The sequence below is a fragment of the Bacillus sp. TH17 genome, assembly GCF_016651125.1.
Taxonomy (GTDB): domain Bacteria; phylum Bacillota; class Bacilli; order Bacillales; family Bacillaceae_G; genus Bacillus_A; species Bacillus_A mycoides.
Genome location: NZ_JAEKEN010000003.1, coordinates 403,701 through 461,371 on the forward strand (window position 1 = coordinate 403,701; position 57,671 = coordinate 461,371).

At 32.4% G+C, this 57,671-nt stretch carries 54 protein-coding genes and 13 pseudogenes (1 of these 67 only partly in view); 44 read left to right on the top strand and 23 right to left on the bottom strand.

Annotation, left to right across the window (positions count from 1 at the left end):
- Positions 1 to 42: pseudogene (locus tag JFT95_RS28430) on the top strand (hypothetical protein) (it extends 238 nt beyond the left edge of the window).
- 540 nt (positions 43 to 582) lie between these two features.
- The gene (locus JFT95_RS28435) at positions 583 to 1,008 is read left to right on the top strand and encodes a DUF4879 domain-containing protein (protein ID WP_002017095.1); all 426 of its coding nucleotides are present in this window, start codon (positions 583 to 585) and stop codon (positions 1,006 to 1,008) included.
- A 100-nt stretch (positions 1,009 to 1,108) separates the two neighbouring features.
- Here JFT95_RS28435 and JFT95_RS28440 read toward each other — a convergent pair whose 3' ends face one another.
- Complete coding sequence (locus JFT95_RS28440; protein WP_113937363.1) at positions 1,109 to 1,222, bottom strand: YjcZ family sporulation protein; 114 nt, start codon at positions 1,220 to 1,222, stop codon at positions 1,109 to 1,111.
- Between the two features lie 549 nt (positions 1,223 to 1,771).
- Positions 1,772 to 1,885 carry a YjcZ family sporulation protein gene (locus JFT95_RS28445; protein ID WP_078205657.1) on the bottom strand — a complete coding sequence of 38 codons (114 nt, stop codon included), beginning with the start codon at positions 1,883 to 1,885 and terminating at the stop codon, positions 1,772 to 1,774.
- Positions 1,886 to 2,106: 221 nt separating this feature from the next.
- On the opposite strand from JFT95_RS28445, the gene JFT95_RS29940 reads away from it, so the two are divergent.
- A complete protein-coding gene (locus JFT95_RS29940; RefSeq protein WP_002016520.1) occupies positions 2,107 to 2,241 on the top strand; it encodes a hypothetical protein in 135 nt (44 codons plus the stop codon).
- A 217-nt stretch (positions 2,242 to 2,458) separates the two neighbouring features.
- Here JFT95_RS29940 and JFT95_RS28450 read toward each other — a convergent pair whose 3' ends face one another.
- Together JFT95_RS28450 and JFT95_RS28455 are read right to left on the bottom strand one after the other, a co-directional pair.
- A complete protein-coding gene (locus JFT95_RS28450; protein WP_201053959.1) occupies positions 2,459 to 2,923 on the bottom strand; it encodes a stress protein in 465 nt (154 codons plus the stop codon).
- A 143-nt stretch (positions 2,924 to 3,066) separates the two neighbouring features.
- Entirely contained in the window at positions 3,067 to 3,630 is a 564-nt protein-coding gene (locus JFT95_RS28455) for an excalibur calcium-binding domain-containing protein (protein ID WP_078205658.1), read from the bottom strand.
- A gap of 276 nt (positions 3,631 to 3,906) precedes the next feature.
- Between JFT95_RS28455 and JFT95_RS29945 the strand changes: the two genes are divergently transcribed.
- The 5 genes and pseudogenes from JFT95_RS29945 (at position 3,907) to JFT95_RS28475 (ending at position 5,628) form a co-directional block, all read left to right on the top strand.
- Entirely contained in the window at positions 3,907 to 4,041 is a 135-nt protein-coding gene (locus JFT95_RS29945; RefSeq protein WP_274606799.1) for a hypothetical protein, read from the top strand.
- A 389-nt stretch (positions 4,042 to 4,430) separates the two neighbouring features.
- Complete coding sequence (locus JFT95_RS28460; protein WP_002069381.1) at positions 4,431 to 4,589, top strand: hypothetical protein; 159 nt, start codon at positions 4,431 to 4,433, stop codon at positions 4,587 to 4,589.
- Complete coding sequence (locus JFT95_RS28465) at positions 4,580 to 4,774, top strand: hypothetical protein (RefSeq protein WP_113937361.1); 195 nt, start codon at positions 4,580 to 4,582, stop codon at positions 4,772 to 4,774. The genes JFT95_RS28460 and JFT95_RS28465 overlap by 10 nt, the downstream gene beginning before the upstream one ends.
- Positions 4,771 to 4,984: pseudogene (locus JFT95_RS28470) on the top strand (hypothetical protein). Before JFT95_RS28465 ends, JFT95_RS28470 begins: the two are co-directional and overlap by 4 nt.
- 308 nt (positions 4,985 to 5,292) lie before the next feature.
- A complete protein-coding gene (locus JFT95_RS28475; protein ID WP_242487651.1) occupies positions 5,293 to 5,628 on the top strand; it encodes a CopG family transcriptional regulator in 336 nt (111 codons plus the stop codon).
- A 146-nt stretch (positions 5,629 to 5,774) separates the two neighbouring features.
- Here JFT95_RS28475 and JFT95_RS28480 read toward each other — a convergent pair whose 3' ends face one another.
- Complete coding sequence (locus JFT95_RS28480; protein ID WP_078205660.1) at positions 5,775 to 5,990, bottom strand: spore germination protein; 216 nt, start codon at positions 5,988 to 5,990, stop codon at positions 5,775 to 5,777.
- Between the two features lie 85 nt (positions 5,991 to 6,075).
- On the opposite strand from JFT95_RS28480, the gene JFT95_RS28485 reads away from it, so the two are divergent.
- Entirely contained in the window at positions 6,076 to 6,483 is a 408-nt protein-coding gene (locus JFT95_RS28485; protein ID WP_242487652.1) for a hypothetical protein, read from the top strand.
- Positions 6,484 to 6,683: 200 nt separating this feature from the next.
- A complete protein-coding gene (locus JFT95_RS29950; RefSeq protein ID WP_201053965.1) occupies positions 6,684 to 7,541 on the top strand; it encodes a DUF4183 domain-containing protein in 858 nt (285 codons plus the stop codon).
- 54 nt (positions 7,542 to 7,595) lie between these two features.
- Here JFT95_RS29950 and JFT95_RS28495 read toward each other — a convergent pair whose 3' ends face one another.
- Positions 7,596 to 7,886, bottom strand: coding sequence for a DUF4183 domain-containing protein (locus JFT95_RS28495; RefSeq protein WP_201053967.1), 291 nt, complete (start codon positions 7,884 to 7,886; stop codon positions 7,596 to 7,598).
- Positions 7,887 to 8,237: 351 nt separating this feature from the next.
- Positions 8,238 to 8,450 carry a hypothetical protein gene (locus tag JFT95_RS28500; RefSeq protein ID WP_201053968.1) on the bottom strand — a complete coding sequence of 71 codons (213 nt, stop codon included), beginning with the start codon at positions 8,448 to 8,450 and terminating at the stop codon, positions 8,238 to 8,240.
- 24 nt (positions 8,451 to 8,474) lie between these two features.
- Here JFT95_RS28500 and tnpA (JFT95_RS28505) point away from each other — a divergent pair, with 24 nt between their 5' ends.
- The 5 genes and pseudogenes from tnpA (JFT95_RS28505) to JFT95_RS30070 form a co-directional block, all read left to right on the top strand.
- Complete coding sequence (gene tnpA, locus JFT95_RS28505; protein WP_307838421.1) at positions 8,475 to 8,900, top strand: IS200/IS605 family transposase; 426 nt, start codon at positions 8,475 to 8,477, stop codon at positions 8,898 to 8,900.
- A 301-nt stretch (positions 8,901 to 9,201) separates the two neighbouring features.
- The gene (locus JFT95_RS28510; RefSeq protein ID WP_201053969.1) at positions 9,202 to 10,572 is read left to right on the top strand and encodes a lytic polysaccharide monooxygenase; all 1,371 of its coding nucleotides are present in this window, start codon (positions 9,202 to 9,204) and stop codon (positions 10,570 to 10,572) included.
- A gap of 996 nt (positions 10,573 to 11,568) precedes the next feature.
- The gene (locus JFT95_RS28515) at positions 11,569 to 12,315 is read left to right on the top strand and encodes a zeta toxin family protein (protein ID WP_151304186.1); all 747 of its coding nucleotides are present in this window, start codon (positions 11,569 to 11,571) and stop codon (positions 12,313 to 12,315) included.
- 107 nt (positions 12,316 to 12,422) lie between these two features.
- Positions 12,423 to 12,563 carry a hypothetical protein gene (locus tag JFT95_RS28520; RefSeq protein ID WP_201053970.1) on the top strand — a complete coding sequence of 47 codons (141 nt, stop codon included), beginning with the start codon at positions 12,423 to 12,425 and terminating at the stop codon, positions 12,561 to 12,563.
- 317 nt (positions 12,564 to 12,880) lie between these two features.
- Positions 12,881 to 13,170, top strand: a pseudogene (locus JFT95_RS30070) (HNH endonuclease); the annotation flags it as partial.
- A 341-nt stretch (positions 13,171 to 13,511) separates the two neighbouring features.
- Here JFT95_RS30070 and JFT95_RS28530 read toward each other — a convergent pair.
- Positions 13,512 to 13,739 (bottom strand): annotated as a pseudogene (locus tag JFT95_RS28530) (IS4 family transposase); the annotation flags it as partial.
- Positions 13,740 to 13,795: 56 nt separating this feature from the next.
- On the bottom strand, positions 13,796 to 14,365 hold the full coding sequence (locus JFT95_RS28535) for a TetR/AcrR family transcriptional regulator (RefSeq protein ID WP_002016934.1): 570 nt from the start codon (positions 14,363 to 14,365) through the stop codon (positions 13,796 to 13,798).
- A 401-nt stretch (positions 14,366 to 14,766) separates the two neighbouring features.
- Between JFT95_RS28535 and asnB the strand changes: the two genes are divergently transcribed.
- A complete protein-coding gene (gene asnB / locus JFT95_RS28540; RefSeq protein WP_201053971.1) occupies positions 14,767 to 16,590 on the top strand; it encodes an asparagine synthase (glutamine-hydrolyzing) in 1,824 nt (607 codons plus the stop codon).
- Positions 16,591 to 16,948: 358 nt separating this feature from the next.
- On the opposite strand, the gene JFT95_RS28545 is transcribed toward asnB, so the two are convergent.
- A complete protein-coding gene (locus tag JFT95_RS28545; protein WP_201053972.1) occupies positions 16,949 to 17,656 on the bottom strand; it encodes an IS6 family transposase in 708 nt (235 codons plus the stop codon).
- Between the two features lie 347 nt (positions 17,657 to 18,003).
- On the opposite strand from JFT95_RS28545, the gene JFT95_RS28550 reads away from it, so the two are divergent.
- The 3 genes and pseudogenes from JFT95_RS28550 to JFT95_RS28560 form a co-directional block, all read left to right on the top strand.
- Positions 18,004 to 18,276 carry a hypothetical protein gene (locus tag JFT95_RS28550; RefSeq protein WP_000850455.1) on the top strand — a complete coding sequence of 91 codons (273 nt, stop codon included), beginning with the start codon at positions 18,004 to 18,006 and terminating at the stop codon, positions 18,274 to 18,276.
- Positions 18,277 to 18,784: 508 nt separating this feature from the next.
- On the top strand, positions 18,785 to 19,939 hold the full coding sequence (locus JFT95_RS28555; RefSeq protein ID WP_201053973.1) for an HNH endonuclease: 1,155 nt from the start codon (positions 18,785 to 18,787) through the stop codon (positions 19,937 to 19,939).
- Positions 19,940 to 20,402: 463 nt separating this feature from the next.
- A pseudogene (locus JFT95_RS28560) lies at positions 20,403 to 20,594 on the top strand (tyrosine-type recombinase/integrase); the annotation flags it as partial.
- A gap of 103 nt (positions 20,595 to 20,697) precedes the next feature.
- On the opposite strand, the gene JFT95_RS28565 reads toward JFT95_RS28560, so the two are convergent.
- Positions 20,698 to 21,057 (bottom strand): helix-turn-helix domain-containing protein, encoded by a 360-nt coding sequence (locus tag JFT95_RS28565; RefSeq protein ID WP_201053975.1) that lies wholly within the window; start codon positions 21,055 to 21,057, stop codon positions 20,698 to 20,700.
- A 164-nt stretch (positions 21,058 to 21,221) separates the two neighbouring features.
- On the opposite strand from JFT95_RS28565, the gene JFT95_RS28570 reads away from it, so the two are divergent.
- Positions 21,222 to 21,419: a helix-turn-helix transcriptional regulator gene (locus JFT95_RS28570; RefSeq protein ID WP_201053977.1), complete on the top strand. Its 198-nt coding sequence runs from the start codon at positions 21,222 to 21,224 to the stop codon at positions 21,417 to 21,419.
- A gap of 97 nt (positions 21,420 to 21,516) precedes the next feature.
- Positions 21,517 to 21,927: a hypothetical protein gene (locus tag JFT95_RS28575; RefSeq protein ID WP_201053978.1), complete on the top strand. Its 411-nt coding sequence runs from the start codon at positions 21,517 to 21,519 to the stop codon at positions 21,925 to 21,927.
- 309 nt (positions 21,928 to 22,236) lie between these two features.
- On the opposite strand, the gene JFT95_RS28580 is transcribed toward JFT95_RS28575, so the two are convergent.
- The 3 genes and pseudogenes from JFT95_RS28580 to JFT95_RS28590 all read right to left on the bottom strand — a co-directional run.
- Positions 22,237 to 22,881: a GNAT family N-acetyltransferase gene (locus JFT95_RS28580; protein ID WP_201053979.1), complete on the bottom strand. Its 645-nt coding sequence runs from the start codon at positions 22,879 to 22,881 to the stop codon at positions 22,237 to 22,239.
- Positions 22,882 to 22,984: 103 nt separating this feature from the next.
- Positions 22,985 to 24,636: pseudogene (locus JFT95_RS28585) on the bottom strand (pyridoxal phosphate-dependent decarboxylase family protein).
- 291 nt (positions 24,637 to 24,927) lie between these two features.
- Positions 24,928 to 25,275, bottom strand: a pseudogene (locus tag JFT95_RS28590) (aldo/keto reductase); the annotation flags it as partial.
- A 366-nt stretch (positions 25,276 to 25,641) separates the two neighbouring features.
- Between JFT95_RS28590 and JFT95_RS28595 the strand changes: the two are divergent.
- From JFT95_RS28595 to JFT95_RS28610, 4 genes and pseudogenes are all read left to right on the top strand, one after another.
- Positions 25,642 to 33,239 (top strand): annotated as a pseudogene (locus tag JFT95_RS28595) (non-ribosomal peptide synthetase).
- Between the two features lie 554 nt (positions 33,240 to 33,793).
- Positions 33,794 to 34,699: an ABC transporter ATP-binding protein gene (locus tag JFT95_RS28600; RefSeq protein ID WP_002204111.1), complete on the top strand. Its 906-nt coding sequence runs from the start codon at positions 33,794 to 33,796 to the stop codon at positions 34,697 to 34,699.
- Between the two features lie 2 nt (positions 34,700 to 34,701).
- A complete protein-coding gene (locus tag JFT95_RS28605; RefSeq protein WP_201053980.1) occupies positions 34,702 to 35,427 on the top strand; it encodes an ABC transporter permease in 726 nt (241 codons plus the stop codon).
- 15 nt (positions 35,428 to 35,442) lie between these two features.
- Entirely contained in the window at positions 35,443 to 36,156 is a 714-nt protein-coding gene (locus JFT95_RS28610) for an ABC-2 family transporter permease (protein ID WP_201053981.1), read from the top strand.
- Positions 36,157 to 36,408: 252 nt separating this feature from the next.
- Here JFT95_RS28610 and JFT95_RS28615 read toward each other — a convergent pair whose 3' ends face one another.
- Positions 36,409 to 37,083: a hypothetical protein gene (locus JFT95_RS28615; RefSeq protein WP_078205485.1), complete on the bottom strand. Its 675-nt coding sequence runs from the start codon at positions 37,081 to 37,083 to the stop codon at positions 36,409 to 36,411.
- A 517-nt stretch (positions 37,084 to 37,600) separates the two neighbouring features.
- Between JFT95_RS28615 and JFT95_RS29955 the strand changes: the two genes are divergently transcribed.
- Positions 37,601 to 37,723: a hypothetical protein gene (locus tag JFT95_RS29955; protein WP_256508295.1), complete on the top strand. Its 123-nt coding sequence runs from the start codon at positions 37,601 to 37,603 to the stop codon at positions 37,721 to 37,723.
- Positions 37,724 to 37,784: 61 nt separating this feature from the next.
- On the opposite strand, the gene JFT95_RS28620 is transcribed toward JFT95_RS29955, so the two are convergent.
- The gene (locus JFT95_RS28620) at positions 37,785 to 37,943 is read right to left on the bottom strand and encodes a Phr family secreted Rap phosphatase inhibitor (RefSeq protein WP_002144187.1); all 159 of its coding nucleotides are present in this window, start codon (positions 37,941 to 37,943) and stop codon (positions 37,785 to 37,787) included.
- Entirely contained in the window at positions 37,943 to 39,043 is a 1,101-nt protein-coding gene (locus JFT95_RS28625; protein ID WP_201053983.1) for a response regulator aspartate phosphatase, read from the bottom strand. The genes JFT95_RS28620 and JFT95_RS28625 overlap by 1 nt, the downstream gene beginning before the upstream one ends.
- A 364-nt stretch (positions 39,044 to 39,407) precedes the next feature.
- Between JFT95_RS28625 and JFT95_RS28630 the strand changes: the two genes are divergently transcribed.
- The 14 genes and pseudogenes from JFT95_RS28630 to JFT95_RS28690 all read left to right on the top strand — a co-directional run bounded on the left by JFT95_RS28630 (position 39,408) and on the right by JFT95_RS28690 (position 49,515).
- Positions 39,408 to 39,626, top strand: a complete 219-nt coding sequence (locus tag JFT95_RS28630; protein WP_002144183.1) for a hypothetical protein — start codon at positions 39,408 to 39,410, stop codon at positions 39,624 to 39,626.
- Positions 39,627 to 39,672: 46 nt separating this feature from the next.
- Positions 39,673 to 39,798 (top strand): hypothetical protein, encoded by a 126-nt coding sequence (locus JFT95_RS29960; protein WP_256508296.1) that lies wholly within the window; start codon positions 39,673 to 39,675, stop codon positions 39,796 to 39,798.
- A 533-nt stretch (positions 39,799 to 40,331) separates the two neighbouring features.
- Complete coding sequence (locus JFT95_RS28635; RefSeq protein ID WP_201053985.1) at positions 40,332 to 40,724, top strand: collagen-like protein; 393 nt, start codon at positions 40,332 to 40,334, stop codon at positions 40,722 to 40,724.
- A gap of 53 nt (positions 40,725 to 40,777) precedes the next feature.
- Positions 40,778 to 41,272: a hypothetical protein gene (locus tag JFT95_RS28640; RefSeq protein WP_201053987.1), complete on the top strand. Its 495-nt coding sequence runs from the start codon at positions 40,778 to 40,780 to the stop codon at positions 41,270 to 41,272.
- A 23-nt stretch (positions 41,273 to 41,295) separates the two neighbouring features.
- Positions 41,296 to 41,520, top strand: a pseudogene (locus JFT95_RS28645) (DDE-type integrase/transposase/recombinase); the annotation flags it as partial.
- Between the two features lie 654 nt (positions 41,521 to 42,174).
- Positions 42,175 to 42,609, top strand: a complete 435-nt coding sequence (locus tag JFT95_RS28650) for a hypothetical protein (protein ID WP_002013690.1) — start codon at positions 42,175 to 42,177, stop codon at positions 42,607 to 42,609.
- 238 nt (positions 42,610 to 42,847) lie between these two features.
- Positions 42,848 to 43,549, top strand: a complete 702-nt coding sequence (locus JFT95_RS28655) for a YrrS family protein (protein WP_201053989.1) — start codon at positions 42,848 to 42,850, stop codon at positions 43,547 to 43,549.
- A gap of 43 nt (positions 43,550 to 43,592) precedes the next feature.
- Positions 43,593 to 44,048 (top strand): annotated as a pseudogene (locus JFT95_RS28660) (Rpn family recombination-promoting nuclease/putative transposase); the annotation flags it as partial.
- Between the two features lie 313 nt (positions 44,049 to 44,361).
- A pseudogene (locus JFT95_RS28665) lies at positions 44,362 to 44,457 on the top strand (helix-turn-helix domain-containing protein); the annotation flags it as partial.
- Positions 44,458 to 44,672: 215 nt separating this feature from the next.
- The gene (gene tnpA / locus JFT95_RS28670) at positions 44,673 to 45,071 is read left to right on the top strand and encodes an IS200/IS605 family transposase (protein ID WP_201038201.1); all 399 of its coding nucleotides are present in this window, start codon (positions 44,673 to 44,675) and stop codon (positions 45,069 to 45,071) included.
- Positions 45,072 to 45,082: 11 nt separating this feature from the next.
- A complete protein-coding gene (locus tag JFT95_RS28675) occupies positions 45,083 to 46,195 on the top strand; it encodes an RNA-guided endonuclease TnpB family protein (RefSeq protein ID WP_201038200.1) in 1,113 nt (370 codons plus the stop codon).
- Positions 46,196 to 47,000: 805 nt separating this feature from the next.
- Positions 47,001 to 47,741 (top strand): 2OG-Fe dioxygenase family protein, encoded by a 741-nt coding sequence (locus JFT95_RS28680; protein WP_002065477.1) that lies wholly within the window; start codon positions 47,001 to 47,003, stop codon positions 47,739 to 47,741.
- Positions 47,738 to 48,484 (top strand): SDR family NAD(P)-dependent oxidoreductase, encoded by a 747-nt coding sequence (locus tag JFT95_RS28685; RefSeq protein ID WP_002144105.1) that lies wholly within the window; start codon positions 47,738 to 47,740, stop codon positions 48,482 to 48,484. Before JFT95_RS28680 ends, JFT95_RS28685 begins: the two co-directional genes overlap by 4 nt.
- Positions 48,485 to 48,627: 143 nt before the next feature.
- Complete coding sequence (locus JFT95_RS28690; RefSeq protein WP_374101559.1) at positions 48,628 to 49,515, top strand: DMT family transporter; 888 nt, start codon at positions 48,628 to 48,630, stop codon at positions 49,513 to 49,515.
- 373 nt (positions 49,516 to 49,888) lie between these two features.
- Here the strand turns inward: JFT95_RS28690 and JFT95_RS29780 are convergent, their stop codons facing one another.
- On the bottom strand, positions 49,889 to 50,530 hold the full coding sequence (locus JFT95_RS29780) for a WYL domain-containing protein (protein ID WP_307838379.1): 642 nt from the start codon (positions 50,528 to 50,530) through the stop codon (positions 49,889 to 49,891).
- A complete protein-coding gene (locus JFT95_RS29785; RefSeq protein ID WP_235702255.1) occupies positions 50,431 to 50,850 on the bottom strand; it encodes a helix-turn-helix transcriptional regulator in 420 nt (139 codons plus the stop codon). The genes JFT95_RS29780 and JFT95_RS29785 overlap by 100 nt, the downstream gene beginning before the upstream one ends.
- Before the next feature lie 80 nt (positions 50,851 to 50,930).
- On the opposite strand from JFT95_RS29785, the gene JFT95_RS28700 reads away from it, so the two are divergent.
- Positions 50,931 to 51,440: a ClbS/DfsB family four-helix bundle protein gene (locus tag JFT95_RS28700; protein ID WP_201053994.1), complete on the top strand. Its 510-nt coding sequence runs from the start codon at positions 50,931 to 50,933 to the stop codon at positions 51,438 to 51,440.
- A 253-nt stretch (positions 51,441 to 51,693) separates the two neighbouring features.
- Here the strand turns inward: JFT95_RS28700 and JFT95_RS28705 are convergent, their stop codons facing one another.
- Positions 51,694 to 52,551, bottom strand: coding sequence for a glycine betaine ABC transporter substrate-binding protein (locus tag JFT95_RS28705; protein ID WP_002187328.1), 858 nt, complete (start codon positions 52,549 to 52,551; stop codon positions 51,694 to 51,696).
- Positions 52,552 to 52,797: 246 nt separating this feature from the next.
- Here JFT95_RS28705 and JFT95_RS28710 point away from each other — a divergent pair, with 246 nt between their 5' ends.
- Positions 52,798 to 54,003 carry a quaternary amine ABC transporter ATP-binding protein gene (locus tag JFT95_RS28710; protein WP_002144231.1) on the top strand — a complete coding sequence of 402 codons (1,206 nt, stop codon included), beginning with the start codon at positions 52,798 to 52,800 and terminating at the stop codon, positions 54,001 to 54,003.
- A complete protein-coding gene (locus JFT95_RS28715) occupies positions 53,996 to 54,826 on the top strand; it encodes an ABC transporter permease (RefSeq protein ID WP_201033508.1) in 831 nt (276 codons plus the stop codon). The genes JFT95_RS28710 and JFT95_RS28715 overlap by 8 nt, the downstream gene beginning before the upstream one ends.
- A 252-nt stretch (positions 54,827 to 55,078) precedes the next feature.
- On the opposite strand, the gene JFT95_RS28720 is transcribed toward JFT95_RS28715, so the two are convergent.
- Entirely contained in the window at positions 55,079 to 55,309 is a 231-nt protein-coding gene (locus tag JFT95_RS28720; protein WP_002187325.1) for a transposase, read from the bottom strand.
- 62 nt (positions 55,310 to 55,371) lie between these two features.
- Positions 55,372 to 55,567: pseudogene (locus tag JFT95_RS28725) on the bottom strand (IS3 family transposase); the annotation flags it as partial.
- A gap of 627 nt (positions 55,568 to 56,194) precedes the next feature.
- Between JFT95_RS28725 and alr the strand changes: the two are divergent.
- Positions 56,195 to 57,310 carry an alanine racemase gene (alr, locus tag JFT95_RS28730; RefSeq protein WP_201053995.1) on the top strand — a complete coding sequence of 372 codons (1,116 nt, stop codon included), beginning with the start codon at positions 56,195 to 56,197 and terminating at the stop codon, positions 57,308 to 57,310.
- Positions 57,311 to 57,361: 51 nt separating this feature from the next.
- On the opposite strand, the pseudogene JFT95_RS30075 reads toward alr, so the two are convergent.
- A pseudogene (locus JFT95_RS30075) lies at positions 57,362 to 57,472 on the bottom strand (TetR/AcrR family transcriptional regulator); the annotation flags it as partial.
- Positions 57,473 to 57,671: the final 199 nt, after the last annotated feature.

The following is a 57,671-nucleotide window of genomic DNA, read 5'->3' on the forward strand; positions in this document are numbered from 1 at the left end:
GGTGGACAGTTATACGGGTTATATGAACCTGAATATTGTTAAAGAAAGGACACTCATTTGAGTGGCCTTTCTCCGACTTAAAAAATATAAAAATATAACAATCATCGAGTAAGCTTATTATAGCATCAATAAATAGGATTTTTATATGTAATATTGCATATATATAGATTTATTGAATCTTTATCTATATAGTTTAATTGTCTGTTATTTGTTTTAATTCATTTACTTATATTATTTTTTGAGCGCTCCAGCAATGGAGCCTTTTTTTATGCAATAAAACATTTTCTTTACATTATTTAGTCGATGTATATTAGCTTTTCCTTCTTAAAAGTTACCTATATTTTACCAAAACATTGTATAGACGACCAGTCTTTTTATGAGAATTTAGTGAGTTAATAGTATTAAATTTGAAAATAGTTTTTATATCAAAAGTAGTAGATGGATTATTCTGTATGTCAATCGATATGCTAAATTGCATATCGAAAAAAGTAGAATTTGTTAACGTTTTCAAAAAAAGGGATATTTTTATAAATTTCTGCTAATATCAAACTTGTACTTATTATAAAACAAGGGGATGTTTATATGTTTAAAAAAGTTACATTAGGGATATCATCATTAGCGGTGGCGGCGGTAGTTGGGTTAGGAATGGCATCGGAGGCATCAGCAGGACCAGCAGCACCTCTAACTTCTTTAAGTGTAGTAAAAGTAGAATCACAATTGGGTGGAGTTGAATACATTAATCCTAATAGTTTTAGTACAACTAAAGATCATGGGGGAAGTTACTTATATGTTTACACAAAAGAAATAGGATATGGCCAGTTTCCTTTTGCCAAAATGAATGGATTTGATGTGAAAAGTATTGGTTCACAAATAATTGGTGGTAATCCTATTGTAGGTTGGGAATATAAATGGGACGCATCAAATCATCAAGAAGGGACTTTTGAATATCAAAAGACTTCAATAAATTATCCAAGAGATACGTGGCGCACTTCATTATATATTAAATAATTAGTTTTATATATTCGTAGCATGAAAATTCCTGCACCTTGTGTGGAGATTTTCATAAAGAAAAGGCACCCTTATGTAGGTGCCTTTTCCAATAGTTTGTTTAGCAGAAGCAGCTAGCTCCAACTATGATTAATAAAATAAATAGTACAACTAATAAAGCAAAGCCTCCAGCAAAGCCACCGCCACAACTACCGCAACTACCACCAAATCCCATTTTAATCTCTCCTTTGAGTAGGAGGGGAAAATTAAGGTCATTCATGTATTTTAACGGGTTCACTTTACCCTATGTTTTTACGGATTAATTGAGCAGGTCCTTTTGAAAATAAAAAAAGACACCCTAAGGTGCCTTCCTCCGACTTGAACCACTTTACTTTTAATAATATGTATTGGACATTAAGTAAACACATCCTATAAAACAGAATCATTTATTTTTACCAGATTGTTAGTGTACAAATACAAGAGAATCGAGATCGTTTGTTTGGCTAGATTAAAGCAACGCCACATCTATATGGTTGAGATGTGTTACGCCTTCTAATCGGAGAATCTGCTTTATAGAACGTGTCCACAATTTATATTTTACTACATGTAATATTTATTTAGTGTAATTTTTTACAAATATGTATAATTGCATAAAGTTTACGAAAAAATGAGAGTATAATTTGGTATTGTGTAATAAAGATAAAGTCCACCTACGGAAATAGGTGGGCTTTTTAATGCATAAAGAAAAGACACCCATATAAGAGTGTCTTTTCCGATAGTTTGTTTAGCAGAAGCAGCTAGCTCCAACTATTATTAATAGAATAAATAATACAACTAGTAAAGCAAATCCTCCAGCGAAGCCGCCGCCACCACCACCACAACTTCCACCAAAGCCCATAATAGTTCCTCCTTTAGATAAGAGGATAAAACAAGAGGTAACTCATGTATTTTAACGGATTCAATTTACTTTATGTTTTTATGCATTAATGGAGCAAGTTCTTTTGAAAAAAGAGAAAGCCAATCTAAGGCACTTCTCCTGAATATTAATAAATCGCATATATTAATAAAAACAGACTATTTAATATAATGTATTAATCCTAACAGAAGGGAGGAATAACCATGCAATTAGTTTGTTTCCAAGTAGTAAGTGGACAATACTTCTTAGTTGTAGAAGGTATCCAGATTCCTGTACCAATTCCAGCGTTTGCTGCAGCTCTATTAATTGGTTTAGGAGTAATCCCACTTTGTTCTTAATTTAAGGAATTGTAAGCAGTTTTACCTTTCAATCGATAAGCCCCTAAGTATATAAATGCTTGGGGGTTTTCTTATAAAAAAAAGACACCCTAAGGTGCCTTCCTGCGATTTGAACCAACGTAATATGGTATTGGATGCCAATCCAATTATTATTTTACCACGTTAGATAATTTCGAGTATTGAGAAATAGTAAAAGCACTCTTTCGAGTGCCGCTATTTACTTCACTACTTTATCCATAACTTCTTTATACTTATTAAACTCTTCATCTTTCATATCGCCATTCATCTGTAAAAGGAAATTCCCCTTAGCATATGTATGTGAGAAAAGCATTGGAGCTGAGTTTCCTAGCTCATCATAGTACTTCTTAGCTTTTTCTAAGTCTTCTTTCTTACTAAATTCAAACACACGGCCACCTTTATCCTCACCTAATTTAGGAATTAGGATTCGTTTACCATCTTTACGCATGTTACCGAACTCTTTTTGTGGTAGATCCGTAGCATTTTCAGCTTCTATACCAGCTTTCTTGAACTCGTTAATAAGTGAAGTTGTAGTAACCGGTTCAGGCTTTTTAGCTTCTTGTTTAGGTTTAGATTCAGTTGCAGTCTTCTCATTTGAACCACAAGCGGATAATCCCATAAGTAAGGCGCTACATGCTAATGCTGTAAGTAATCTGCGTTTCATTGTGTTACCCCCAGTATGTATTAGTTATATAAGCTGAAATGTAAGATTTCTTATCTCATGGTAGCAAACAAGTTATTTGTATTTTGTTATATTTTGTCGAATGAGAATAAAAAAAGCACTCACAAGAGTGCTTAACCATAAATCTAATGTTTTTTACTAGATTTTTTATGTCCTTTATTTCGTTCACAAGCCACGCCATCGCCATCGCGATCTAAATGTGAAGCATAAGCTGGGCTATCTGGAGTTATATCATAGTAACCGGCATTATTTGCATCTGTACAGTTTGCAAAGTGTACTTTCTCTTGTTTAGGTACAGCTTGTTGCTGAGGTGCTGTATTAGCAGTAGTTTTTTGTTGCTCCTGTTCTTTTGCCCGAGCTGCTTCTTGTTGTTTCTTTTGTTCTTCCTGTTGTCTTTGAGCCTCTTCTTGTTTTCGTTGTTCTTCTAATTTCTTTTGCTCTTCAGCCTTTTTCTGTTCTTCTAATCGTTTCTGCTCTTCAACTTCTTTTTGTTCTTCGGCTTTTTTCTGTTCTTCTATTTTCTTTTGTTCGTCTTCCTGTTTTTGCTCATCTAGTTTCTTTTGTTCATCTTCTTTTTTAGTTTCTTGTTTTGGTTCTTCTGATGTACTTGCTTTATCACTTGAACCACAAGCAGCCAATCCCATAAGTAACACGCTGCATGCTAAAGCCATTAATAATTTCTTGCTCATAATTTAATTCCTCCAAGATATATAAAATGTAATATTTCTGGACAATCTTATCAAAATAATTATCCGTATATTGTCATATTTTGTCGATTAGAAATAAAAAAAGAGAGCCGTAGCCCTCATTGGTTAATTTGGTACAATCTTCACATAATTTTATCCCTAGAAAATGGAAGGAAGTACATTCTCGTATTTTATGATACTGGTACTAGTTATCGGAATTGCAGGATTCATTTACCTGATGGATCGGATAGACAAACGGATTATGAAGGATGAAAAGTGATGGATAAACAGCAGAGTGACAAAGAAGAAATAGCAAACATAATCAAAATGATACGAGATTTAAGAGCTAGAGGGGTACATAACAGCGCAGATAAGGTAGAGGAAGCACATAAATATATTACTTTAGCTAAATAAAAAAGCCTCGCAGGGGGCAAGGCTTTAAACAGGGTAAAAGAATTGTCGAGTAAATAAGAATTACTTCTTGAGAATGGCTTAATTTTAACACGATAACTCGTATGCATGTGTTACGGAATTATGAACTATTCTGATGTGCGAAGCATCATAAAGGGTGAGAAAAATGCATCCGCTAACTAAAATTAGCATAGTAAAAGGCCTGTGCAGATGCACAGGCTGGTTGATACACATATCGGTAATTAAATGTTAACAGATTTATTGAATAATCGTTATTGAGAAAATAAAAACAGTCGATTACCCCTAATTAGCTATTTCAGGAAACGACACAATATTTTGTCCCTCTATTATAACATGGTCGTTTCTTCTAATTAAACAAGGAGTGAAAGCCTATGTTAGATAAAAATCAATCAAAAGTCGTCCTTCCTTCATGGGTATGGAAGGAAGGACGAAATGAAAAAGAAGCAAAAGAAAAAGCGATTGAGTACATTACTCCCAATCGCTATCCAGGATACAAAATCATTGAAATAAGAGGCGATATATCGCTTTAGAAGGATTGGACCTAGTGTTTGATGAAAGCGAAGTGATTCAATTACGAGAAGTGTGGGATGAGGATAAAGATATTCTTGAAATAGCAAAAGGGTTAGGAAGGAATCAACTAGAAATCGCCACATTAATCATGGATCAGGCAGATAAGAACAAAATTAAATCTCGTCCAATGGGGTTAGGGGCATGAAACAACTACCACGGGAGGGATATAGTCGAAATTTTTGATTATACTGCAACAAGTACAGCGGACAAATTTTTGAAGCGTAATAGCGTTATGACGTACTCATTAGAGTTTTATGACAAAGACGAAAAGTGGAAGCGTCGTTGGCTTGAGGCGAAGTCCGAGAGAGAAGCTATAGAAATCATAGGATTACCAACGGATTACCATAATAGGTAATATATTTCCAAATGCTAGGTGTTGAGAAATCTTTTTATAAATCCTTCATTCGGCTCAACAAAGCAATCAGCTTAATTAGCTAACTGCTTGTTGTACAAAAGAAAATTAGGCCCTGCAAGTTAGGATGTGTAACGTTAAGTTACAGTTATAGTGTTAGCAGGACCGGAAATGTTATACGGGGATTAATGTAATGAAAATTTCATTTTGTCGAACTCTATTTGAATAAAGTAACTAAAATTAATTGATTGTATCCAATGCAAGGGATATTTTTGAATAAAGTAACTTTAATCAAAGGGGAGATATATATAATGACTGGACAAAACAATCGTGGTGGGAAAAGAGAAGGAGCAGGACGTAAAGCGATCGGTGTAACAAGAAAAGTATCGTTAACTTTACCAACTGAGTTATGGAGTGAGATTGAGTTTCTGTGTGAATACGATGGGGGGAGTCAATCTAAAGTAATTCGAAAAATGTTAGAGACGCAGATACCGAAAACTCAAATGGTACGGGATATAAAAGAACTTCAGAATGCCAACATTGGTGCAAATATTACAAGTGATGAGGATGCCGTAGATTTTTGCGTGAAACTGGTTCACGAGATCTTTATACAGAAGAAGCATAAATATGAACCGGATTTACAATAAAAGAGCAGCTAGCAAAAGCTAACTGCTCAGTCTTGAAGGAGATCTCTACGGTTACACATAAGAGATTTCCTGCTGCTTAAAAGCCTAGCTACAGCATTGACGTGATTTTTAGTTTTATTCAGGGAGGTAGAGGGAAATGAATAAATTTATGCTGTTCCAACTTGGTTTTGGTCTGCAACATCAGCATCAAATGTGTTTGTCGCACTAACACCACTAAAGGTATTAGCAACAAAAGCAACATTGGATGAGCCTGAACCATTATAAGCTTTTGTATTTTCCTTTGGAGAGACGTTATAAAAATCACCTAAGTTGAAAGAACCGTTACTATTTTGTACAACCATGTTTCCAACAATAGATGGCATCAGTTTCACCTGCTTTCTTAGGAAGCGTTTAAATTAGAATATGGTCTATGAGTCTAGATGTTCATCTGAATCTGAAAATTTTAAAATGAGGGATGTTAGAAAACCTAATAAATCGCTTTGGGAGAAGAAGAATCTTGAAGATGTAGGAAAGGTGCTTCTCATTGAAGAGAGTTATTACGATTGGATTGCAAAATGTGTTAAAAAAACAAATAAGGTCCAAATGAAATTCTATAAAGTGATGTTTGGTTTAGGTGAAAATATAAAAGTTATTAGGGCGAAGAGTCGATTTGAAGCAGTTGGCTATTACTTAATGGATGTTATAGGTTTTGGAGATATTCATGATGTTGTTATTGAGGAAATGGATCCGACTGAAAAGGTTGAGTGGGAATGTATTGGATTCCCTGTCTATAAAACGTTAGAGGAAATTCACATGGAGAAAGAAATAGGTTGGTCGGATGATACACGGTATTTGGTGGTAGGTCTAGAAAATTAAACAAAATCCTTATTTTGTCTTTAAAAACTATAGATAAAAGAATAAAAAAATAGAAATACTAGGTTTTTTCCATGAAAACACCAATAGAAGGAAGAGTGAAATTTAAAAACTAGAAAGATGAAAACATTGTTTGTAAATTGATTTTTAACATTTTATACAATTTATCATCTAATAAATATTAGAGGGAAGGAGGTGTTGATGTGGACCGATTTAGAAGAATTTCTGATACTCAAAGGTTTATAGATCCTGCAACTATAGGACCGACTCTCCCGCCACTCCCATCCATTACTTTTCCAACGGGTCCAACTGGAGTAACAGGTCCACCTGGAATAACGGGTCCAACCGGAGTAACGGGTCCACCTGGAATAACAGGCCCAGCCGGAGTAACGGGTCCAACCGGAGTAACGGGTCCACCTGGAATAACGGGCCCACCTGGAATAACGGGTCCAACCGGAGTAACAGGTCCAACCGGAGTAACGGGTCCACCTGGAATAACGGGTCCAACCGGAGTAACAGGTCCAACCGGAGTAACGGGTCCACCTGGAATAACGGGCCCACCTGGAATAACGGGCCCACCTGGAATAACGGGTCCAACCGGAGTAACAGGTCCAACCGGAGTAACAGGTCCAACTGGAGTAACGGGTCCACCTGGAATAACGGGCCCACCTGGAATAACGGGTCCAACCGGAGTAACGGGTCCAACCGGAGTAACGGGTCCACCTGGAATAACGGGCCCAACCGGAGTAACAGGTCCAACCGGAGTAACGGGTCCAACTGGAATAACAGGTCCAACCGGAGTAATACAAACGGCAAATGTATTGTATTTTACTTTTTCAGACGGACAAAAACTTGTCTATACAAATGCTGATGGTTTACCTCAATATGGGACAACACAGATATTGTCACCAAGTGATGTTTCCTATATTAATTTATTTATAAACGGAATTCTTCAGCCACTATCTTCGTACCAGGTTGTAACTGGGCAGTTAACTGTGTTAGCGCCTGAAGCTCCAGTGCAGGGAGCTTCAATTATTCTGCAATTCATTACTATTAGTTAAAAAAAAGGACAGATTTCTTAATAAAGAAATCTGTCCAAAAACAAAAGATGTTGATTAAGTTACGATAAACTCAACAGTGATTGGAATTCCTGGATCTAATGTGTCTCCACCTGGGATTGTGATAGCACCAGTTGGACCAGTAGTAACACTAGAATTCGAACCTGGCTGCAATACGCCGTTTACATAGAGATTATAATACGTAAAAGTAGGGAATGCTGTAGCAGCCACGCCAGCATCATTTAGACAAGCTGTAGCAGCAATCGCAAACGCAGCACCTGTCCCTGTTCCTGCACCTAGTGAGGATGTAAATCTTCTAGAAGCTATAAATGGAGGTACGATAGCCATTTGGTATTCACCTCCTTCTCGATTTTATTAGGACTAGATTATGAGAAAACTTGTCCTATATTGTATTCTATGACGTACTTAAATACTAGAAACGGCTTATGCATTAGGGTTTAAGTGCAATTATTAAATTAGATACATTGATGTTGAATGAAAACGCTATTTTAATAGACAAGTAAACAATAAAGAACTCATGTAAACACATGAGTTATCTTATCAGAAATTATTTTTTAAGCTTTTCAAGATAAGCTAACAGTTCTTCATATGAAGGTGCTTTCTTATAGTAAAATACACCATTTTGATCTGCTAATTGAACCTCAGGCCAAGGTGAATTTTCGTAGATATCAACAATATTTACGAAAATTTACCATTAATCAGGAAATCTAAACCTACTCTGCCTGAATCTTTTGATCGTACATGCGCAATATAAGCTGTATTTGGTAAAGAACCAAGTACATGAAAAATAACGTATGTTCCTTCTTTAAAGCTATTCTCAGTAATCTTTATTGGATAGATTACTGGAGTTTTACATGGTGTTTCAGAACTAAGTGCGCCAGAAATAAGCATTAAAGTTCAACTCCTTTAGTATGTATAAACCTATATAGAAGAACTAAAACAACCGTATCATTCATTAACTATCATTTTGTGTTTTGTCCACGATACAGAAGAAAGATTTTTCTAAACACAAAAGTAGAAGAACGTTTCAAAATGTTGGTTCAAGAAATATGTAACGGACTGGATATTGTTATTATCGCAATGGAATGTGATACAGACCACGTTCACTTGTTTTTAAATACAATGCCAACACTTAGTCCCGCCGATACAATGGCGAAAATTAAAGGGGTGACATCAAAGCGTTTGAGGGAAGAATTTCCTCACCTTATGCACTTGCCAAGTTTATGGACACGTTCCTATTTTGTTTCTACCGCTGGGCTATCGCCCTTCACACGCTTGAGGAAGGAGAATTCTTTCAGTAAATTCGTTAAAATGGATTCTTTTTTTTGCTACAAAATATAGACTAGCGTAGTGTTTTTGATCAAACTTCATTTTAAAGCTACAGAAAGGGAGATTTTTAAAGAAAAAGGCGTATTGGAAGAAAGTTCAAAAACTGTGCACAATTTCAGTATAAGTTTAATGAATTATTATGTGATAATTTAATTATAAAGCTATTTGGATGTAAAGGAAGTTAAATGAATATTTGAGTATGAAGTTATGAGGTTTCGTTTTTATTTGTTTAATCTTTGTAATCTATGTTTATTATTCTTTTACATCAATGCTCTTAATATAGTAAGAAAATTAATAGGAGGGGACTATTAAAATGAATAAAAAAATTCTAAAGCAGTTGAAAAAAATGACTACAAATAAAAAAGGATTAAGTGCTGCTGTAGTAGCAGTAGGAATTATGAGTACAACTTTAATTCCTCAAAATGCCTATGCACATGGGTTCGTTGAAAAGCCAGGTAGCCGTGCTGCTTTATGTAGCCAGAATTATGGAGCTTTGAATTTAAATTGTGGCAATGTAATGTATGAGCCGCAAAGCTTAGAAGCGCCTAAAGGATTCCCACAAGGTGGACCGGTTGATGGGAAAATTGCTTCAGCAGGAGGCCTGTTTGGTGGGATTCTTGATCAACAAACAGCTGATCGATGGTTTAAGAATACGATTAAGGGTGGAGAGAATACATTCACTTGGAAATACACTGCTCCTCATTTAACAAGTCAATGGCACTATTACATTACAAAAAAAGGATGGAACCCAAACAAACCTCTAACAAGAGCGGATTTTGAATTAATAGGAACTGTAAAACACGATGGTTCTGCAGCATCTAATAATTTATCACATAAAATTAATGTACCAACTGATCGTAGTGGATATCATGTCATTTTAGCGGTTTGGGATGTAGCTGATACCGTAAATGCTTTTTATAATGTGATTGATGTGAATCTAGTTAATAATGAAAAACCAGATACAGAAGCACCAACTCGGCCATCTGGACTACAAGTAGTAAAAACCACTTCAAATAGCGTAGAACTTAATTGGAAGCCTGCAACAGATAATGTAGGGGTGAAAGAGTATCAAGTGTTACGTAATGGAGAAGTAATTAATACTGTAGCAGGTACTAGTGTAGTTGATAAAAAATTAAGCCCAAACACAGATTACACGTATACAGTAAAAGCAGTAGATGCTGTAGGGAATATATCTAAGGAAAGTGAAGCATTAGTTATTAAAACAACAGTGGAAAAACCAGATACAGAAGCGCCAACTCAACCTAAAGGGTTACACAGTATGGGAATCACTGCCAATACTGTTGACTTAATGTGGAGTCCGTCTGAAGATAACATAGATGTGGATCATTATATTGTATACAGAGAAATTGCAGGGGTTACGAAGGAAATAGGTACTGTTAATACCACATCATTTATGGACAAGAATTTGCAAGTAAATACTACATACAAGTATGTAGTTACTGCAGTTGATACGGCTGGCAATGAATCAATGAAAAGTGATATCTTAACAGTTACTACGAAGGAACAAGAAAACGCTTATGAGAAATGGGATTCGTATAAAGCATATAAAAAAGGAGATAGAGTAGTTCACGAGGGTAAGGAATACGAGGCGGCCCAAAGCTATCAAGGGAATGGGGATCCGAATTGGATCTTTGCTTTATCTTTATGGAATGAAATAAAATAGTAATTTAATTAGTAGCTCATTTTTCATGTAATCAAGTAGATTTGAAATGAATAATTAAGAGGAGACAAAATCAAGTTTTATATTATAATTAAGCGCATCCTCTTAAAAGAGGGGCATTATTAATAATTTACAATTAAAAACCTTATAATCAAATTAATGGATTATAAGGTTTTATTTTTAATATAAAAATTATTTACTGAGATTTTTTATGTCCTTTCATCTTTTCATCTCCTGTTATAAAATATTAATAATAAAATTGCGATATTGTTATATTGACATGAATTGTAATATGTGTGTATAAGTTTATATAAAAAGAAAGAATTTTTTTGAGAGGATTTCTTATTTTTATATAATATATGTGGTGAAAAACAGTCCAAGGTTAAATAATAAAGTGGAATGTATGGGTCACTGTTAAAGAGACGCAGTTAATTAGTGGGTACATATATTAACTATACTAATAAAATATTGATTTTTCTCATAATTTATTGGAAGTAGAGCGTGATATTCCAAAAATTAATGCAAAAGTCAGTGCACATTATTTACTAGATCATCTTGATAATAATAACTAAAATATGTAATATATAGGTATATTGTTAGTTTAATTGATTCCGTTTATTCCCACACCTTATGTGTTGTGGTTGAGTTGTAGAAGCAAGTTGTGTTCTTGTTTCAATTTTGAAAGGGCTTCTTTGAGCCGATTAGTGTATATAGCTTATTTTGCTATGCACAATTAATCGACTTAAAGGAGTCCTTTTTTGTTTGTTTAAGTGGATATATAGAGTAGGTATTAAGTTAGAGAGAAATATGATTGTTTAGAAGGAATGTGTAATGATGAATTGAAAAATATAGCATCTAACTAAAAGAGCTATATGGAATCATAGTAAGAATGATCTCAAGTAGAGACGAGAAATCAAAGTTATAAGTACAGGGTTAGAGTAAGTACTCTAACTTTTGAAGGGAACCTAATAATTCATTTATAGAAGAGGAGAAGACGAATTGAGAACAACCCGAGAAAGATACGTAAACAATGGGGAGTATGTAATAGAACGTAAGGATCTACATAAAGAGATTATTGAATCATTTTTAAATGAACATTCACAGCAAGAAAAAGAACCTGAAGCCATATTACTTGGTGGTGGTTCTGCTGCTGGAAAAAGCTCAATTGGAGAGTTAGTAAGTAAGGGGTATAAACGTAAGAAGAAACATATGATTTGGATAGATTCTGATAAGATCAAAGAAAAAATACCAGAATATCAACAATTAATGGAATCAGGGGACACAGAACTAATAAAACAAGCAGCCTTTTTGGTTCATGATGAAAGCAGTGATATTACCATGGAACTTTTAAAAATCTGTATGAAGAGAAAAATAAACTTTATGTATGATGGTACAATGAAAAATGTAGAGAAATATAAAAAATTGATTCAACAATTAAGACAAGCTGAATTCAGTATTAATGCAATCATTGTAGATGTTCCAATAAAGGTTGCTTTAGAACGATCAATCATGCGTTTTAAACTAACAGGAAGATTGGTTCCGGAACATATTATTGAAGAAAGCCATATGAAAGTAGCAACTACATTTTGTAAAATTAAAGATTTGATAGATTGTTATAGCTTATATGATAATACGGGTCAGCAACCAGAAATTTTTGCTTTTAAAGAATCAAAACAAGCAAAAGAAATTATTGTTGATGAATCTCGAAATAATCAATTTAACGAAAAATCAGCTCTTGTTTTTTAGGGAACATACATTTAATAAATTTTATAAAATGATAAATAGATTTAATTTCTATAATCTCCTGACAACTTATAATATTATTGATATAATAAGTATAGGAGGCGATATGAATGGAATTTAAAGAACTTATGAAGTATATAGAAGAAAACAAAGAAGAGCATTTTCATGATTTAATCGCTAAAAATGAACGGGAAATGGAAAAAAAGAAGAAGAGAAATAAAGAATTTGAAGCAGAGGAGTTGACCTTTTAGGTCAACTCTTTTGTTTGCATAAATGAGTATTTAGTTAAAACTCTCCATTTATCACAAAAATCAATAATAGCGCATGTGCTGATTTTGTAGATATTTGTGTGATATGTACTTTATTGTAAAACTACTATATTATTTTTACATGTTAACATCATTGTATGTGGGATTTAATTTATGAGAAGAAAATCGTATGAAATAAAAAATGTATAATTAATTATTAGTAAAAACTTAAATAGGTTATTTGCTAATCGTAGGAGAGTTTTTTAGTATTAAATTAAATAGAAATCAGTGTAGTAAATATACGCTTTAGGAGAGAATATATGAACCATTTTATTGTTATGCAGGGACATACTTATCAAGAAGAAAAGGAATTAGGAATTATTTGGTCACCAAAAAAAGATAGAGGTGGTAATGTACCACATTCATGGAAAAGAATGATGGATGTAAAAAAAGAGATCGAATCTTTCATTATGTAAAAGGGAATATTGTAGCGGTTAGTATTGCTGAAGAAGAGTGTAAGGAATCGAATAAACCATCGATTATGAAAAGTCATGATCAATGGAATGATGAAGGCTATCTGGTGTCTGTGAACTACTCGCCACTTAGCAAAGCTTGAAGTGGGAGCTTCTCAGTTCCACGACGAAAGTACCCTTTCGTCTCCCTGAGCGTTACTTCGGGGTGTTCCACCCCTAGATGTCCAACGCTTGGACGCTCTTTTGGTACGGTTGATATTTTACGCAGGAACCGAATGGCTTGGTTTTCGCACTCTATTTTCTTCCTGCAACCTCATATATCAAGTTATCAAAGAACTTCATATAGCTAGTTTATCAAAAGTTTTTGGCTATGCCAAACCGAAATTCATCTCCCACCTACCGTTGGGCTACGCCCTTCACACGCTTGAGGAAGGAGAATTCTTTCGGGGAATTAGTTAAATTAAAATCATATTGGCTAACGTAAAGAATACCAATCATTTACTTCTCCTATCAGCACAAGTAAATGATTGGTATTTCTCATTAATATTGCTAAAACTGAACTACGAGCAGAATACTTTATTTCATTCTTTTTTCCCTTACAGTTTGATCTTGTAATCGCTGTTGTTCTTTTATCAGTCATTCCTACATAAGCGTTGGATATTTTGCAGGTTTGTCCAGACTGAAAAGAGCTTATTAAACCATCCATTATTCACGTTCTTCTTCATATATTTGTACCGCAATTTTTTTTGTATGTGGTTAAAACTAGTTTTTAAGAAGCATATGTTTTAGCAACTGCAGAAATTCTTTATCACTTTTATCATCTTTTATGTAATCCTGTTCGTAGTTAAAAATCATTCGTACTAACATAAAAGCTGTAAGTGGTAATGGTACCTTATGCAAAGCTCCTTGCTGATAACCTTTTTCGAGCAAATTACTTATCATTTTAATTGCTTCTTCTTCAGACTTTTTAAAACAAGCTGTAATTTCAGGTGAATGGTACTCTTTATATTCTTGAAAGAGTGTAGAAACAAACGGATCTTGATGATATTCTAGGCTGATATAATGAAGGATTTTTTGTATTCGAAGTAAAACATCTTTTTCCTCTTTATATAAATCAAATAATTGTGAACGTATAAGCTGAATATGACGCATATAGCAGTCACATAATATTTCAGTTTTATCTGTATAGTAATAATAAATAGTACCTTTACCAACTTTAGCTTTCTTTGCAATTTCATCAACCGTTGTGTTACGGACACCACCCATAGAGAACAGTATTGTGGCAGATTGAATGATTTTCATTTTTTTATTTTCTTTTTCTAATTTGATCATTGTCTACACCCTATCCTTGAAATATTTAGCGAAGTTTTCTTGCATTACATTCTGTATCAGTCCATTTGTAATTTTTTAACTCCTAATAGAAAGTCCTCTATTTGCTTCTTATAGAATAACATACACCATTCTCATTTCTAGTATATAACTATAATAGAATGCAACTTTATAACTTAGGATAAAAATGAAAGTTTAAGGTAATAACTTTTTAATCAGACGATGAGAATTCAAGTGAAAGGGGACAGTGATTTCTTTCTTGATTGAATTATTTGATTTTTTATTTAATTCGTTTTATTATATAAACATGACTAAAAGATGTTTTTAGTCGGATTTTTTTACGGAAAACCGACTGATATTTAATTTTAGTCGGTTTCTATACTATTTGAGAGAAGGTAGACACTATGTGTGGAATTGCAGGGTGGATAGACTGGTCTAAAGACCTGTCTCATGAACAAGAAACGTTAAAAAAAATGACAGATGCTATCACTCACCGAGGGCCTGATGCAGAGGGGCATTGGCTTTCAAAACGAGCAGCATTAGGTCATCGACGTCTCATCGTCATTGATCCTGAAGGTGGCCTTCAACCTATGCTATATAAAGATGGAAATGATACGATTGGCCTTACGTTCAATGGAGAAATTTATAACTATCAAGAATTACGTAAAGAACTTGAGGGGAAAGGTCATGAATTTCAGACAAAGTCTGATACAGAGGTATTACTACATGCTTATTTAGAATGGCAAGAAGATTGTGTTCAACACTTAAATGGGATTTTTGCTTTTGGTATTTGGGATGAAAGATTTGGGAAATTGATGCTTGGTCGTGATCATCTAGGTGTGAAGCCTTTATTTTTCGCTCAAAGAGGAAGCGCAATTCTCTTTGGTTCAGAGTTAAAAGTTTTGCTTTCGCATCCGCTTGTAAATGCAGAAGTAGATAAAGAAGGACTTTCTGAGGTATTTTGTCTTGGACCAACACGTACTCCTGGTCATGCGATTTTTAAGGATATACATGAAGTACGTGCGGGTCATTATATGACGTTTACCTCTAATGGTTCAAATACGACACAGTATTGGAAACTTGAAAGTAAAAAACATATAGATGATATTGATACGACAGTGGAGACAATCCACTCCATTTTACAAGATACTGTTAAACGCCAGTTAATTGCTGATAGACCAGTGGTATCTATGCTTTCCGGAGGTTTAGATTCAAGTGGTCTAACAGGTTTAGCAGGAAACGAATTTGGGAATAAAGGGGAACGTCTTCATACATATTCCTTGAATTTCATCAATGATGAAAAAGACTTTGAGCAAGACTTCCTTCGTTTTGATCGTGATGAACCTTGGGTGAAACGTGTGGCTGAATATGTAGGAACAAAGCATCACTCTATAGAGTTAGGATCAGATAGTTTAATAGAGCATTTATTAATTCCAATGCGAGCGCGTGATCTACCTGGAGTTGGAGAACTAGAAACATCACTTTATTTGCTATTTAAGGAAATGAAAAAAGACGCAACAGTTGCACTTTCAGGCGAATCCGCAGATGAAGTGTTCTCAGGATATCCATGGTTCCATCAAGAGAAGTTTTTAGATGCAGAGATATTCCCTTGGAGTGTTAATTTATGGTATAGTACAGAAATTTTATCAGAGGATTTTAAAGAAAAGATTAGCCCTGAAAAATATCAAAAACAAAAATTTGAAGATGCGGTTGCTGAGGTTCCTTTTTTAGAAGGTGAAAGTGATCTGCAAATGAAGCAACGTCAAATGTCTTACATGTTTATTACACGTTTCTTGCCATTTATGCTAGAACGAAAAGATCGTACAAGTATGATGAATGGCTTTGAAGTACGAGTTCCATTTTGCGATTACCGGCTTGTAGAATACTTATGGAATGTTCCATTCGAAATGAAAAGCATAGACAATATTGAAAAAGGTATTTTACGTCGAGCTTTTGAAAATGTACTTCCAGAGGATGTACTTTATCGCAAAAAAAGTGCATATCCAAGCACAAAGGATGCTTCTTATCTACAAGGTATTAGTGATTGGATGTTACATGTGTTGAACGATCCTCAATCACCTATTTTACCATTAATAAATGTAGAAAGAGTTCGTGCTATTGCAGAAGGAAAAGACAAAGTAATTTCTGGTAATGATGCACGAGGTATAATAGATTATTTACTTCAAGTTAATAGTTGGCTTCAGGAATATAATATTAAATTAGTATGATAAATGTAATCTTCGAATAAAGAGGATAGATGAATCCTCAATGACCTAAGTGAACCGCATCTCCAATGTATTAGATAGTTATCTAACATTTGGAGATGCGGTTTTATTATCTTGATTTGCAATAACGCTAATCAGTTAGTAAATTAGAATCAAATAAGGAACATAGAAAGAACTAGGGGAAATAATGTGAATTGGAGGTACCCCACCTCCATTAACTTAAGGGATATTTTCAAACAAAATGTGGTCTTTCCATATTAAAATCATACCTTCTAAAATTTTATGATAGTCAGAAAAAACGGTTCTGGTGCAAAAAGATGATAAATAAAAAAGAATCAAGGATTCCTAACGGAATCATCTGTTAAGCAGTTAATCCAAACAGCTGGTTGATAAAAATATTCTGATTTTGGACAGAATGGTCCTGCAAATCAATTTGTTCTTTTTTGACCATATGCATGGCTTCAACGCCACTCAATATAGAGGCTGATGTTTTGTATGATTTAAATCCCAACATAGAGCGTATACGCTTTTTAATAAAACGATGATCTTGTTCTACTATGTTATTTAAATATTTTATCCTTCGGATTTTGGTGCCTATTGGTATCCTTTTTTCTTTCTTCAACTGTTCGATAGCAATTGGATAAGCAGGGTTCTTATCAACCGTGATGATACGAGGTTTTGAGACATGAAAAGACCGCAAGGCTTTCTTGAAGAATCGCTTTGCAGCCTTATGATTTCTAGATTTACTCAAATAAAAGTCAATCGTGTTTCCTTCAGAATCAACAGCACGATATAAATACATCCATTGTCCTTTTACTTTTATATATGTTTCGTCCACTCTCCATGAGTTATTCGTTTGTTTGAGATGACGTCGAATTCGTTTATCAAACTCCGGTCCATATTGATGTACCCATCGCATAATAGTTGTATGAGCCAGGAATAACCCTCGTTCCTCCATCATTTCCACCAAATCACGAAAGCTTAAGTTGTACCGTAGGTACCAACGTACAGTTAACAAGATGATGTCTGGTTGATAATGTTTCCACTTAAATAAATTCTCCTTTTCCATACTGATCACACACCTTTTATAGAGTAGTACTATCAGTATTTCCAAGTTTGATAGACCATTTTCATCTACTTCAAAGTTTTTGCACCAGAACCAGAGAAAGGTTAAAGAAGGCATGGATGCTGAGCGAAAGAAACTTGACAATAGAAGGACAGGGTTCTAAGAGGTTTTAAACCTTGTTGATAATAAGAATCAATTAACATCAGAAGTTGATAAGCTAGGAATAGATGTTGAGGCTAAGAAAGTCGAGATTAATATGATTTACATTCTACTAAAAAACAATTAAACTGTATAAATAAATTAATTAATTAATTAATTAATTAGTAACAGACACAAAAAGGAGAATTATCGTGAAAACAAAAAAATGGACAATTTGGGGAATTATCTTTTACATTCATTCAGCAGTATTACTTTTCTTAGGGTTCGATAGACTCGGAGGATATCAAAATTCTGAAACATATACCGATTCGAATAAATATGCCTACGTAGGCGGAGATGCGTATAATTATATTATCAATACAAATGTACTTACAGGTTTCTTTGTACTTAGTGCGTCATTCTTTGTAGCAGGTACGATGTTAATAGCAACTGGTTCAATTCTAAGAGCTATCAAGGAAAAGTAAGTGAAGAACAAATACTTGAACCGTCAATAACACTATATAATTAAAAATAGACTTCCTTAGGAGGTCTTTTTTTATCTTTACTTTTGTTTCTACGAAGCAGGACATGAATTACGGGATAGTACAGATTCAACTCTCTGCTCATTATATGGAGAAGAATGGAGTCTCTAGAATGGTTTGCTAAAGGGGCTAAGCTAAGAGTGTTTTTAATAAAATCAATATTTTATTAGCACTTGATATGCAATTTAAATGTAACGTTTTTTGTAACCTGATTTTAATAAAATAAAATGTTCCTGTTATTCGCTTATTTATCGTTATATCATACTTATTAGATTTGGATTCGAAAGTATCAGTAAAACATTATAAAAACGGATCAAACCCTTGGTATCATTGAGTTTGTATCTTAGTAATAATATTATGATAGTATATGAATTGAGATAAGTCTCGCTCTTCTATTTAAACCTTAAAGACTTATTTGATTCTAAATATAATCAAGAACAGGAGAATGATGATGAATCTAAATAGTATGGTTAATTCAGCCTTAAAAGAAATAAGTAAACATTCATGGGCTTTAAAATCAAATAATATTGCTATGAAAAAAATGGATAAATCCTCTTTTATTAATAATGAAACAGGTATTCCTATTGATATAAGGTCTTTTTTTGAGATAGATGTAATGAAGGAAAATAGCAATTTTCAAATAACTCTAGAGTTTATGAAACAAGACTATCTTGCTAGGATTAGAAAGGGGTTGGGAGAAAAAGCTAGGACAAAATTATTATGGCCTAGTAAACTAACCGAGTATGTTCAAATGAAGTATCCTAATATATATGAAGAATTTAGAAAGGATAATAAAGTTGAGGATAACGTACCGTATATGATTTTTAAAAAGATAGATAAGAAATACTATAAGGTTTCTTTTTCTACAAGTTTGGAAGAATATGAAGGAATAGGTTCTGTTCAAGTTACTTCAACTTCAAAGTTAGAACCTGTTAAAAGAAATCGAGAGTATAGTTCTTATGGAGAGGAAATAAGAGATTCTGTTGTATATGAGTACTTATTCAATGCGAAAAGTCACCGCTGGATTGATGAAAATATCCTTGGTTTAGATTCGAAGGAGAGCAAAGGTTATCAAGCTATGGGTATTCTACATCATATTGGGATAAAGAATGACCATAAAGGAATCTTTGAAGGAATAAATATTTCTGATGCTCTGTCTCTGTTACAAAAAGAAATGGAAGATTTTAATCCTATTAAGGATGTTCTAATACGATTGAGTGAAGAAGCTATAACAATAACTCTTGATACACATGTGGATGAAGAAGATGATTTTCCTGAAGGGAAAGAAAAGTTTAGATTACACAGATATAGAGAACGTAATAATAAATTAGTTAAACAAGCTAAGGAACGCTTTATCCAAGTACACGGGAGGCTTTATTGTGAGGCGTGCGGAATGGACTTTGAACAAGTTTATGGTGATAGAGGAAAGAATTTCATAGAGGCACATCATAGAAAACCGATATCTGAAATGAAAAATGACGAAACGACTAAAATTGAAGATCTAGCAATGCTTTGCCCTAATTGTCATAGTATGATTCATCGTAAACCACTGGTTACTGTTGAAGAGCTGAGGGTTTTAATTCAATCGAAATGGAAATTTATATAAACAGATTAAAAAATATACAATGTAACACATAATGATATGAATAAGTCCTTAATATGATGTTTTATCGTAAAGGAATAGGTGAAAGTTATGCTGCACGTGAAGTTTGATTTTTAAAAAGGTGTGATATTACACCTATATATAATAAAGGTACTTAAATTTGGAATTTATATCAGGAGAAGTTATTCATTTAAGATAATGAATTAATGTGAATTTTGTTTAAGAAAACTGTGAATTGGATGGAGCAACGTGTTTTGATGAGTTATATAATCTCATATTTAGACACGAAGATACATAATCGAGAAGAGGAGCCGATATTCTCAGAGTACTCTTATGGAGATGGTGAGAAAAATGGGAGGATATTTAAAGCTAAAGTTTCAAAGGAAGGCTTCCTTTTTTATAAAAGTATAGAAAATATCCTCTGTATTACCGCATTTTACAAAAATGAAAAAAAACGGATGTTTATAAAGCGGCCGCCGTTCCTAAGGTTCGCTTTCATGATTTACGTCATACCCATGCAACGTTACTACAAGAGGAGGATGTGAATATTAAGATTATTCCTGAGAGATTAGGACATAATAACATTAAAATCACATTAAATACATACTCGCGTGTGCTGCGAACAATGCCAGAGGATGCATTCAACAAAATTGAGTAGATCTTGTAAGTAATGTGACCAATTCTGTGAACATTGGTGTTATAAAGTATGAAAGTAATCAAATAAACCTCCACCCTATCAAGGTGGAGGCCTTTTAGCTAATTTAGTTTTTCTTTTGTATTAAAAACTCCCAAAACTTCTTTAATTCCTCCTGCTTTTGAGGAGAGGCACTTTTAATAGCTTTAAACCACTGTTCTAATTCTGTATCAGTTACCTCAATATTATCTCTTGTAATGAATCCTATTTCTTCTAATAAGGATTTTGTGCTTATATTCATGGCGTTTGCTATTTTTTCTATTACTAATAGTGTTGGTTCTACCGGTTTTCCAGTTCTGGAATCTACGCCTTTTTCAAGTTTGTCTATATAAGTATGACTAACATCACATTTTTGAGCAAAATCGCGCAAGGATAGCTTATTTGTTAAACGATAATTTTTAATAATTTCACCAAGAGTTTTCTTCATGTGTAATCCTCCTAGTACAATTGTAAACAATAATTTACAAAAAGAAACAAAAATATAGAAAAAACTTGTAAAACATTGTTGACGATAAAGTAAACTATGGTTTACAATAGTTTTGTAATCAAATGAATACAAGAATGAATACAAGAATGAAGGGGATTAGATAAATGAATAAGATAGCTGAGTTGAGGAAAGAAAAACTAATGTCACAAGAAACATTAGCAGTACTTGTGGGGCTATCCCGCACCTATATTTCCGAAATAGAGAATAATAAAAAACAACCTAACGTCAAGTTAGCTATAAAAATAGCAGAAAGTCTGGGAACAAATGTAGAATCTATTTTTGGACCCCGTTGTAAACTATAGTTTACGAAAGGGGGGTATAGAATTTAATTACCATATATATCGGTTTTGTCATATAACCCAATTAATAGTAAAAAATACAGAAGAGGAAGTGTTCAATATGAACATGAAAACATTTGAAATGCGTGAAAAACGCTTAGCAGAACTATTAGGTGCAAAAGTACTATGGGAGTTTATAAGTGCTGTCACAGAGGAAATTGAAAAACAAGAATTAGAGACGACACCAGGTTTATTAGAAGATCTATTCGTACATGTGAAAGAAACCATTCAAATTCAAAATATGAATCAACGCTTAACAAAAGCCCCTGTAAAAACAGAGGCTGATGATATAAATAAAGATACATTATTTATGGAAGCATATGTAGAATTAATCAATCATAAGTTTGTTATTTCTGAATTAGCTGTAGAGCTTTCATCTGTTCTAAAAGAATTAAATTGTTTTGTTCAATCATCTTTGCCACTGCTTCAAAGTGAGCTTGATTCTCAAGAACCTCAATCTGCTTCTCTTTAGGGAGTGATTGAAGTATTTCTTTTATTTCTTTACACTCGTATATGTTATTCTCCGAGTCTTCAATTAATTTATTGCGTCGATTGGTGTATTCAAGTGCACCTAAAGTTGCTAATGCGCGAGGAGCTAATCCTAGAATTTCCATGTATTCCTCTCCTTTCCTCTACAATAATTCGATAGGGGAAAGGAGATTCCTTTAATGATTTGGTAAAATTGTGAAAGGTGACACTTATGTTAACTTGAATATCTTTTACTAACTTATTTTGTATAAAAAATAGCTGCACTCAAGTATAGCTAGTCTTCTTCACCAATTTATATGGCCTCGATGACAAATTGAGATTGAGGTATATAAAGTAATTGGGCTGCTAAGGAAGTTGTTGTATTAGCAAATGGATATGCTTCCTTATAAAGAAATTTACTATACACGATTTCATTCATTTCAAAGGTCGTATACAGTTTTTTAAGGATTTTTTGAGAAATTTTATTTGTACAAGCAGCAATAAAATCAAAATCTTTTTTACTTATCTCTTGAATGGCATGTGAAAGAAGGGTGGTGATTATCCCACTCCCCATCCAATCTGGATGACAAGCGCCCATATCTAGATAGACCAATTTTTCTTTATCTAAATGAGAAAACTCAATAGATTCTGTCTCTAATGTATCTAAAAGTTGAAAAATAGGTTCCATTTGTGGGCATAGTTCAGTCGCTTTATCTGTATCTATTAGTGGCTGGGTTACTTTTTTTGTTAAAAGAACCCCAACAATTTGAAAATTCTCTATTGCTACAAATGACATGGCTTGAGATACAGCTTGTTTCATCATTTCTTCGCACATTTTGTGAAAAGAAGCAAAAGGAATTTGTAAACTGCTTACAAGAGGTTCATTATTCACAAAAGAATGTGCAAGTAAATGTGCTGCATCTTTCACGTGGTGTGTATCAAGTAGCTCTATATTCATATGTTTTTCCTCTTTCCTGATATAGTGAATAGTAATTAAAAGGATTAAAAATTTTATTTAATTTAGTTAAGTTTAACTATTAAAGCGCTAACAAAAATGGTTATTAAACATATGAATAAATTTGTTTAGTAGCAATCGAAATATGTTTATAAAGAAATTCTACGATCTCATCTATACATTCAACAGTTGTATATGGAGAGATAGAAAAGAATTTTAATGTAGAAATCGGATTTCTATCATAACTGTTTATTACATCTACTACACAAGAACGAGTTGTATCACCAAAAAATACTTGATCGCGATTTTTTCCTAGGTAATTAAATAGTTCTATATTTAATCGGTTTGTATCCTCAATCTCTTCTTTTGTTGCAAGGCCTATTCGTTCTTTTTCCCAATTTTCTTGGCCATCTCCATTCATATAGAAACGGAAAGTTGTAATTGGTCCATATGTAAAATCATTTGTGATTGCGACTTGAGGTAGAGCTTCACGCAACTTCTCTCTAAATAATAGATTTACACGAACATAATTTGCTAATAATTTTTGATATCCTTCAATTCCAAAGGCTAATAGATTGATATACATGGGAATAGCGCTACCAGCTCGTGAACATTCTAAGGTATAGCCTGTATGATAACTTCCATATGACCTATTGCCTAGATATGGTGTGTCATCTTGTTCAATGTCCATCAGTTGTAAATCAGTATGATTTTTTACGATTAATATACTTGAAGCATAAGGTGTTTGTCCTAATTTATGAAAATCAAAACATACACTATCAGCAAGGGACATATATTGCATTTTATCTTGTACGTATTGTAAGGCATTTTTCACATTAGGTTCAAATGAGAGTAAATTTTCTTCAAAACTATAATTATTAAAGAAACTATAGAATCCGCCCATTGCAGAATCAGCATGGATATAAATAGGTTTTAATTTATATTTTTTTTGTATTGCTTCAGCGCTCTCTTTAATTTTTTTATATCATCAATGGTAAATGTATCTGTTGACCCCATAGTAGCTAGAATATAAAGGGGGATACCTCCATTTTTAATAACTTGTATCATTTTAGCCTCTAAATCATCTATATCCATAGAATTTGTATAGGGATCAGTTTTCACTTTTATTAAGTGATTTGACCCTATGCCAGTTGCTTCAGCTGACTTTAATAAACTATAATGTGCATTTTCAGAAGCAAAGCAATAAACATTTTGTGGAGCACCATGTTCTTTTGCAGATGGGAATTGTTTAGAAATTGCTAAGCGCAAGCTCGAAAACACGCATCCTTGTCCACCCCATGTTGTATAGCCACCGCTGTTATGTGGATTATAACCTATCAGTTTTGAAAGCATGGATACAACTTTTACTTCTGCTTCTGCTGCCCCTGGACCATATACATCCCAAACACCATTACCATTTAAAAGGGACATGGTTAGTATACCCAATAGTGATGGAATACTTGGTAGTGGTACAGCGTTAGACAAGTAGTATTTATTTGGATAAGGATGGCCATTCATAAATTGGTTTAGCTCTTCTATAACCTCAGACATAGTGATTCCAGATAGTGGTATATGACTTTGGTGAATTAAGCCATTGTAGTATCCTTCTGATTTTTCCTCACATTTACCTAAAGTAGCTCGCTCTTCATTTTTTAATTGGTCAAGATTTTTAATTATTTTCTGCATAGATTCTAATAAAAGTTGTTGTTTTTCTTCATTTCCGTCAACGCTCGGAAATAGTTTTAAAATATCTTGCATGCAGTCACTTCTCCTTGTGAAAATCTGGATTTTTATTTTAATTGGTTAAACAAAAGAGTATAATAATTTGTAATTATCCTTTCAAATATTTAGAAATGAGGAGATATTTAGAAAAAAATGTAATTCCATAGAAAATTATATGAACTATGGAATTTAAAGTAAAGAAAAATTTTTTGATTGATTTTAAAAAAAGTAATTGTGAGATAATGAAGTTTCTAAAAATATATCTGAATTAATTGTTTATTTAATTTGTATGTTGTCTAACATGTATTCAACTAGTGTAGTAGATATTTTAAGCCGTAGTAAACTAGCCTCAAACGCATCAATAATCTTTTGAGGATCTCCAAAAACTGCTGGTTGATTTTGGTCATAATGATGACCGATTAATCCACCCTTTGTAGAAAGAATGATATCCTGCCTACGTTTATTTATGGCTTTTGCAACGAGTGTTTCACTATGACCTAGTCCATAAACATCAGCAGTGTCAATTAAATTAACTCCTAGGTCAATTGCTTTATTGATTGCATCAATGGATTCATTATCTTTTACTGCGCCCCATTCATCCCCACCAATCGCCCAAGAACCAAATCCTATCTCTGAAACTATTAATCCCGTGTTACCTAATAATCTATATTCCATTATGTACGGACTCCTCCTATTCAGTTTATATTATTAGAAATATATATAGTGACCTGTTGGAATATCCTTGAATTTATTTTCGGGGTATAAATTAGAGTGTATATTTTAATAAATAAATATAAGATTACTTTATAAAAAGAAATTGGAATTATTAGTATAATGATTTTTTATGCTTAAATTGAATAAAAGTATGAACTTTCATGGTATAAATATGAATTTTATTCATAATTTTAATAACTATGCAATAAGTGAAATAAATGTTGAATTTAGTCGAAAAAAATACATTTACAAATCGTAGAATATGTACATATAGTTGTAACTGTAAATATTATCCGTTTTGAAATATTTATAAAAGGAGAAATTCATATGAAGGAAATACAAAAGCAATATGAAATTGTAGAAGAATTGGATGCAACAGTAGGGCAAGAAGCATTATGGATAGCTCATCAAATGGAATTAGAAAATGGAATGAACAATGAAGCTACCATAATAAAGCTAAAAGGAAATCTTCAAATAGATACTTTTAAGAAAGCGCTTACTTTGATAGTGCAATCTCATCCGGCGCTACGTACACTATTTATTAAGAGGGACGAAAAAATTAAACAATTCATTCAAAAAAGTATAGATTTTGATATACCAATTAAGGATTTAACTGCTTTTAAAAACACAGAACAAAAATTTATTTTTAAAAAATTCTTAGACTCTATAGTGAATGAGAAATTTAATTTAGAAGAAGGGCCTTTGTTTAAATTCCACATCATTAAATTGTGTGAAGATGAATTTATTTTACATATGATTTTTCATCACATTATTTATGATGGATGTAGTTTAGGAATTTTTATCCAACAATTGTCTCATATCTATTGTGAATTACTTCAAGAAAATACGGGTTTAGTATCAGAATCTCCTTATAAGAGCCTTGTAGAATTTGAGGAAGGTTTTATTGACCGTGCAATATATAGAGAAGGATCATCCTATTGGAAAGATTATTTACAAGGTGAATTACCTCCTACAGAGTTTCCTGCTACTATTAATAAAATGAATGAACCGATATATACGAATGAAAATATAAGTAAGAATATTGATGCCGATCTATTTTATCAAATACAATGTTTTGCTAAAAGAAATAACATAAGTGTCTATCGGGTTATGTTAAGTACTTATTGTGCCTTGCTTCATCAAATGACAAACGCTGAAGAAATTATTGTAGGTATTCCAATTAATACTAGACCACACACGGAAGAAGGGAATGCTTTTGGTTATTTTGTTAATACATTACCTATACGTATAACAATAGAAAAGGGGGATACATTTAAGGTAATACTTAACAAGGTGAATAAATCTGTTCATTTGGCTATTAAGTATAAACATAATCCATATTCACATATAGTAAAAGATTTAAATCTAAATAATAATACACATCATAATATGATATATTCAACAGCATTTAATACGGTAAGGATACCTCAATTGAAAATTCCAGATATTGAGTCCACAGTTTTAACAGATTGTAAAAGAGTAAATCCTTTTAACATGACCTGGAGAATAATGAGATATGAAGGGGAAACAGAGAATAAAATTGAGGTTGACTATAATTCAGCGTTATATAAACCAGAGAGTATTAGTGATTTAGTTGAAAGATATATATATTTGTTACAAAAACTAATGAAGAATGTAAATGAGCCTATCCATTCATTGGATTTACTTTTAAAAAAGGATCATCGTTTATACAAAGATATAAACTCAAATACTCTTGCATATCCTAATTCAAAAACACTAGATCAATTAATCGATCTACAAGCATTAAAATCGCCAAATCAAAAAGCGATTTCAATGGGGGATAAATCGATTACCTATTATGACTTGCAGCAAAGGTCAAATCAAATTGCGAATTATTTACGTGAAAATGATATAAAAAAGGGACAGCGTGTAAGTATTACTATGGTGAGAGAGATTGATACAATTGTGTGGATTCTAGGCATACTAAAATCAGGTGGAGTTTATGTACCAATCGATCCAAAGTTTCCTGAAAAAAGAATAGAATATATATTAAAAGATAGTGAAAGTCAAATGATTATTACAAAGAAAGAATTCAGGGGATTAATTGAAAGTTTTGCGATTCATACAATTTATCTAGAGGATTTTCATTACGCTAATTCTATAGAAAATATTGTACCTACACATACCATAGAAGATACAGCGTATATTATCTACACGTCAGGTTCGACAGGTTTACCAAAAGGAGTAGGTGTACCACATAAAGGAGTAATTAATTTATCATATTCATTAATGAATCAATTTAATTTAGACAAAAATGATGTATTTTTACAATTTGCAACGATGATTTTTGATGCCTCCATTATGGAAATATTTCCGATTTTGTTATGCGGAGGGAGAATGCATTTAATTTCTGAAATCGAAAAACGTTCTGCAGAGGAATTTATAAATGTAATTAAAAAGAATGGTATTACATATGTTCTTTTACCAACTGCATTTTTTAAATTAATAGCTGATATGCCAAAAGAAATGTTACTTACATTAAATTCTTTAAAATGTGTATTTGTGGGAGGGGAAACCCTACCTGCTGAATCAGTTCGTAAATGGCAAAGTAAATTAGGATTAAAGATTCCAGTTCTTAACGCATATGGTCCTACTGAAGCTACTGTATGTACAACCATTTATGAAGTAAATCATGAGATAAAAGAAGAAAGTTCTAATATCCCAATAGGTAACCCAATTGCTAATAGTAAAGTTTTCGTGGTCAGTCCGTTCAACACGTTATGTCCGTCAGGAGTAGTAGGTGAGTTATTCATTGGTGGTGATGGGGTTGCCAAAGGATATATAAATCAAAAGGAAAAAACAGAAGAGGCATTTATTTCTTTCGAAGAATCCTATAATCTCAATAAAAAAATGTATCGCACTGGGGATTTAGTACGTCTTTTACCAAGTGGGAACTTAGAATTTATCGGAAGGAAAGATAATCAAGTAAAACTACGTGGGTATCGAATTGAGCTTGATGAAATTGAAAGAGCATTATTTAAACACCCAGAGGTAAAAGATGCAGTAGTAGTAACTTATCAAAATGACAAAATCGCTAGCTTTTATTTATCAAAAGACAATACAGAGATAAAACAAGAGGACTTAAAAACATTCTTAAGTGAAAGTTTACCAGATTTTATGACTCCAAATTATGTATTTCACCTTAAAACATTTCCATTATCACCAAGTGGTAAGATTGATAGAAAAAATTAGAATTACAAATCCCATCTTTACTTGAAAATATGAAGAATCAATATGTACCACCAATAAGTGAAACAGAAAAAAGGTTGGTAAAAACATGGTCAGAGATTTTAAATTTAGGGAAATATAGAATCAGCAGAGATGATGACTTTTTTAAACTTGGGGGACATTCATTAATTGCTGTGCAAGTGTTAAATCAAATTCAAAAAGAGTTTCATTTGAAAATAGAAATTAGAGATATTTTTGAGCATACAACAATTGCTAGTCTATCTGCTTACATTGATAAATTAATGGAAGTAAATACGGATAGAGAAGAACATGATATGCAAGTATTAAAGGTTGCAGATAAGGAATGTTATAAGTTATCCAGTGCTCAAAAAAGAATCTGGTTTTTAAATAAGTATAACGCTATTAATAGAGTATATGATACACAACTACACATAAATATTGAGCCAAGTTTAAAAAAGAATATTTTACAAGACGCCATAAGATTTTTAGTTGAACGACACGAGATGCTACGAACAGTGTTTATTGAAAAAAACGGGGAGCCTAGACAGGTCATATTAAAATCAATATCTATTGACCTTATTCACGATGATATTGAACACATAACTAAAAAGGAACAACAAGAATATATACGTAGAACAATAAATCAAACGGATCATACACCATTTGATTTGGAAAATGGACCACTTTTCCGGATTAGAATTTTTAATCTTGATAAGAAAAGATCCTATTTATATATCAATTTACACCATATTATTACCGATGAGTGGAGTGTAAGGAATTTATTAGATGAATTAATGAAGGTATATAATGCCTTTGCTAATCGAAGAAATCCCGAGTTACCAACTATTCCTAATCGATATGTGGATTATGTTGAGTGGGAACAGAAGCAGCTAAAATTAGGCCGGTGGGATACAGAAAAATCTTATTGGATGACCGAGCTTGCAGCGCCTCTTCCCCTACTAAATCTTCCGTTAGATTTTAGTAGGGATCGTCAAAGTACAAATAAAGGTAAAGTCTTTGAAATGAAGTTAGATAATAAAATGAAAGAGTCTTTGAAACAAGTATGTGAACAAGAGAATGTGTCTATGTATATGCTATTTTTGGCAGCATATATACAATTGTTACACTATCTAACGGATCAAAAAGATATTATTGTAGGTACACCGGTTGCTGGAAGGAATTATCAGGAATTTGAACAAATACAAGGATTTTTTGTAAATACTTTAGCTATTAGAACACAATTAAATGATGTGAAAAATTTAAAACAACTAGTACAAGTCGTTAAAGAAAAATGTTTGAATTCTTTCCAAAACCAATCGTACCCATTTGATAAAGTAATTGAGCAAATAAATCCTGATAGAAGTTTTGGAAATAACCCTATCTTTTCTACAATGTTTAGCTATCAGAAAGATATTTTGCAACAGCATGATGCGTACAAGCTTCAATTGTTACCTAATAAACAAGATGTTAGTAAGTTTGACATTTCTTTAGCTGTTGAAGAAGGATCGGATTATGTAGAGATTTCATTTGAGTATAATATTAATCTTTTCAAGGAAGAGTCAATTAATAGGTTTACTCAAAATTTACTTAATATACTGGACGCATTTATTCATCAAAGAACAGTGGCACATGAGAATCTTTCATTCCTATCACTGGAAGAGGAATCTCTATATAGAAAGGTAAATCATACAGAAAGACCGTATCCTTATTTTCAAAATATACAGGAGCAATTCTATAAGCAAGTAGAAAGACAATCAAATAGGATTGCTATAGCGACTGAAACAGAGTCTTTAACATATAGACAATTAAATATGAATTCTAATCAAGTAGCTCAACATTTACTCGAAAAAGGTATAAAAACAGGTGACAAAGTAGCCATATTTTTAGATAGAAGTATCAATAGTATTGTCTCTATGATTGGAATATTAAAAGCTGGCGCTGCCTATATACCAATCGATGTAAAATACCCCGAGGATAGAATTAATTATATAGTAAGTGACAGCGAGGCATGTAGAATTATAACGAATTACAAATACAAAAATCATTTGAATTCAAGTAATTATAACGTTTCAATAATAGAGGATATATATCGTACGACAATAAATGATGATGTTAAAATTTTAAATAAACCAGATGACTTGGCATATGTAATTTATACTTCAGGGTCAACAGGCAAACCAAAAGGTACATTATTAACTCATAAAGGAGTATTAAATTTAGCTGAATGGAGAAATGAAGTATTTCATATTTCCCCAAATGATAAAGTAACACAGTTTTATTCCCATAGTTTTGATTCTTCTGTATCGGAAATTTTTTCTACCTTGTTAAATGGGGCGGAACTATATTTATTAAGTGATGAACAGCGCTATTCAACTGTAGCATATGCTCAAGCTATCCAATAAATACAAGCAACTATTTCTGACGTGCCAACAGTATTTTTTAATGAATTATCGACTTCATTGACTAAATTGGATAGTGATAAGATACGTTCTTTAAGATTTATGATAATGGGAGGGGAAGCTGCATCCACAAATGCTATTAGGAGTTGGCAAAATACTTTTAAAAACCAAGTGCAACTGGTAAATGAGTATGGACCTACTGAAGCAACTGTTTCAGCGATGTATTATTTCATACCAGACTTAGAATGCGAAAATAATATTTTAGGTAGTATACCGATTGGTATTCCAATTTCTAATACAAAGGTTCATATTTTGAACTCATATATGCAACATTGTCCGGTAGGGGGCATGGGCGAATTATATATTGAGAGTTTAGGATTGGCCCAAGGGTATTGGAAACAGGAAGAGAAAACAAAACAGGCATTTATTTCAAATCCATTTTCAGAAGATAATAGTAAAAGGTTATACCGAACAGGTTATTTAGCAAAGTGGTTACCAAATGGAAATATAGAATTTATGGGAAGAAAAGATAAGCAGGTTAAGATTAGAGGACATAGAATTGAATTAGGGGAAATAGAAGATGCCATATTACAATTTGAGGGGATAAGTCAGGCTGTGGTAACACAAACGAAAGATGGAATGCTATTGCAAGCTTACTATAAAACAGTGGACGGTATAGAAATAGAGAAAAATAAGTTAGCAATACATTTATCAAATGTATTGCCAGAATATATGATTCCTAAATATTACTCTCATGTGTTAGAAATACCAATAACGGCTAATGGGAAAATTGATTTCGAAAAACTGCCAGAAATAGAGTTTGATAATGAGAAAAAGGATGATTGTATACTTAAGCCCCAAACTAAAGTGCAAAAAAACATTGCAAAAGTATGGTCTGAAGTTTTAAACATAAAATCTATTGGCTTAAAAGATGATTTCTTTAATTTAGGTGGGCATTCTTTAAAAGTTATGCCGGCATTAGTTAAATTAAAACCGTTATATCCTAACTTGAAAATTCAAGACTTCTTTAAGTATAGAACAATAGAAAAATTAGCCTCTCATATTGAAGAGATGGAAAATATGTCGTTAAAGAAAGAGAAAAATATTAATGTAGCATGTATTGAAAATGAAACGAAAACGAATCCGGTTTATAAAAGAACTAAATTAGAAGAATGTGAGTTAGATATGGTGAATTATCCAAAAGCAGTTTTCCTTACAGGAGCAACAGGATATTTAGGCGCACATATTTTAGAACAATTATTACAGTTGCCATCTACGACTATTTACTGTTTAGTAAGAAAAAATGAAAATCAAGTAATTGATGAAAAGTTAAAAGAAAGAATGAGATTTTATTTTGGTAAAGAAATTCTTCAAAAGTTGGAGGAGAGAGTAGAATTAATTGAAGGAGATTTATCTTTGATAAATCTAGGTCTTGATCCACAGAAAGTGGATCATTTAAAGAGTAACGTAGAGTCAATAATACATTGTGGTGGAGAAGTTAGACACTATGGAGAACGTGAGCATTTTCAAAAGGTAAATGTTCAGTCTACAAAATACTTATTGGAATTAGCTAAGAATACAAATGCACGCTTTCATTATATATCGACTTTAAGTGTGGTAGGACAGGCTGAAAGCGATCCAAAAGAATTTAAATTCTTTGAGTCTAATTTTGATAGAGGACAAAATTTAGATAATGTGTACTTAGAAAGTAAGTTTCAAGGTGAAAAAATGGTCAGGGAGGCAATGGAAAAAGGAGTTCGTGCTACTATATACCGTGTGGGGAATTTAGTGGGTAACTCTAAAACGGGTAAATTTCAATTCAATATTAATGAAAACGCCTTTTATAGATTATTGAAAGGGATATGCTTATCTAACATAGCACCTGAAATCAATACGTATGTAGATTTAACGCCTGTGGACTATGGAAGTTTAGCCATTACTGAACTATCTTATAAGGCCAACACAGTAAATAAAACCATGCATATTTGTAATCCAACTCAGCTTAAATGGGACCAATTTATTAATTGTTTACAAGTTTTTGGATACGATATCATGTTAATGAAGCAAGAAAAGTATATAGAGAAGTTTTTTAATACTAATCTAACTACTGATGAACAGAAAGCTTTAGAGCTCATAATGCCTTTATTAGAATCTGTAGAAGAGCTATCAGTAGCTATACCATCTTGTTTGTATACGCAAGGATATTTGAAGAATGTACATTGCTTAGAACCAAATCAAGAGTATATCAATTTGTTATTAAATTATGCCATGAGTATCGAGTTTTTACCAACCATTAAAGAACCAATATTGTTATAGAATATACTATCGATTTTGAACAGATTGATCTATAAATATGAAGTTTTGAATGTTCGTTTACTTCCGCTTATTGTTTTGAAAATGAAGAAAATCAAAGAGGTTATCTTATTTTTATGAGAGGATGTCGAGGAGAAACGTAAGGAACTTGAAGCTTTACGGGAGAAGTATTAATTGTATAATAATGTAGCGAAGGAAGACGAAAATGGCTACCAGAAATGGTGGCCATTTTTACGTAGATTGATATTAATGCTCAGGATAAATTCTTCTACATGCCATGCGACCTAATTCTGGAGAAGAAGCAATCATTGCGGCAGAAGCCACGGCAGTCATCCCAGAACTTCCAACAGCAGCAGAGGCTCCAATGGTTGCAATAGTAATTAAATATATCAAATTAATTTTGTATTAAACTTTTTTGGTGAAGCCTTAGAAAACAAAAGAAATTGAGTTAATAAATCCCTTTTTATGGTAAAATTAACTTGAATGATATCTCCTGTAAATCTGATTATACGTAAATCGATACTTAATTTCATGCGGGGATGAGAGAGAGGGACAAAATGAAATTAGCAATTCAAACTAAAAATTTAACAAAGTCTTTTGCAAATCAATCCATTGTAAGGGATATAAACTTATCTGTTCCAGAAGGAAGTTTATATGCTTTTATTGGACCAAATGGTGCAGGGAAAACAACAACAATGCGAATGTTATTAGGATTAATTCCATCAGATGAGGGAACGATATTGTTTGATAATAAAGATATAAAAGAATGGAAAGAAGAATTATTTGAAAATGTGGGTTGTTTTATTGATTCACCTACTTATTATCCTAATCTAACAGCATATGAAAATTTAGCCTATGTACAAAAAATGATTAATAAATCTTTAGATGAAATAGATAGAGTATTAAAAACTACAGGAATATATAAAGCAAAAGATAAAAAAGTTAAAGATTTTTCTTTAGGAATGAAACAAAGGCTAGGTATTTCCTTTGCTATTCTTAATAACCCTAAAATACTAATTCTTGACGAGCCAACAAATGGATTAGATCCAGAGGGAGTACATGAGATAAGGCGTTTATTACTTCATTTGGTAAAAAATGAGGGGAAGACTATATTTATTTCTAGTCATAATTTAGCTGAAATTGAAATGATAGCAGATCACATAGCATTACTACATAAGGGTAGCTTACTCTATGAAGGGAAATTAGACAGTATTATTACTTCTGGAGAATATATCATTCATGTTAATACTACTACTTCTACAGAAAGAATTTTAAGTAATGAAGGTATACCTTATAGTATTGAAAAAGAAGGGGTATTCAGAATAACAATAGATCAAGATAGTGTTCCTAGTTTAACCAGAATATTAATTAGAAATGATATAGATATTTTTGAAGTTAGCCCTAAAAAGCCAACATTAGAGGAAGTTTTTTTATCTTTCACTAAACAAAAGGAGTTATTATAATAATGCAATTTATCTTTAAAAGTGTAAATAGTGAGATGAGAAAAATTGGTGGGAGAAAATTATTATTAATTTCTTTGTTTTTTTCGTTATTATCAAGCTTTTTGTGTATAAGTTATTTTATTTTTAATAAGAATCATCCCGACATGTTTCAATCTACAAATCTTATAGCAATTACAGTAAATTTTAATACACTAACGTTAAGTATTTTTTCTGCTTGTATGTGGTATTTTATCATTTCTTCGGAAAATAAATATGGTACTTGGGCCATTATTTATACACAGCCCATTTCGAAACTTAAATTATTGGTAACTAAAAATTTAATGTTTATACTGTTCTATTTGGTCTTTAATATTTTGAATTTTTCGGTTATGGGTATCTATACTTTTATAAATGGATATGAAATATCAATACTTTATTTTTTAAAAATGTTGATACTTTGTACGATTTTATCTCTAGCAATACCATATTCTCAATTGCTTTTTCATTTAATTATAAAAAAGGGAATTCTTGCGGCATCCTTGTCAGTTATTTGGCTTTTTTTCTTTATAACATATGGATTATTCCCTTTAATATTTACAAAGACATTTCCAATCTTTTATTCATTGAATATAGTAAGTGACGTAGCGTTTAAAGAAACAATTATTTTATTATATCTTGCAATTTCTTCAATATATATTTTAGGAATTATGTTATTGTCTGTGAGTTTTAAATATTATACATATGAATAATAAAGGGTGAAACAAGTGGGTATTTTAGGTGAATATAAAAAAAGTCTTCATAATGGATTGTATATCCTGTTACTAGTATTTCTGTTGATTCCAATTAGTTTTCAAGTTTTACTAACTGTATCGTCTCAATTAAAAGATGGCGTTTTCATGCATATAGCGATTCTGAGCCTTTTTTGTAGGTTATTTTTACCTATTGCGATAGGTCTATTAGTGTCATTTTCTTTTGTAAACGAATTCAGAAGAAAAGGATATATGTCTGCTATTTATCACGGGATCACTTTAAAAACTATATTAAGTAATAAGTTTTTATTTTGCTTAATAATTACTTTTGGTTATTTACTATGTGCTTTAATCATAACGAGTATACCTATAGTATTAACGGTTGATAATCTCGGGACTGTTTATCAAAGTTTAATTTTTTCTATACTTTTTATGGTAATTAGCTCTTTAATTATTGTGAATCTACATTTTTTAATAAATATAATATTTTATAAAATCCCGTTACTTTCATTATTAGTAGGGGGTATAGGTGGACTTGGTAGCTTTTTTATCTCTCATACAAACTATTGGATACTATTCCCTTGGTCATATCCAATTATGAGTCTTTATATTGATAGCATTGAAACAAAACAATTGTATATTATTCTCTTTGTATATCTATTATCATTACTAAGTTGTATATTGATGTTGTCTACTTTATATAATAAAAAATCAATGAGATGGAATTAAGGTTACAATGAGGAGTGTAGCATTAGTAATAATAAAACATGTTGTAGTTACTACAATATGGATCTCGATACGTTAAGCCAATTAATAAGACATGCGGATCAAATGTTATTGAATTCGAAGAAGCTAAAGTATGATAGATGTCACTTATGGTCACTCGAATATCTATTACTAATTTACTCTATTTAAAAAAAGTAGCTGCACAAAAGCGCAGCTACTTTTTTTCATACAAACATTATTATGCAAATAAAAACCTTAACGTAAACTTGCGCTTAATGGTACTTGAGAATAAACTTTGAAATTACTACCATAAGTACCGTGTTGAGAAAATGAGGAAGAAATTGAGCTGTTCCAACTTTTGTAGGTAAATCCAGATGTATCTGCTCTTAGAAGTACGTTTGAAAAGCTAGCTTGGCTAAAAGAATTACTTCCAGTATCTTCAACGCCCTGAACCATTTTTACTGGTTCATATTGAGAAAACGTACCATATACAGGTTGATTTACATATTTAGGACTTCCATTTACATACATAGTAACCGTACCATTTCCGTTATTAACTAGTTTAAGGTTTACTCGATCACCATCTTTAATTGATGTATCATACTGTGTGTTCCAATACTTACTGTTTTGACCTGATTCATTATATCCTGAATTAAGAAATACTTTATATCCACTTGATGTTTTTGAAATACCACCCTCAACTTTAGATGCTCCAATACCTAAATACCAATTCACATATCCATCCTTAACAACAACTGATTTTGGTAGATTTATATCAGCTGCAATCCCGGTATAGTTACTATTTGTAACACTTTTTACAGCACCTTCTGTAGCTGCAAAACTTGTATTTGCAAACATTGATAGAGCAATTAGAAGTGAACCAACTAGATATATCATTTTTCTCTTACTTTTCCTTAATACTTGTTTCATTTTAGGTCCCCCTTAATTTTTATTATTAAATTGCATGGAAAGTTGGGCAACTAACCACGACTTACAAATCAAAGATACATTAGGTTTCATTTAATGTATATATTTTCCTGTTATAAGTCATTGAAATGTCAAACAAATTGAATATTTCATATTTATCAATATAGGGGGAGTTGACAGAATAAAATAGTCCTTCTATTTGAATTTAGGAAGGTTTTGTAATTAATATTATTAAAATCTATAAACTGGTTGGGTATAATACGCAATACCATTCATTTGTGAGAGATAGAAATGGAATTAATGCAGGGGATTTTCAAAAGGGGATATCAGAAATTTTTAGAAATGGAATAACAACAAATGAAATAAATTAAAGGCTGTTGTAAAGGCATCTATGTATGAGAAGGTGGTAGGAATGAGAAGTAAACTTTGTAGTTACTTTGCCTTGGATGAAAGAAGATTTAATAATTGTTTAATAGGGTTCGTTTCCTAGTTAATACGTAGTTCCTGGGGGGAGGGGAGAATGCCTAAAATAGAGAATAGATTTGTTTTAACCAATCCTTTTCAAAATAAAAATAGTAACGCGAATAGTCCGAAACACATTTGTTTCGGACTAGGGATTCACAATTTCTCTCATTTTGATTAAACAATTTTGTGGATTAAAAGTTGAATATTTAGACTATTTAAGCAGGACAAATGATATTACGTTAATCAATAGATACTTCAACAGAGACACTCGGTATTGTGGGTGATGGTGTATCTCCACCATTAAAGGAAGAAGGTTGTGATACATGTAAACTAATCATGCTACATGCTAATGCACTTACTACTACCATACTTAATACAATTTTTTTTATTTTTTTCATTACTTTAACGCTCCTTTTCTCAAATGATTCTTATTGGCATTATTGCTAATGTAGAAATATTTGCTCGCCTTAACATGATTATCTGCCTGGTAAAATTGGAGTGCTAAAATCTCTGCATGTTCTTTTACACAATCCCACATGCCCTCTTTTTCAAAATAAGAAATTGCATCAGTAACTACTTTTTCTAGTTTAATTCTAGGCAGTTCTGTGATTAGTTCATTTAAAACTGCGAAACGGTGCTTATATTCCTCATTTCCGGATTCATTTGTATATTTCATGCCCTGTTCGATATATGATTTTGCTGTTTCAACGCCTTCTAATTTATAATATGCTCTTGCTAAGACAAATAATGCTTTAAAATGGTTCGGTATTTTATTTATAATTTCAGAACTCTGTCGGATCGCCAATGGATATAAATCTTGAATATTATATAACCAGCCCAAATTGTAACGTACTCTTAATAATAAATGTTCTTTATCATACTTCTTAAAAACATCAATAACCGTATTGAGACATTCTTCAGCTCTTTCAAACTCTCTTAGATCTATACAAGCTAAACCATATACATTGTCGCATAAAGCAATATTGATTTCATATCCTACATGATTCAGGTATATTTCTTTCGCTTTTACTACATGTTGAATCGCTTCAAATGGTTGATAAGACTGATAAAAGTAAGTTGAAATTCTATACTTAAACTCGGCTTTTTCTACTTCATCAGGTATATCAATTAAAAGTTCTTCCGCCTTTTCAAAATGTGTTCTCGCTTCAGTATAATTTGCTATAATTGTAGAGTGGATTGCCTTAAAGAAATGATAGTAGTAAGCTAAAAATGAAAATTCATCTTTGATATTAGGGAGCTCTTCTATTTTATTAAAAGAATCTTTAGTAATACTCATTCCATCTACCAAGACCTTATATCTAAAATTCAGTAGTGAATAATAGAATGATAAATATTGGTCTGTTTCTATTCCTTTTAAATTTTCTTGTACTTTTAGATATGTTTGTTTTGCTTCTTTTACATGATATGAACGGATTTCTTCATACCATTCATTTAATATTTTCATCAATTGCTCATTGCGTTTTTCTTGAACAGTCATAATATCCCCCTTTTCTCCGTATAGGCTTATTCTGATAATAACAGGAATTAGATACTTTAAATTTCACTATGAGTTTTTTTCATAAATATACAGAATATTCTGAATAAATCGAGTGTCCATACTTTATTTAATGCGACAAAATATAAGAAAGTATGAGTTTCGTCGATGGATTTTTTAGATGTTTAAACCGTTCCTACTGAATTTTTCTTTTAGGAGGTGGCGTAGAATTATGACAGAAACGGAGATGGTATACACCGCTAGTGTATTGAGAAATATATAGCGATATTAAACTTCAAGGGATTCCACGAAGATAAATAGAAGTATACCTATATCTATTTATAATGAAAAAGGGGCGTTGGTTAGTATGATAAGTTTTGGGATTAATTTACGCACTATCATTAGTTATACACAAGAGAGTAGGAATCGTAATAATATAAAGATTATAAGTCAGTTAGGAATAAAGTTGTTTGATATATACGGAGAACCGTTACCAGTATCAGATGTTAATCGAGAGTTAGTGACGGCTTTAAAACGTCAAGACATAAATAAGCAGCGATATATAATAAGTCATTTAGAAGGATAAAAAAACTGATATTATGGGGCGTTTCTTTACAGGAGGCGTTTTTATTTTGCGTAGAAATGAGGATGTAGCCTTTGCTTCAAATAGAAAAATGATAAAATACTGCAAAAATAGTAAAGGAGAAGGATGGCGAATGAAAGGAATCGTTATTTTAGGCAAGGAGAGGGGGACTTAATACTATTTGTTTGACAGAAAAAGATTCATTTACAGGAAAGCACCGACAAGTGAAGAAAAGAGGCATCATAATTCATTGTAGGTCGTTTTTTCTGGTTTGAAATATATTATTTGTGACAATTAAATCGTACATTGATATTGCAATTTTTATGTGGACAGGCATTACCTGACCACAATTGTCGTACTAAATGCGAGTACGTACCCGTATGTTGAACAAAACTTAACATGTACAGAGATAATAAGGTTGTTTAATTTACAATAAAGTCGTTTAAAACAAAATAAGGTTCTTTAAAAAACGCCAGTCATGTTATTCAACAATCGGGCCATATTTCTACATTGTGCATGTTTGATTGGTAACAGGGTGTAGTAGCAAAGATGACACTGGAATTTCCATTACCCCATACCGAAAAAAGGGTATAGGTATACTTTCCTGTTTAAAATGTTGTTCGTATAGGAAGCGAATAAGCTTCCTATACGAACAACATTACATATTAATAATTTAGAGGGTTTTAAAAATAAAGAGGTGGTTTTTAAATGTATAATGATTCAATATATTTTCCTTATATAAATTATGATCAATGCTTCGATCGTCAATTCCCTGGTCCTCAGATTCCAGGTATACCTGGAATGCCAAGTTTTCCGGGTGTACCAAGTTTTCCAGGACAGCAAAGTTCACAAGCTCCAACATCTCCTCCCCCATCATTTATTCCTCAACAATCAACTGCTTCACCATTTGCTGTTGATCCAGGAGCAATTTCATTATGTTTATTTCGAAATACTTATATATGGCTTAGTAATGGTGAACAGTTTTGGTATTTCCCAATTTTTGTAGGACCAAGGTCTGTTGCTGGTTTTAGATGGAACGGTAGGTTTTGGGTTATTTTTGGAATTGATACGAGAAGGATTATTTCATTTACATGTTTTTAAAAATTATAGAGTAACGATAGAGGTTTAATTATATAAACAAAAGAGGTATTTGAATGAAAAAATTTCAATCATTTGATGGTACAATAACTATGATTAACGATTTTGTAACAGGGTCAAACGAAGATATAGGATGTAATAAATTAATGTCCGTAGATAATGGTTATGGGAATCTAATAAAATTTGTAGTGAAACCAAATACGTATTTTATCGACTATGCAACGGTAGTAGTAGGAGATAAAGTAACTGGGTTTTACGATGCTAACGCTCCTGCTCTTCTCATTTTTCCACCACAATTTCAAGCGATTGTTATGGCAAAATATACACCGCATCAAAATGTAAAAGTAGACTATTTTAATGAACAGTTGGAGAGTAGTGATGGAAAATTAAAATTAAATATTTCTCCTTCTACTCAAATTTTATTAACAAATGGTCAATTCTTTACAGGTAATCTTGTAAATCGAAATTTAATAGCTATTTATATTTTTACAACAATGAGTATACCAGCTCAAACTACACCATATAAAATCATTGTTTTGTGTCAAAAGTGATTTCTATTCTAAAGGGTCTCTCGGTTTATCAAACTACAATCCATTGTAGAATCAAAAATTTTAGCCATCTTATTGACCAGGATCATAGGCATGTCAAGAGACGTTTTGCTAAATCTGCAGGATTTCAAAATCTTCGTCATGCTTCACGTACGATAAAAGGTATCGAGACCATTCATGCCCTATATAAACAACGGCGAAGTCTTCAAAGAGACTCCGCCTTTTCAACGTACAATAGTATTCCTTTCTAAATATGAAGATAAAAGTATCATAAATACATCAATATCATGAAGATACAGGAACCTAATATGTAATATTGCATATTAATGAATTTATATGAGTATATATAACATGAAAATCACTATAACGAACATGCAGGTTTCCTTTTTTATTTGTTATTTTTATCAGTAAAGTAGACCACATATCAGCTTCAGATACTTGTTTTATGATACAAGTAATCAAACAAAAGGAGGGCCATACAACATAATTACACCATTATTAACAGGGCACTCTTTTAAGTACAGGAGATTATTAGCGGGTGGAGAAAATGTTGAAGATATACAGACAGATAAACATATTCCATATGAAAAAAATGAATTGCAGCAAACTCTAGAAAAGTACGATTCGAAGGAGTTTGAGTTATAAAAAGAAAATAGATAAATTGACAAGAGAAAAGCACTTTGTGTATATCACAGGTGTTTTTTATTTTCATTTTGATATAGGGCTTGAATTAAATTCCCATGTTTTTTTGCGGCCATCCAATACTACATATGTACATATTCATTATTGAAATTAGTAATAATAAAATGTATTATTGAAAAGCACTATTTATAATTCAAGTAATCAAGGCTATGTATCCATAATAATTTGAACATTCAGAAATTATAATATTATCAAAAAATGAGGTGAGGTTAATAGAAACAGTACATATTAAATGGTATGGATTGTATAGTTTAAATGATTTTTATAATAGAGAAGAAGCTTTTAAGAAGGGAATATTTGCAATCTCTAGAGTATATGCTAAGAATGAAACATTGATCTATATAGGAAAAACCAAAAGAAGCTTTATACAAAAGATAAGGGAACTTAATAAAGATTGGATTTTTGATGAAAGCGAATTAAAGATTACATTAGGAATAATAGAGTCTCCTAGTGGTGAAAGTTACTCTGAAAAAAAGGTAAAAGAGATAAAATCCCTTTTGATTTTACGACATACCCCAGTAGAAAACAACACATCTTTATTGTACCATAGAGGGCAGTTTAATTTGAAAATTATAAATAAGGGAAGAAGGGGCTTAATTGTTAAAAAGATTTCTACAGGAGATCTAATGTGGACGTAATTGGAATCACCTTTGAATAAAATTGAAGGTTTCTTACGAACAGATGCTTATCAATTTATAATGTATTAAAATATTTTTGAATAACATATGTCAGATGCTTGAAACAACACAAATTTTATTATGATATGAAATCTTGTATGGGAATTGTAATTCATTTCCATTGTTTAATGAAAATATTAAGAATTATAAGGATAATGCATAAAGATTAGAAGAGAAAATAAACTCGGAGGTTTAAAAAATGGGACAAGGAAGCAGGTTTCAAGAAAAACAACAAAATCGTCGTAAAAAAGTGATTTTTAATATTGCATTTACTTTGGTATTAGTGACAGTTGGTATAGTGACATACCAGTTGTTTTCCCCTTCTGATACATCAAAGAAAGCAATTGCTCAAGAAAAGAAAGCAACAAAGATAGAAGAGAAGAAACATAAAGAGAAAGAAGCAGCGCAGTTAGAAGAGAAGAAACGTGAAGTGAAAGAAGCAGCGCAGTTAGAAGAGAAGGAACGTGAGGAGAGAGAAGCAGCACTGTTAGAAGAGAAGAAACGTGAAGAGAGAGAAGCAGCACTGTTAGAAGAGAAACAAAAAGCAGAAAAATCGGTAAAAACGAGCGAAAATGAAAATAAAGAGGGAGAAAAAACGGTATCTCAAGAAAAGGGTTCTCAAACTAATCCTTCTTGGAAGCCAATTGGTACAGAGCAAGGAGCAAAACCTGCAATGAAATTTAAAGAAGGAACAGTAGATTGGAATGAGATGAAAAAAGCAATTTCTTATGCTGTTGATGTTCCAGAGGGTCAATTGATTTTTGATTTTATTGGAAATAATGGTGAAAATAAAGCCTACGGTAATGTACGAGATAAGCAAAGTAATAAAAAATATAAGGTTGATATTGATTGGGTAGAGAATCAGGGCTGGAAACCAGTATCTGTTCAAGTGGTAAAATAAATAAGCAAAATGTAAATGCTATCCTCTCTTGTTGTGAGCGACTAAGCTATTAAGTGATGATATAGAAGTTCATATAGTAGAGATTCCAAAGTTGATGCAGCAATGGCGCGAAGAGAAAGTCAATCCGGGGGAAGATTCGTTTGTTCGTTGGTTATTATTATTACCTGCGAATGAAGATGAACATCTCACACAAACATTAGAGGATATTGCCATGAACCGAGATCCGATTTTACAAAAAGCAATGAATAAATGGGAACGTCTGAGTCAAGATTCTTCTTTCCGTCAAGCATATGAAGCAAGAGAAAAGGCCTTAATGGATGAGGCAGCAAAATTTGCTCATGCAGAACAACAAGGAATTAAAAAGGGAATCGAACAAGGGGTTGAGCAAGGAAAGATGCAACTCATTCGAGGCATGCATAAAAATGGTGTGTCTGTAGAAGACATTGCAAAGCTTACAGGATTACCAGAAATAGAAATACAGCGATTTTTGCAGAGCTAGTTCTTAGAGAAAGCATTTTATCCAATAAAATGCTTTCTCTAACTCTGCCTGAAAAGAAGATGAGATGTCTCAATCTTCTTTTTCTATTTTTAGGGGATACGGAAACATCACTATCAAGCTAATGAAAACGAAATAATCCAAGACTGAAAAAAATGGGAGTATCTCATTTTTTTTCGGTTTCTGACAGAAGACTCCTTCCTCAAAAATATAAAGGTGTGAAACACTAATTTTAGGTGGGAGATGAATATCAGTAGGCGTAAGCCTACGTTTTTTATATACTGTAGATATCCTATAAAAAGGTGAGGTGCACCCTATGTTAGTAAGTAAAGCATATAAATTTCATATCTATCTAAATAAGAATCAAGAAATATTAATTGCTAAAACCATTGGTTGCAATCGCTTTGTATTCAAAACATGAAATTAATTAGCTAAATTCTTCTCTAAATAAAAGACCACTGATTTTTTAACGAATTCCTCGAAAGAATTCTCCTTCCTCAAGCGCATGAAGGGCGTAGCCCAGCGGTAGGTGGGAGATGAATTTCGGTTTGGCGTAGCCAAAAGGATTTGCTTTTTATTTTGCCTCTGATATAATCAGTCTTATAAAGTTCGAAGGTTGGTATATAAATGAAATTAGACAGCAATAACCATTCAGTATTCTTGTTGTATTACCATCTTGTGTTGGTCGTAAAATTCAGAAGAAATGTGTTTGATGATGATATGTCAAACTATGCAAAAGACATGTTTGTCAGGTTATCCGAGAATTACAACATAACACTGGTAGAGTGGAATCATGATGTAGACCATGTTCATATTTTGTTCAAGGCACATCCGAATACAGAAATGACAAAATTTATTAATGCTTATAAAAGTGCAAGTTCTCGACTAATCAAGAGAGACTTTCCACAAGTGAAAACGAAACTTTGGAAAGAGATGTTTTGGTCAAGAAGTTTTTGCTTACTAACTACTGGTGGTTCGCCAATAGATGTAGTAAAGAAATATATTGAAAACCAAGGTGAAAAGTGAGGTGAAATGATATGACAAAGCATAATAAAGCATATAAATTCCGTTTGTATCCAACAGAAGAACAAGCATATCTTATGCGTAAAACCTTCGGTTGTGTACGTTTCGTGTATAACAGAATGTTAGCTGAACGGAAAGAAGCGTACGAAAAATACAAAGATGATAAGGAACAACTAAAGAAACAAAAGCTTCCAACTCCTGCGAAATATAAAGCAGAATTTGAGTGGTTAAAAGAAGTTGATTCATTAGCTTTGGCAAATGCTCAACTAAACTTGCAAACTGCCTATAAGAATTTCTTTAGTGGTCAAAATGACTTCCCAACATTCAAAAGTAAAAAAGACAGAAAGTCTTATACAACGAATGTAGTAAACGGAAATATTATGTTGCTTACTGGTCATATCAAATTGCCAAAACTGAAAATGGTACGTATCAAACAGCATAGAGAGATACCACAAGATTATATGATCAAGTCATGTACGATTTCTATGACACCTACTGGTAAATACTATGTGTCCATCTTGACTGAATACGAAAAAGAGATTGTACAAAAAGAAGTAGAAACAGTTGTTGGATTAGACTTTGCGATGGATGGATTATACGTTAGTTCTGAGGATGAGAAAGCCAATTATCCTAAGTTCTATCGTGAAATGTTAGACCGATTAGCAAAGGCACAACGAGTATTATCAAGAAGAACCAAAGGTTCTATTCGTCGGAATAAACAATGTATCCGTGTAGCTAAGTTACATGAAAAAGTAGCGAACCAACGTAAGAACTTCCTTCATCATAAGTCTAAAGAGTTAGCTACTCATTTTGATGTTGTGGCTATTGAAGACCTAAACATGAAAGGAATGTCACGAGCACTTCATTTTGGAAAAAGTGTTGCTGATAATGGGTGGGGTATGTTCACTTCTTTCTTAGCTTATAAACTAAACGAACAAGGAAAACAACTTGTGAAAATAGACAAATGGTTTCCTTCCACAAAAGCATGTAGTAGTTGTGGAAATGTAAAAAATATGACATTGTCTGAACGAGTATATTCTTGCATATGCGGTGTAAATCTCGATAGAGATTATAACGCAGCTATCAATATCAAAAATGAAGCAATACGCCTATTAGCGTTAGCATAAATAGCAATAAAATAACCTTTGGAACAAGGGGGTTAGCTCGGCTGTCTTAGGACGAATTCGTTAGCTATCAAAAGTAACGACTAATCGAGAAGCCCCCACTTCAAACAGTCCGTTAGGACGTTAAGTGGCGGGTAGTTCACGGGTGACAACACTGCATACAACTGAATATTAAATTAGCAAAACATTGTTGGAAAAAAAGATAAAAAGAGAAGGCACTCAAAATGAGGATCCACTGTTTTGCTAATAGATTAGCGCTGAACTAGGATGACGGTGGTCATGCATAGCGTTCCATTTAGAAGTGGTGGTTCTTTATATATTACAATTAAGAAATAACGATATGTATATTTGCATTTGATTTAATACTTAGTTTTTTAAATAATAAAAATATAGAGATGAAAAATTATGCTAATACAAGGTAATATTTTACCTTTTAAAATATCAATTCTCGTCTTTATATGCGTATTTTTATACAGAAGGATTAATAGATGTTATTTGCAAAAATTCATTTGAATGATACATCTTACATTTTGGAGGGGACAAACAAAAATGGGGAATAAAGAGAAAAATCCTAGCGAGTCAGAATAAAAAATTAATTAAAATAAAATTTCATACAATTCGAAAATATTTGCAAAAATTTTCTAATATGGTTTATACTGTAATAGGAGTTATTAATAACCAAATAGTTAATGTTGTGTATTAATTTAACAAGTTATATTTAAGGTTATTAAACATATTACTCCTCAACCCATGCTTCATTCTGAATATACAGTGGGAAAAATATAATTTGAAAGTTTGAGGTGCTCTTATGCTAACAACAGTTTCTAATAAGACAAGCAGTTTTGACGTAGAACAAAATGTACATGAATTCGAATCAAATGGATACATTCAAATCTCTAATGATATTTTTTTACAAGATCAAGAAGATCAGGCATTACTAACGAAAGCACAGTTAGACTACTACAGCTTACAAAACGACGCATATGGCGAATGTCGCGCTAGAGCCTATTCAAGATATATAAAATACGCTGGTTCTTCAGATTATGTTCTAGATACAGACAATGGATATTTCCAATCTGAAGAATATAATTATGATGATGGTGGGAAAATTAGAAATTTCAACAGTATAACAGATGAATTTTTACATAATTCATTAATTGAGAAAATTGTTCGCTTTGATAGTGAATTTGCATTTAATACAAACATACTTGATACAAGTAAGGATATAATTATAGGTTTACATCAAGTAAGATATAAGGCAACGAGAGAAAACCCTTCTTTTAGCTCTCCAATTTGGCTACATAAGGATGATGAGCCGATTGTCTTTTTACATCTCATGAATTTAAGTAATACAGCTCTTGGCGGAGACAATCTAATTGCAAACAGCCCTAGGGAAATTAACAAGTTTATAAGTTTGGAGGATCCCCTAGAAACTTTAGTATTTGGACAAAAGGTATTCCACGCTGTAACACCACTAGGAACAGAGTGTAATACAGAAGCCGTACGTGACATTTTATTAGTAACGTTTTCTTATAAGGAGCCAAAATGATAAAAAATAAAACTATTATGATTTCAGGCGCCAACAGTGGTATAGGAAATGCTTGTATTGAATATTTTTTAGAAAAATCATTCAATGTAATAGCTCTTGATATTAATACAAATAAATTAGTAGACTATACAAAAACACATACGTCTTTTAAGTTAGTACAAATAGATTTAAGTAACAGCAATGAGATTAATAATCTTTTTATACAATTGGATACAGATACCCTTTGTCCTGACATACTTATAAACGCCGCTGGTATCAGGGAAATAACACCTGTATTAGAACTTTCTGATGATCTATTTAAAAAAGTAATAGATGTTAATTTAGTAGCACCCTTTATTCTTTCAAGGGAAGCTGCTAAGCGTTGGTACAAGTCTAAAACAAAAGGTTGCATAGTAAATATAGCATCTGTTTCAGGATTAATGGCTGAACCTGAAAGAGCGGCTTATGTTGCATCAAAACATGCTCTAATTGGACTTACTAAACAGATGGCTATGGAGTTTGGTAAGCAAAACATACGAGTGAACAGTATTTCTCCCGGTGTCATTAGAACAGAGCTTACAGAAGAATATTTTAGTGATGAGCGTTTGGTATCCCTTATAAAAAGCAATCAATCCTTAGATACGTGGGGACTACCGCAGGATATTGTTTCATGTATTGAATATTTAATTTCTGATCAGGCTCGCTTTGTTACAGGTTCCAACTTTGTCATAGATGGCGGTTGGACAGCTGGGAAAAATTTATAATTAAGTGTTTTTGTAGATAAATTAAAAGCACCTGTCCTTTATAGAAGGTCGGTGCTTTTCTTACTAAACATTAGATATTTAACGGGGGGATTAAATTGATTCAACAAAATTCTATTGAGAGAAAATCATTACCGGCTTTGAAGATGATAATATCAATGATTATTTTCGGTTCAGTCGGCTTTTTTTCAGTACAAACAAATTTACCTTCATTTGAGCTGGTATTTGTACGATGCATTTTTGCTACAATATTTTTAAGTCTTTGCTGGCTAATAACTGGACAGTACAAACATGATAAATGGGAACGAAAAGAAGTTATTCAAGTCTTGATATGTGGATTTTTCCTTGTATTTAATTGGGTATTTTTATTTAAAGCGTTTGAAAATATGTCAGTCACAGTTGCAATATCAGTCTATCACCTTGCTCCAATAATTGTACTTATCATTGGAAGTATTGTTTTTAAAGAGAAATTAACAGTATTATCTGTTATCTCTATCATTATCTGCTTTGTAGGAGCGTTATTAATCGCTGGCATAAACAAAAACTTCTCTTTCGACTCGTTAATGTCTTCTGGCATGGTTTGGGGACTTCTCGCAGCTCTGTTTTATGCATTTACAACTTTATTTGGGAAAGGTATTAAGAACATGAGTGCTTATGCAATGACCTTTTTGCAAACATTTTTAGGGATTTTTCTTCTAATACCCTTTATAGATTTTGATGCATTCCATGGACTGACTCAAAGTAATTGGACGTATATTATAGCAACCGGCCTTATCCATACAGGATTGGTATACTACTTATTCTTTGATAGCTTACGTGATTTATCAACAAAATTAATCTCGATATTAGTTTTTTTAGATCCAGCTGTAGCAATTTTATTGGACACGGTGCTTACAGGATTCCGACCAACTTTAATGCAAGTATCAGGGATTACTCTAATTTTTGTTGGTATGGCTCTAACTTTCAAAAAATCTAAAAATAAGACCCAAAAATTAAAAAAACAAACTATAGAAGACGACGCTCGTGTATTGTAAAACAATCAAATCATAAAAAAACACTTGCTACATAATTGGGGTAGCAGGACATGTCCATCAATCTAGTGAAAAGAAACACCCCAAAACAGTAAAAATTCACTAAATTCTTGTTTTGGGGGCATTATAAATATTAACTTGATAACGTTGGACTAGTGAATATTCTTAAGTTGAAGGTGCAATTTCTTTCTAATTAAATCGGTATTCTCCTAGGAAATTACTATGTTTCCATCCTAATGAAGAAATGTGTTTTAATAGTTCTTCATCAAAAATCAAGTCATTTCACTTCCGTCTAAATATATCTATTAAAATGGCATCAAAAACCTAATTGAAATTAAATAAGGAATGTTATTTTATTTTGTGCGAGTTTGACCTACTATTTTGTATGTGATCTACTTTCTATCTTATAACAATCCGCCAATATATCTTTTAAATATTCCTTATATTTGGAGCGTAGCATTTCTGGAGAAATGATTTTAATTTCTTTACCGAAATACAAAAAATACTGAACTAGAAAATCTATCTCCTTTTCTCCAAAAGTCCCAATAATGTATTTATTTTGTTCTTCTTCTTGAAGAGATATGTTATCGTAAATGCGTTTATAGAACTGTTCGACCCCTTTATCACTAACTTTGACTTTAAAAGAAAAAGGGCGTTGTGTATTGAATTGTTTTCTAAATAAAGAACTAATTGTCTCTTCAGTAAAAGGAATGCTTTCTTTATCTTTATACTTTACGGATTGAATATAGTCACAACGAAAATTTCGAAATTCGTTTTTGTCTAAATCCCAACTAAAGCAATACCAATTTCCATCCGTGATTAATAATCTTAGGTGTTGAATGACTCTTTGATTGTTGCCATAGCGACAATAACTGATTTCTATTACCTTTTTATTGAATATTGCAGAGAAAAGTTCTCCTAAAAAGGGAGACTCTTTTTTTGATTTGTTCCTACAAATTGGATGACTTGATCCGCCTGTTGAACCATTTCTTTTTGCTTCTTTGGCAGTATAGCTAATAGTTTTTCTTTAATTTCTTTGTAGTCTTTATCAAATGGAGTTTTTAGCAATGTTTTTAATAGTTGTAGCGAAAAGAATATAGAATGTAATTCATTATTACTAAAATAAATTGGTGGTAGAAGTTGATTTTCTAACACGTGATATCCACCATGACTTCCCTTTTCAGAATAAAGAGGAACACCTAGTTCTTCTAAGGAAGAAATGTCTCGTAAGGCGGTACTTCTAGAAATATCGAATTCTCCAATCAAGTCGTTAAGGTTAAAATTCTTTTTTGAATTGATATAGATCATTTCTTGAATGAGTCGCTCGTCTTTTTTCATAAAAAGCTCCTAATGGTATCATGTTTTGATACCATTCTATCATATACTGAAGGTATCAAAAATAAAGGTGTGAAAGTATTATGAAACAGTACTCTAATGCTGAAGAATTAATTGAATCAATCGATAAAGCCTATAAGAAATTTATTGAAGAATTTAAGGTGATTCCTGAAGAGTTGAGAGATAAACATATCTCTGAAGTGGATAAATCTCCTTCTGAAATACTTTCTTATCAATTGGGGTGGATCAACTTGTTGTTATCGTGGGAAAAAGACGAACAATGTGGACTTGACGTACAAACGCCCACTCCAGACTACAAATGGAATAACTTAGGTAAACTTTATCAATCTTTTTATGAGCAGTACGGTGTTTTAACTTTAAAACAGCAGGAGGAAGAATTGACAAAGTTAGTTCGAAAGTTAGTCGATTGGATAAATGATCTTTCTGAAAAAGAATTATTCCAATCAGAACAAAGAAAATGGGCCACAACAAAAGCAATGTGGCCTATTTGGAAATGGGTGCATATCAATACAGTTGCTCCATTTACGAATTTCAGAACTAAAATTCTTAAATGGAAAAAAATAGTTTTATAAGTAATTTAAGAAAAGTAAGTATCCAGAAAGTTAGACAAAAGACAATAAAGTCCATTTCTTATACACTAAAAGAAATGGACTTTATTTATTTGAATTTTCTTAGTGTACGAAATTCGCGCTTTGTTGAAGGAACCTCATCGCTATCAAGCTAATAAAAAGAAAGAGAAATGATTATATGAAAACATCACTTCTCTTTCTTTTTATTTACGAGTGGCTCCAAAAAGAAGGAATGGTTGCCGTACCCCATAAATGATTACTTTTTCATCCATGTATCTACTAATTTTTTATTCTTTTTTATCCATTTTTCAGCGGCCTGTTCAGGGTCATTCGATTCATTAATCATGGTCATCAACGTTCCGAGTTGCTCATCGGTCATGTTCCAGTTATCAAAATACTTTATAAGCTCTGGATAATCTTTTTCAAATCCTTTACGAACAGAGTAATAAATATCATCTTTTTCTCCATACACCTTTTTAGGATCTTTTAAATATTTAAGATCAAACTCTGAAAAAGCCCAATGTGGATTCCATAATGTTACTGCAATGGGTTTCTTTTGATTATATGCTTTTTTTAATTCACTCATCATAGCGGCTTCTGAAGATTGAACAAGATTTAGCTCTATCCCATATTTGTGTATCGCTTTATCTGTTAAGCCCATTAAACTGCTACCAGGTTCAATACCAATAATTTTATTGTTAAATTTATCCTTATTTGCATTCAAATCCTCAATACTATTGATATCTGTCATGTATGAAGGAACAACTAAACCAAGACCAGTACCTTTATACCACGCTGATTTTATTACAACATCATCCTTATATTTTTCATATAATGGCTTATCAGTAATTGGTAGCCAGACCTCTAAGTTGGCGTCCACATCTCCTCGTGCTACCCCGGTCCAAACGGCTGCCTTTTCTAAATATAACAATTCAACTTTATAACCTTTTTCCTCAAGTAATACTTTCCACATATTTGCGGTAGCTATGTTTTCTTTCCAACTCGTTACACCAATTTTAATTTTTCCCTTTGCATTACTGTTCGCGCCACTACAAGAAGTAGTAATTATGCTAATTAATAATAGTATGCACAGAAGCCATATTTTTTTCTTCATCAAGCTCCTCCTAGTCTCTATGATTAGATATTTCTTCTTTAACTAACGTAGAAAATTATTTCAGTAAAGCTAAATACTTTATAATTATAAATAAATATTTTATAATTATAACTATGAATAATATAAACTAACTATTAATAGCTTAACAAAAAAATAAAAAAAGTCTTTGATGAACTATTGTAGTGTACTATTTGGTTTAGAAATAGTTAAAGTATTTGTATAGAGTCAAAGAAAAGGAGTGAAAGAATGAAAGAAACGAAATTACGTGTTGAAAACGTTACAAAAGTATTTGGAAAGAATCCTTCTAAAGGAATCGCTTTACTAGAAGAGGGAAAAAGCAAAGCTGCTATATTAAAAGAAACTGGTATGAATATTGGCGTGAAGCAGGCAAAATTCGATGTTTATGCTGGTGAAATATTTGTCATTATGGGATTATCCGGTAGTGGGAAATCTACACTTGTTCGTATGTTAAATCAGTTAATCAAACCGACTTCTGGCCATATATATATTGATGGTGAAGATATCGCAACAATGGGAAAAGAATCTCTTCGAAAAGTAAGAAGAAACAAAATGAGTATGGTATTTCAAAAATTCGCCTTATTCCCTCATCGAACGGTTTTACAAAATGTTGCATATGGTTTAGAAATACAAAAAGTATCAAAAGAAGAACGAGAAACAAAAGCGTTAGAATCTCTAAAATTAGTAGGTTTAGAAAACAATAAAGATAGTTATCCGGAACAACTTAGCGGTGGTATGCAGCAGCGTGTTGGTATCGCAAGAGCACTAACAAATAATCCAGATGTCCTACTGATGGATGAATCATTTAGTGCGTTAGATCCGATTATTCGAAAAGAAATGCAAAATGAATTATTAGAACTGCAAGATAAAATGAAAAAAACGATTATTTTTATTACACACGATCTAGATGAAGCACTCCGAATTGGTGATCGTATTGCTTTAATGAAAGACGGAGAAATTGTTCAAATTGGAACACCAGAAGAAATTATGGTGAGCCCTGCAAATGAATTTGTAGAGCAATTTGTTGCTGATGTAAATTTAGGAAAAGTTTTAACCTCTGAATCCATTATGAAAAGACCGGAAACCTTATTAATTGATCGCGGTCCACGTGTTGCACTCCAAATCATGAAAAATGCTAGTGTTTCTAGCGTATATGTAGTGAATAAGAAACATGAGTTTTTAGGTGTCTTAACTGCTGATAATGCTAGTAAAGCTGTTAAAAGACAGGTTCCGATAGCGGATTTATTAGTAACAGACATTCCTCCTGTTTATTTAGATACTCTATTAGAAGAAATGTATATAAAAATGGTTAAGGCAAAGTTACCTCTTCCTGTTCTAGATGATAAACATAGATTACGAGGGATAATAAAGCGTGAAAGTATTATTCAAGCTTTAGCAGGAAATGTAGAGGAAGAGGTGAATGATAATGAATAGTATTCCACGTATTCCTTTAGGAGAATGGGTTGATACACTTGTTACAAGTTTGTATCAGCATTTCGAAGGGTTTTTCAAAGGATTTTCTTTTATTATCGGAGGATTTGTTGATTTATTAACAAATCTATTAATATTTATCCCAGCCATTATTTTTATTGCACTCACATGCTTATTAGTTTGGTACACCTCCCGTAAAATTTCACTTATAGTATTTTCTTTAATTGGATTTCTGTTTATCCTTAACGTTAACTATTGGGAACAGACTATGCAAACACTAGCGCTTGTCTTGACGTCTGTTATTATCTCTATCATTATAGGTATACCAATTGGGATTTTGGCATCTCAGAACGAAAGGTTTTCCAAATTTTTAAAACCAACTCTTGATTTTATGCAAACAATGCCTGCATTTGTTTATCTTATTCCGGCAATTACATTCTTTGGTGTTGGAGTAGTACCAGGTATTATTGCATCTGTTATTTTTGCAATGCCACCTACTATTCGCTTTACTGAGTTAGGGATTAGGCAAGTACCAGAAGATTTAATTGAAGCAGCTAACGCCTTTGGTTCAACATCGTCACAGAAACTATTCAAAGTACAGCTTCCACTTGCAACTGGAACAATCATGGCTGGTGTAAATCAGAGTATTATGCTTTCTCTATCAATGGTTGTCACTGCATCTCTTGTCGGTGCACCAGGTCTTGGCGTAGACGTTTATCGGTCGGTTACACAAGTTAATATAGGTATGGGCTTTGAAGCAGGCCTTGCAATTGTAGTAATTGCAATTATATTAGATCGAATTACACAAGGTTTTCATAAAAAATAATTATAATGTACATACTAAAAGTTATCATTTGAAACCGCGAGAAATTTATTGCTTAAAGCTGGTGCAAGTAAGGTAATATTAGTTGGTATTATCCCTTTTAAGTAGACAGTGTAAAAAAACTACATTCTTAATGTGGAATGTTACACTATACTTGAAGGGATATTTTAATGGCAAAAAAAGAACAACATTTCAAAAATATGCAGAGACATTTAAATTGAAAGCTGTACATTTGTATAAAAATGATGGACGGAGCTATGATGCGATTGCTAAAGAACTAAGAATGCCAATTGTTACTCCATTGAAAATGTGGGTAAAACAAATTCCAAATGGTAACGCACTTTCTCCATATTCACTTATCCAATGATAAAGAGTATTCGAATGGATAGATAATTCTTTTGAAACCTCTTTCACAAACATATTCTCTTCCAATAGTAATTGGACTGCAGCCAATTTAAATTGACGATTATAGACTTTTCTACTCATAAACTGAATCACCTTTATCTTTTAACTTAGTGTGCAATTTATTGTAGCATCTCCAATCCTTTTTAATTCCAGTGATATCTATAATGATTAAGGTATGTCATATATTTCTTTATCTCTTGTTTCAACTCAGTAAAACACTCGTAAGGTTTTATATATGCTTTATCTTTCAGATAGCCCAAAAACGATTCTTGTGGTGCTTTATCCCAACAGTTTCCTCTTTTTCACTAATTTCTGGTAGGTAGGACTTGTGTAGTGAGAATCTTAATCAGATTACCATATTCATGAACAGATACATCCAATTATTAATATCTTAATGAATACGAGATAGACGAAGAGTAATTTCAATTTCTATTAATGTTTCATGAAGTACTGGATATCTAACCACATTAGTATGGCGAGGTTTTAGTTTTTTAAAACTTAAGAATAGTCAGTCTTAATTCTATCAATTCACTATATATTACATTTATGTAAGTATTGTTATAAGGGCGTTTTTTAAAACTTTCCCCTAATAAAGTTTTGTGTGATATGAACCATAAGTTTGCCGCTTCGGCAAGCTTATGGTTCTTTTTGTTTGCGGCAAACTTATGCTTCCAGGTCTTGGTAGTTCCACACCCTACCATAAGACCGTAAAAATACATATTGTGTGGACCTTTTGGGATTAGTGCAGGTATGTAAAAATTTTAGCAAGGGTATGAATGTAGTATTTAACGACTTTAAGCTTACAGACGGCCGTCCTGTATAGTATCCCTTATGTGTTGGAAGTTAATTAATTGTCTGGGAAGACGAAAAAAAGTCTGCTCTTAAAAAGTGCACAATCAGCGGGCAATCCGTTTAATGAGCTACTTGAAACGATCATTGAAAATTCACCTAAAGTGAGGGGAAATGATGTATAGACCAATATGGGCTGAAATTAGCCTTAGCAATATTTCACATAATATTAGTGAATTTCGAAGAATAATACCTAACTCAACAATAATAATGGCCACCGTAAAAGCGAATGGTTATGGCCACGGTGCTGTCGAGGTTTCCAAAAAAGCGATTAATAGTGGAGTGGATTATTTAGCAGTGGCCAGTTTAGAAGAAGCGATTAAACTACGAAAATCACATATTCAGGCACCTATACTTATACTTGGATACACACCTCCATCAGCAGCGAATCATGTTGTTTATTGGGATTTAACACAATCAATTTTTGATATGGAACATGCAGAAGCATTATCAAAGTCTGGGCAGAGCTTAGGAAAAAAGGCAAAGGTTCACGTCAAAGTCGATACAGGAATGGGACGATTGGGACTTCAAGCAGAAGAAGCAAGTGATTTTATCCATATCGTGTCACGAATGGATGGGCTCTATCTAGAAGGAGTGTACTCACATTTTGCTACCGCAGATGAAGCCGACAAACGGTATGCAGAAAAACAAAAGAACCGATGGAAAAGGTTATTGGAAGAATTGGAGAAACGAAAAGTTTCTATTCCCCTATTTCATATTGCGAATAGTGCTGCAACAATAGAAATGCCAGATATGACCTACGATATGGTTCGTATTGGAATTTCAATGTATGGTCTTTATCCATCTAAAGAGGTGAATAAAACAAAAGTTAATCTTAAACAAGCAATACAGTTAAAAACCAAAGTCATCTATATTCAGACACTTGAGAAAGGGTATGGCGTATCATATGGAGCAACTAACATTGAAAGAGATAAAGCAATTATTGCAACTATTCCAATTGGGTATGCAGATGGGTATTCGAGGCGATTATCTGGAACGGCTTATGTCCTTATACACGGACAATTAGCTCCTGTTTTCGGTAAAATATGTATGGATTTTTGTATGATTGATGTTACTGATATTAAGGGTGTAAATATTGGTGATGAGGTGGTAGTTTATGGAGGTCAAGGGGATTATTTCATATCATTAGATGAAGTGGCAAGTATGTTAGGAACCATATCGTATGAAATTGCTTGTAACTTGGGTCAGAGAGTTCCTAGAATTTACAAATAACAAGCTAAAGACAGCATTCATCATAATTATCTCGATTGTTATGTATTAGGTCACTGTGTTGAAAAGATCTGAAATGGATATAGCGTCATAAGCTTTTTCCCAGAATAAATACATAGCTTTATTCAAAACATGTTCTTTGTTAAAATTTATACTTCTACCCATTTTAAAACACCCCCATTCATATAATTTACTTTGAAATCAAGTCTTCCATTAAAGGGCGCGATTATGGAGCAATACAGGCAGAAAATGATCAAACTTTTTTATAAAAGAAAGAACCAACTGAAAATATTAAGAGCGTGCTTTGATTAATCTTTTTTTCAAAACACGCTCTTTTCTATGATCGTTAATCAAGGTTATTAGT

Coding starts and splice junctions, on each gene's coding strand:
- JFT95_RS28435 (WP_002017095.1), top strand. CDS start 583: ATGTTTAAAAAAGTTACATTAGGGATATCATCATTAGCGGTGGCGGCG.
- JFT95_RS28440 (WP_113937363.1), bottom strand. CDS start 1,222: ATGGGATTTGGTGGTAGTTGCGGTAGTTGTGGCGGTGGCTTTGCTGGA.
- JFT95_RS28485 (WP_242487652.1), top strand. CDS start 6,076: ATGAGGGATGTTAGAAAACCTAATAAATCGCTTTGGGAGAAGAAGAAT.
- JFT95_RS28625 (WP_201053983.1), bottom strand. CDS start 39,043: ATGACTGTTCAAGAAAAACGCAATGAGCAATTGATGAAAATATTAAAT.
- tnpA (WP_201038201.1), top strand. CDS start 44,673: ATGAAATTAGACAGCAATAACCATTCAGTATTCTTGTTGTATTACCAT.
- JFT95_RS29945 (WP_274606799.1), top strand. CDS start 3,907: ATGGATAAACAGCAGAGTGACAAAGAAGAAATAGCAAACATAATCAAA.
- JFT95_RS28450 (WP_201053959.1), bottom strand. CDS start 2,923: ATGAAACGCAGATTACTTACAGCATTAGCATGTAGCGCCTTACTTATG.
- JFT95_RS28555 (WP_201053973.1), top strand. CDS start 18,785: ATGAATCTAAATAGTATGGTTAATTCAGCCTTAAAAGAAATAAGTAAA.
- JFT95_RS28500 (WP_201053968.1), bottom strand. CDS start 8,450: ATGCTTATTTCTGGCGCACTTAGTTCTGAAACACCATGTAAAACTCCA.
- JFT95_RS28685 (WP_002144105.1), top strand. CDS start 47,738: ATGATAAAAAATAAAACTATTATGATTTCAGGCGCCAACAGTGGTATA.
- JFT95_RS29940 (WP_002016520.1), top strand. CDS start 2,107: ATGCAATTAGTTTGTTTCCAAGTAGTAAGTGGACAATACTTCTTAGTT.
- JFT95_RS28710 (WP_002144231.1), top strand. CDS start 52,798: ATGAAAGAAACGAAATTACGTGTTGAAAACGTTACAAAAGTATTTGGA.
- JFT95_RS28600 (WP_002204111.1), top strand. CDS start 33,794: ATGAAATTAGCAATTCAAACTAAAAATTTAACAAAGTCTTTTGCAAAT.
- JFT95_RS28545 (WP_201053972.1), bottom strand. CDS start 17,656: ATGGAAAAGGAGAATTTATTTAAGTGGAAACATTATCAACCAGACATC.
- JFT95_RS28605 (WP_201053980.1), top strand. CDS start 34,702: ATGCAATTTATCTTTAAAAGTGTAAATAGTGAGATGAGAAAAATTGGT.
- JFT95_RS28640 (WP_201053987.1), top strand. CDS start 40,778: ATGAAAAAATTTCAATCATTTGATGGTACAATAACTATGATTAACGAT.
- JFT95_RS28615 (WP_078205485.1), bottom strand. CDS start 37,083: ATGAAACAAGTATTAAGGAAAAGTAAGAGAAAAATGATATATCTAGTT.
- JFT95_RS29955 (WP_256508295.1), top strand. CDS start 37,601: ATGCCTAAAATAGAGAATAGATTTGTTTTAACCAATCCTTTTCAAAAT.
- JFT95_RS28675 (WP_201038200.1), top strand. CDS start 45,083: ATGACAAAGCATAATAAAGCATATAAATTCCGTTTGTATCCAACAGAA.
- JFT95_RS28455 (WP_078205658.1), bottom strand. CDS start 3,630: ATGAGCAAGAAATTATTAATGGCTTTAGCATGCAGCGTGTTACTTATG.
- JFT95_RS28475 (WP_242487651.1), top strand. CDS start 5,293: ATGACTGGACAAAACAATCGTGGTGGGAAAAGAGAAGGAGCAGGACGT.
- JFT95_RS28620 (WP_002144187.1), bottom strand. CDS start 37,943: ATGAAAAAAATAAAAAAAATTGTATTAAGTATGGTAGTAGTAAGTGCA.
- JFT95_RS28445 (WP_078205657.1), bottom strand. CDS start 1,885: ATGGGCTTTGGTGGAAGTTGTGGTGGTGGTGGCGGCGGCTTCGCTGGA.
- JFT95_RS28720 (WP_002187325.1), bottom strand. CDS start 55,309: ATGAGTAGAAAAGTCTATAATCGTCAATTTAAATTGGCTGCAGTCCAA.
- JFT95_RS28580 (WP_201053979.1), bottom strand. CDS start 22,881: ATGAATATAGAGCTACTTGATACACACCACGTGAAAGATGCAGCACAT.
- JFT95_RS29785 (WP_235702255.1), bottom strand. CDS start 50,850: ATGAAAAAAGACGAGCGACTCATTCAAGAAATGATCTATATCAATTCA.
- asnB (WP_201053971.1), top strand. CDS start 14,767: ATGTGTGGAATTGCAGGGTGGATAGACTGGTCTAAAGACCTGTCTCAT.
- JFT95_RS28680 (WP_002065477.1), top strand. CDS start 47,001: ATGCTAACAACAGTTTCTAATAAGACAAGCAGTTTTGACGTAGAACAA.
- JFT95_RS28705 (WP_002187328.1), bottom strand. CDS start 52,551: ATGAAGAAAAAAATATGGCTTCTGTGCATACTATTATTAATTAGCATA.
- JFT95_RS28655 (WP_201053989.1), top strand. CDS start 42,848: ATGGGACAAGGAAGCAGGTTTCAAGAAAAACAACAAAATCGTCGTAAA.
- JFT95_RS28690 (WP_374101559.1), top strand. CDS start 48,628: ATGATAATATCAATGATTATTTTCGGTTCAGTCGGCTTTTTTTCAGTA.
- JFT95_RS28535 (WP_002016934.1), bottom strand. CDS start 14,365: ATGATCAAATTAGAAAAAGAAAATAAAAAAATGAAAATCATTCAATCT.
- JFT95_RS28715 (WP_201033508.1), top strand. CDS start 53,996: ATGAATAGTATTCCACGTATTCCTTTAGGAGAATGGGTTGATACACTT.
- alr (WP_201053995.1), top strand. CDS start 56,195: ATGTATAGACCAATATGGGCTGAAATTAGCCTTAGCAATATTTCACAT.
- JFT95_RS28630 (WP_002144183.1), top strand. CDS start 39,408: ATGATAAGTTTTGGGATTAATTTACGCACTATCATTAGTTATACACAA.
- JFT95_RS28480 (WP_078205660.1), bottom strand. CDS start 5,990: ATGCCATCTATTGTTGGAAACATGGTTGTACAAAATAGTAACGGTTCT.
- JFT95_RS28700 (WP_201053994.1), top strand. CDS start 50,931: ATGAAACAGTACTCTAATGCTGAAGAATTAATTGAATCAATCGATAAA.
- JFT95_RS28575 (WP_201053978.1), top strand. CDS start 21,517: ATGAACATGAAAACATTTGAAATGCGTGAAAAACGCTTAGCAGAACTA.
- JFT95_RS28510 (WP_201053969.1), top strand. CDS start 9,202: ATGAATAAAAAAATTCTAAAGCAGTTGAAAAAAATGACTACAAATAAA.
- JFT95_RS28635 (WP_201053985.1), top strand. CDS start 40,332: ATGTATAATGATTCAATATATTTTCCTTATATAAATTATGATCAATGC.
- JFT95_RS28460 (WP_002069381.1), top strand. CDS start 4,431: ATGTTAGATAAAAATCAATCAAAAGTCGTCCTTCCTTCATGGGTATGG.
- JFT95_RS28565 (WP_201053975.1), bottom strand. CDS start 21,057: ATGAAGAAAACTCTTGGTGAAATTATTAAAAATTATCGTTTAACAAAT.
- JFT95_RS28570 (WP_201053977.1), top strand. CDS start 21,222: ATGAATAAGATAGCTGAGTTGAGGAAAGAAAAACTAATGTCACAAGAA.
- JFT95_RS28520 (WP_201053970.1), top strand. CDS start 12,423: ATGGAATTTAAAGAACTTATGAAGTATATAGAAGAAAACAAAGAAGAG.
- JFT95_RS28495 (WP_201053967.1), bottom strand. CDS start 7,886: ATGGCTATCGTACCTCCATTTATAGCTTCTAGAAGATTTACATCCTCA.